Annotated in this window: 52 protein-coding genes, 5 tRNA genes and 3 pseudogenes (2 of these 60 only partly in view); 39 read left to right on the top strand and 21 right to left on the bottom strand. The window is 63.8% G+C overall.

What is annotated here, in order from left to right; genetic code table 11:
• Positions 1-477, top strand: partial view of an adenosylhomocysteinase gene (locus HPY67_01550; protein ID NPV03404.1) — the 3' end only. It extends 780 nt beyond the left edge of the window; 477 of the gene's 1,257 nt are visible here — the last part of the coding sequence; its start codon lies beyond the left edge, outside the window; it ends in the stop codon at positions 475-477.
• A gap of 101 nt (positions 478-578) precedes the next feature.
• On the opposite strand, the gene lptG is transcribed toward HPY67_01550, so the two are convergent.
• Both lptG and lptF read right to left on the bottom strand, forming a co-directional pair.
• Positions 579-1,658, bottom strand: coding sequence for an LPS export ABC transporter permease LptG (lptG, locus tag HPY67_01545; GenBank protein ID NPV03403.1), 1,080 nt, complete (start codon positions 1,656-1,658; stop codon positions 579-581).
• 4 nt (positions 1,659-1,662) lie between these two features.
• Positions 1,663-2,814, bottom strand: coding sequence for an LPS export ABC transporter permease LptF (gene lptF, locus HPY67_01540; GenBank protein NPV03402.1), 1,152 nt, complete (start codon positions 2,812-2,814; stop codon positions 1,663-1,665).
• Between the two features lie 131 nt (positions 2,815-2,945).
• On the opposite strand from lptF, the gene HPY67_01535 reads away from it, so the two are divergent.
• The 5 genes from HPY67_01535 to HPY67_01515 all read left to right on the top strand — a co-directional run bounded on the left by HPY67_01535 (position 2,946) and on the right by HPY67_01515 (position 6,051).
• Entirely contained in the window at positions 2,946-3,632 is a 687-nt protein-coding gene (locus HPY67_01535) for a histidinol phosphate phosphatase domain-containing protein (GenBank protein ID NPV03401.1), read from the top strand.
• On the top strand, positions 3,629-4,369 hold the full coding sequence (locus HPY67_01530; protein ID NPV03400.1) for a UDP-2,3-diacylglucosamine diphosphatase: 741 nt from the start codon (positions 3,629-3,631) through the stop codon (positions 4,367-4,369). Before HPY67_01535 ends, HPY67_01530 begins: the two co-directional genes overlap by 4 nt.
• A 97-nt stretch (positions 4,370-4,466) precedes the next feature.
• Positions 4,467-5,324: an agmatinase gene (gene speB, locus HPY67_01525; protein NPV03399.1), complete on the top strand. Its 858-nt coding sequence runs from the start codon at positions 4,467-4,469 to the stop codon at positions 5,322-5,324.
• An 18-nt stretch (positions 5,325-5,342) separates the two neighbouring features.
• A complete protein-coding gene (locus tag HPY67_01520) occupies positions 5,343-5,888 on the top strand; it encodes an arginine decarboxylase, pyruvoyl-dependent (protein NPV03398.1) in 546 nt (181 codons plus the stop codon).
• Between the two features lie 86 nt (positions 5,889-5,974).
• Positions 5,975-6,051 (top strand) — tRNA-Met (locus HPY67_01515).
• A gap of 56 nt (positions 6,052-6,107) precedes the next feature.
• On the opposite strand, the gene HPY67_01510 is transcribed toward HPY67_01515, so the two are convergent.
• The 6 genes and pseudogenes from HPY67_01510 to HPY67_01485 all read right to left on the bottom strand — a co-directional run bounded on the left by HPY67_01510 (position 6,108) and on the right by HPY67_01485 (position 11,981).
• Complete coding sequence (locus HPY67_01510) at positions 6,108-6,881, bottom strand: M48 family metallopeptidase (protein ID NPV03397.1); 774 nt, start codon at positions 6,879-6,881, stop codon at positions 6,108-6,110.
• A gap of 195 nt (positions 6,882-7,076) precedes the next feature.
• The gene (locus HPY67_01505) at positions 7,077-7,397 is read right to left on the bottom strand and encodes a hypothetical protein (GenBank protein ID NPV03396.1); all 321 of its coding nucleotides are present in this window, start codon (positions 7,395-7,397) and stop codon (positions 7,077-7,079) included.
• Positions 7,398-7,664: 267 nt separating this feature from the next.
• A pseudogene (locus HPY67_01500) lies at positions 7,665-7,874 on the bottom strand (hypothetical protein).
• Positions 7,875-8,310: 436 nt separating this feature from the next.
• Positions 8,311-8,616 carry a hypothetical protein gene (locus HPY67_01495; protein NPV03395.1) on the bottom strand — a complete coding sequence of 102 codons (306 nt, stop codon included), beginning with the start codon at positions 8,614-8,616 and terminating at the stop codon, positions 8,311-8,313.
• Positions 8,617-9,168: 552 nt separating this feature from the next.
• Positions 9,169-10,512, bottom strand: a pseudogene (locus HPY67_01490) (sigma-54-dependent Fis family transcriptional regulator).
• Positions 10,497-11,981, bottom strand: coding sequence for a HAMP domain-containing protein (locus HPY67_01485; protein ID NPV03394.1), 1,485 nt, complete (start codon positions 11,979-11,981; stop codon positions 10,497-10,499). Before HPY67_01485 ends, HPY67_01490 begins: the two are co-directional and overlap by 16 nt.
• 216 nt (positions 11,982-12,197) lie before the next feature.
• On the opposite strand from HPY67_01485, the gene HPY67_01480 reads away from it, so the two are divergent.
• From HPY67_01480 to HPY67_01460, 5 genes and pseudogenes are all read left to right on the top strand, one after another.
• Positions 12,198-13,481, top strand: coding sequence for a YihY family inner membrane protein (locus HPY67_01480; GenBank protein ID NPV03393.1), 1,284 nt, complete (start codon positions 12,198-12,200; stop codon positions 13,479-13,481).
• A 104-nt stretch (positions 13,482-13,585) separates the two neighbouring features.
• Positions 13,586-13,726: a hypothetical protein gene (locus HPY67_01475; protein ID NPV03392.1), complete on the top strand. Its 141-nt coding sequence runs from the start codon at positions 13,586-13,588 to the stop codon at positions 13,724-13,726.
• A gap of 45 nt (positions 13,727-13,771) precedes the next feature.
• Positions 13,772-13,918: a NifB/NifX family molybdenum-iron cluster-binding protein gene (locus HPY67_01470; protein NPV03391.1), complete on the top strand. Its 147-nt coding sequence runs from the start codon at positions 13,772-13,774 to the stop codon at positions 13,916-13,918.
• Between the two features lie 185 nt (positions 13,919-14,103).
• Positions 14,104-14,412: a transposase gene (locus HPY67_01465; GenBank protein ID NPV03390.1), complete on the top strand. Its 309-nt coding sequence runs from the start codon at positions 14,104-14,106 to the stop codon at positions 14,410-14,412.
• Positions 14,304-15,119 (top strand): annotated as a pseudogene (locus HPY67_01460) (IS3 family transposase). Before HPY67_01465 ends, HPY67_01460 begins: the two are co-directional and overlap by 109 nt.
• 292 nt (positions 15,120-15,411) lie before the next feature.
• Here HPY67_01460 and panB read toward each other — a convergent pair.
• Both panB and HPY67_01450 read right to left on the bottom strand, forming a co-directional pair.
• Positions 15,412-16,227, bottom strand: coding sequence for a 3-methyl-2-oxobutanoate hydroxymethyltransferase (panB, locus tag HPY67_01455; GenBank protein NPV03389.1), 816 nt, complete (start codon positions 16,225-16,227; stop codon positions 15,412-15,414).
• Positions 16,224-17,120, bottom strand: coding sequence for a DUF2520 domain-containing protein (locus HPY67_01450; protein NPV03388.1), 897 nt, complete (start codon positions 17,118-17,120; stop codon positions 16,224-16,226). Before HPY67_01450 ends, panB begins: the two co-directional genes overlap by 4 nt.
• 279 nt (positions 17,121-17,399) lie before the next feature.
• Between HPY67_01450 and HPY67_01445 the strand changes: the two genes are divergently transcribed.
• The 19 genes from HPY67_01445 to HPY67_01355 all read left to right on the top strand — a co-directional run bounded on the left by HPY67_01445 (position 17,400) and on the right by HPY67_01355 (position 36,632).
• The gene (locus tag HPY67_01445) at positions 17,400-18,062 is read left to right on the top strand and encodes an HAD-IA family hydrolase (GenBank protein ID NPV03387.1); all 663 of its coding nucleotides are present in this window, start codon (positions 17,400-17,402) and stop codon (positions 18,060-18,062) included.
• A gap of 13 nt (positions 18,063-18,075) precedes the next feature.
• Positions 18,076-19,482, top strand: coding sequence for a tRNA lysidine(34) synthetase TilS (tilS, locus tag HPY67_01440; protein NPV03386.1), 1,407 nt, complete (start codon positions 18,076-18,078; stop codon positions 19,480-19,482).
• 96 nt (positions 19,483-19,578) lie between these two features.
• On the top strand, positions 19,579-21,408 hold the full coding sequence (locus tag HPY67_01435; GenBank protein NPV03385.1) for an ATP-dependent metallopeptidase FtsH/Yme1/Tma family protein: 1,830 nt from the start codon (positions 19,579-19,581) through the stop codon (positions 21,406-21,408).
• A gap of 100 nt (positions 21,409-21,508) precedes the next feature.
• A complete protein-coding gene (folP, locus tag HPY67_01430) occupies positions 21,509-22,726 on the top strand; it encodes a dihydropteroate synthase (protein NPV03384.1) in 1,218 nt (405 codons plus the stop codon).
• A complete protein-coding gene (acpS, locus tag HPY67_01425) occupies positions 22,723-23,094 on the top strand; it encodes a holo-ACP synthase (GenBank protein NPV03383.1) in 372 nt (123 codons plus the stop codon). Before folP ends, acpS begins: the two co-directional genes overlap by 4 nt.
• A gap of 27 nt (positions 23,095-23,121) precedes the next feature.
• The gene (tsaE, locus tag HPY67_01420; protein NPV03382.1) at positions 23,122-23,604 is read left to right on the top strand and encodes a tRNA (adenosine(37)-N6)-threonylcarbamoyltransferase complex ATPase subunit type 1 TsaE; all 483 of its coding nucleotides are present in this window, start codon (positions 23,122-23,124) and stop codon (positions 23,602-23,604) included.
• Complete coding sequence (locus tag HPY67_01415; protein NPV03381.1) at positions 23,595-24,815, top strand: aspartate kinase; 1,221 nt, start codon at positions 23,595-23,597, stop codon at positions 24,813-24,815. Before tsaE ends, HPY67_01415 begins: the two co-directional genes overlap by 10 nt.
• A 78-nt stretch (positions 24,816-24,893) precedes the next feature.
• Complete coding sequence (locus HPY67_01410) at positions 24,894-25,463, top strand: hypothetical protein (GenBank protein NPV03380.1); 570 nt, start codon at positions 24,894-24,896, stop codon at positions 25,461-25,463.
• A 187-nt stretch (positions 25,464-25,650) separates the two neighbouring features.
• Complete coding sequence (carB, locus tag HPY67_01405; GenBank protein ID NPV03379.1) at positions 25,651-28,851, top strand: carbamoyl-phosphate synthase large subunit; 3,201 nt, start codon at positions 25,651-25,653, stop codon at positions 28,849-28,851.
• A 278-nt stretch (positions 28,852-29,129) separates the two neighbouring features.
• Complete coding sequence (locus tag HPY67_01400) at positions 29,130-29,576, top strand: hypothetical protein (protein ID NPV03378.1); 447 nt, start codon at positions 29,130-29,132, stop codon at positions 29,574-29,576.
• A gap of 186 nt (positions 29,577-29,762) precedes the next feature.
• A tRNA-Pro gene (locus HPY67_01395) sits at positions 29,763-29,839 on the top strand.
• 183 nt (positions 29,840-30,022) lie between these two features.
• Positions 30,023-30,108 (top strand) — tRNA-Leu (locus HPY67_01390).
• Positions 30,109-30,134: 26 nt separating this feature from the next.
• Positions 30,135-31,436 (top strand): trigger factor, encoded by a 1,302-nt coding sequence (gene tig, locus HPY67_01385; protein NPV03377.1) that lies wholly within the window; start codon positions 30,135-30,137, stop codon positions 31,434-31,436.
• 24 nt (positions 31,437-31,460) lie between these two features.
• Complete coding sequence (clpP, locus tag HPY67_01380) at positions 31,461-32,060, top strand: ATP-dependent Clp endopeptidase proteolytic subunit ClpP (protein NPV03376.1); 600 nt, start codon at positions 31,461-31,463, stop codon at positions 32,058-32,060.
• A 10-nt stretch (positions 32,061-32,070) separates the two neighbouring features.
• Positions 32,071-33,333 carry an ATP-dependent Clp protease ATP-binding subunit ClpX gene (gene clpX, locus HPY67_01375; protein NPV03375.1) on the top strand — a complete coding sequence of 421 codons (1,263 nt, stop codon included), beginning with the start codon at positions 32,071-32,073 and terminating at the stop codon, positions 33,331-33,333.
• 24 nt (positions 33,334-33,357) lie between these two features.
• Entirely contained in the window at positions 33,358-35,781 is a 2,424-nt protein-coding gene (lon, locus tag HPY67_01370) for an endopeptidase La (protein ID NPV03374.1), read from the top strand.
• Positions 35,782-35,869: 88 nt separating this feature from the next.
• Positions 35,870-35,945 (top strand) — tRNA-Val (locus HPY67_01365).
• Positions 35,946-35,960: 15 nt separating this feature from the next.
• Positions 35,961-36,038 (top strand) — tRNA-Asp (locus HPY67_01360).
• 105 nt (positions 36,039-36,143) lie between these two features.
• On the top strand, positions 36,144-36,632 hold the full coding sequence (locus HPY67_01355; GenBank protein NPV03373.1) for an META domain-containing protein: 489 nt from the start codon (positions 36,144-36,146) through the stop codon (positions 36,630-36,632).
• Positions 36,633-36,711: 79 nt separating this feature from the next.
• Here the strand turns inward: HPY67_01355 and HPY67_01350 are convergent, their stop codons facing one another.
• From HPY67_01350 to HPY67_01335, 4 genes are all read right to left on the bottom strand, one after another.
• A complete protein-coding gene (locus HPY67_01350) occupies positions 36,712-37,218 on the bottom strand; it encodes a GNAT family N-acetyltransferase (protein ID NPV03372.1) in 507 nt (168 codons plus the stop codon).
• A 57-nt stretch (positions 37,219-37,275) separates the two neighbouring features.
• A complete protein-coding gene (locus tag HPY67_01345; GenBank protein NPV03371.1) occupies positions 37,276-38,268 on the bottom strand; it encodes a D-alanine--D-alanine ligase in 993 nt (330 codons plus the stop codon).
• 6 nt (positions 38,269-38,274) lie between these two features.
• Positions 38,275-39,261 carry an ATP-grasp domain-containing protein gene (locus HPY67_01340; protein NPV03370.1) on the bottom strand — a complete coding sequence of 329 codons (987 nt, stop codon included), beginning with the start codon at positions 39,259-39,261 and terminating at the stop codon, positions 38,275-38,277.
• Between the two features lie 91 nt (positions 39,262-39,352).
• Positions 39,353-40,687, bottom strand: coding sequence for a KamA family radical SAM protein (locus tag HPY67_01335; GenBank protein NPV03369.1), 1,335 nt, complete (start codon positions 40,685-40,687; stop codon positions 39,353-39,355).
• A 469-nt stretch (positions 40,688-41,156) separates the two neighbouring features.
• Between HPY67_01335 and HPY67_01330 the strand changes: the two genes are divergently transcribed.
• From HPY67_01330 to HPY67_01305, 6 genes are all read left to right on the top strand, one after another.
• Positions 41,157-41,369, top strand: coding sequence for a hypothetical protein (locus tag HPY67_01330; protein NPV03368.1), 213 nt, complete (start codon positions 41,157-41,159; stop codon positions 41,367-41,369).
• Entirely contained in the window at positions 41,369-42,244 is an 876-nt protein-coding gene (locus HPY67_01325) for a radical SAM protein (GenBank protein NPV03367.1), read from the top strand. The genes HPY67_01330 and HPY67_01325 overlap by 1 nt, the downstream gene beginning before the upstream one ends.
• Positions 42,245-43,102, top strand: a complete 858-nt coding sequence (locus HPY67_01320) for an HlyC/CorC family transporter (GenBank protein NPV03366.1) — start codon at positions 42,245-42,247, stop codon at positions 43,100-43,102.
• Positions 43,103-43,191: 89 nt separating this feature from the next.
• Complete coding sequence (lnt, locus tag HPY67_01315; GenBank protein ID NPV03365.1) at positions 43,192-44,682, top strand: apolipoprotein N-acyltransferase; 1,491 nt, start codon at positions 43,192-43,194, stop codon at positions 44,680-44,682.
• A protein-coding gene (locus HPY67_01310; GenBank protein ID NPV03364.1) for a peptide chain release factor 2 occupies positions 44,658-45,774 on the top strand; the annotation gives its coding sequence in 2 pieces (ribosomal slippage) (positions 44,658-44,726 and positions 44,728-45,774; 1,116 coding nt in all). Before lnt ends, HPY67_01310 begins: the two co-directional genes overlap by 25 nt.
• 127 nt (positions 45,775-45,901) lie before the next feature.
• Entirely contained in the window at positions 45,902-47,659 is a 1,758-nt protein-coding gene (locus HPY67_01305) for a LysM peptidoglycan-binding domain-containing protein (protein NPV03363.1), read from the top strand.
• Positions 47,660-47,668: 9 nt separating this feature from the next.
• Here the strand turns inward: HPY67_01305 and ybeY are convergent, their stop codons facing one another.
• The 7 genes from ybeY to HPY67_01270 all read right to left on the bottom strand — a co-directional run bounded on the left by ybeY (position 47,669) and on the right by HPY67_01270 (position 55,332).
• A complete protein-coding gene (ybeY, locus tag HPY67_01300) occupies positions 47,669-48,160 on the bottom strand; it encodes an rRNA maturation RNase YbeY (GenBank protein NPV03362.1) in 492 nt (163 codons plus the stop codon).
• 38 nt (positions 48,161-48,198) lie between these two features.
• Complete coding sequence (locus HPY67_01295; protein NPV03361.1) at positions 48,199-49,191, bottom strand: PhoH family protein; 993 nt, start codon at positions 49,189-49,191, stop codon at positions 48,199-48,201.
• A gap of 258 nt (positions 49,192-49,449) precedes the next feature.
• Complete coding sequence (locus HPY67_01290) at positions 49,450-50,691, bottom strand: M20 family metallo-hydrolase (GenBank protein NPV03360.1); 1,242 nt, start codon at positions 50,689-50,691, stop codon at positions 49,450-49,452.
• Between the two features lie 9 nt (positions 50,692-50,700).
• Complete coding sequence (locus HPY67_01285; GenBank protein ID NPV03359.1) at positions 50,701-52,122, bottom strand: insulinase family protein; 1,422 nt, start codon at positions 52,120-52,122, stop codon at positions 50,701-50,703.
• Positions 52,119-53,648 carry an insulinase family protein gene (locus HPY67_01280; protein NPV03358.1) on the bottom strand — a complete coding sequence of 510 codons (1,530 nt, stop codon included), beginning with the start codon at positions 53,646-53,648 and terminating at the stop codon, positions 52,119-52,121. The genes HPY67_01285 and HPY67_01280 overlap by 4 nt, the downstream gene beginning before the upstream one ends.
• The gene (locus HPY67_01275) at positions 53,645-53,872 is read right to left on the bottom strand and encodes a hypothetical protein (protein ID NPV03357.1); all 228 of its coding nucleotides are present in this window, start codon (positions 53,870-53,872) and stop codon (positions 53,645-53,647) included. The genes HPY67_01280 and HPY67_01275 overlap by 4 nt, the downstream gene beginning before the upstream one ends.
• Positions 53,873-53,973: 101 nt before the next feature.
• Positions 53,974-55,332, bottom strand: a complete 1,359-nt coding sequence (locus tag HPY67_01270) for a B12-binding domain-containing radical SAM protein (protein ID NPV03356.1) — start codon at positions 55,330-55,332, stop codon at positions 53,974-53,976.
• A gap of 211 nt (positions 55,333-55,543) precedes the next feature.
• On the opposite strand from HPY67_01270, the gene HPY67_01265 reads away from it, so the two are divergent.
• The 3 genes in view from HPY67_01265 to guaB are tightly spaced (at most 57 nt apart) and all read left to right on the top strand, a layout consistent with a single transcriptional unit that may run on beyond the window.
• Positions 55,544-55,987, top strand: a complete 444-nt coding sequence (locus HPY67_01265; GenBank protein NPV03355.1) for a D-tyrosyl-tRNA(Tyr) deacylase — start codon at positions 55,544-55,546, stop codon at positions 55,985-55,987.
• Positions 55,988-56,000: 13 nt separating this feature from the next.
• Positions 56,001-56,486, top strand: coding sequence for a DUF1285 domain-containing protein (locus tag HPY67_01260; GenBank protein NPV03354.1), 486 nt, complete (start codon positions 56,001-56,003; stop codon positions 56,484-56,486).
• A 57-nt stretch (positions 56,487-56,543) separates the two neighbouring features.
• Positions 56,544-57,671, top strand: partial view of an IMP dehydrogenase gene (gene guaB / locus HPY67_01255; protein ID NPV03353.1) — the 5' portion only. It continues 333 nt past the right edge of the window; 1,128 of the gene's 1,461 nt are visible here — the first part of the coding sequence; its start codon is at positions 56,544-56,546; its stop codon lies off the right edge, out of view.

Raw genomic sequence — 57,671 nt, 5'->3', positions numbered from 1 at the left:
GGGATCGGGGACTTCTTCTGCACGCTCACGGGCGACATCAACGTGATCCGCAGGGAACATTTTCTGAAGATGAAGGACGGGGCCATCGTGTCCAACTCGGGCCACTTCAACGTGGAACTCGATCTCGAGGGACTTGGGAAAATCACGAAAAAGACGCGAAGGATCCGCGAGTTCGTCGAGGAGCACACCCTGACAAACGGCCGGAGGGTCTATGTCCTGGGCGAAGGGCGTCTCATCAACCTGGCGGCGGCCGAGGGACACCCCTCGAGCGTCATGGACATGAGCTTCGCCAACCAGGCCCTCTCGGCGGAATACCTGGCGAAGAACGCCAAGTCCCTGAAAAAGCAGGTCTACGCGGTTCCCGGGGACATCGACCGGGAGATCGCCCGGCTCAAGCTGGCGGCCATGGGCGTCAAGATCGACACCCTGACGGCGGAGCAGAAACGGTACCTGAGTTCCTGGGAAATGGGCACGTAGCGCAGGGCGAAAGGCTCAGGGCGGGAAAACAGCGGGATCGAAGGGCAAGCCCCCGATCCCGCTTTTGTTTTTCCGGAGGCCGACATGGTGTTCCCTCGGCCCTAGGTGTCGACCCGTCGGAACATGACGACGGCCACCATGCCGAGAATGACGTTGGTCGCCCAGGCGGCTGCAATCGGGGGCAGCGTACCGGACCGGCCCAGGGACAGCGTGAAGGCGAAGACGATCCAGTAGGAGAAGCCGATGATGACGCCGACCCCGATCCCCTGGGCAATTCCCCCGCTTCTCTCGGATCGCATCGGGAAGGCGACGCCGATGAGGGCCATGATCAGGCTCACGAAGACGAAGGCGATCTTTCCGTGCAGGTCCGTCTCGTAGCGGGTGGCATCGTAGCCCTCCTGGCGCAGTTTCCGGATGTAGTCCCTGAGCTCGCGGAAGCCCATCTGGTCTGCGCTCTTCTGCACAGCCCGAAGGTCTTCGGGTTTTTCGGTGATCGCGACGGGGAGCGCGGGCAGGCGCTCGATGGACGGGAAGCCCTTGCCGGCGAAGGTGGTCCGGAGGACATCGCGGAGCTCCCAGCCCTCACCCGTCCAGCGGGCCTCGCGGGCATCGATACGGGAGACGAGGCCGAAGCCGGCATCGAGGTAGAGGATGGTCACGCCCTGGATGCGGTTTTCCGTGGGGGATACGAGCTTGAAGTTGTAGATGGCGTTCTGGCTCTTGTACCAGATCTGGTTCTCCTTGAATGCCCCCCACTCCCTCTTCTTCTGCACCTCCACGTATTTGATGTATTCTGCCCTCCAGTTGGCCGCCGGGGTGACGAATTCGTTGAGAAGAAAATTCACCGCGCTGGCGGCGATCGCAAAGGCCGTCACGGGCAGCGCGATCCTGTAGAGACTGATCCCGTTGGCCTTCATGGCGATGATCTCGTGATTCCGCGACAGCAGCCCGAACGTGATCAGTGCGGCCAGGAGGACGCAGGCCGGGATCATCATGGCCACGATGGAGGGCACCGTGTAGAGGTGGTAGGACACGATCTGGCCCAGGGTCGCCTGGTTGCTCAGGAACATCCGGATCCGCTCGAAGAAGTCCACCACGATGTAGAGGCACAGGAAGGCAAGCAGGACGAACACGAAGGTCAGGGTGAATTCGCGCGAGATGTATCGATCGAGCACGGTCATCCGCTCATCCTTTCCGTTTCCGCAGGGTCAGCCATTCCGGGACGATCTCCCGTTCCCGCGCCCGGGCAACGTAGACGTGAAGGCCCGCGGCCATGAACAGCACGTTAGGTGCCCAGACCCCGATGACGGCCGGCACCTTCCCGGTCTCGCCGAGGGCTTTCCCGTAGAGCAGCAGCACGTAGTAGACCATGACGAGCGACAGCCCGATGGTGAAGCCGCGCATCTTTCCCGAGCGGCTCGACTGGATCCCCAGGGGGATGCCCAGCAGGGCGAAGATCAGGCAGCTGAAGGGGGTCGCCAGCCGCTGGTTGAACTCGATGAGCATTTCGCGCCTCGTCGGCCCCTGGGGTTCCGGGGCGTCGATCCCCCGGCGAAGGTCCCAGAGGGTCATCTCGTCGAGCCTGCTGAACTTGACGCGGCGCTCGTCGGCGGCCGAGCCTTTGAAGTCGAGGCGGACGTCGTAGGTGCTGAAATCGACTTTCTTGTAGTTCCTGAACTGGGGATCGACGGTGTGGATGCTGCCATCCTCCAGCCGAAGCGTCACCGTCAGGGACTGCGGGTTCGAGACCAGCCTGCCCCGCGCGGCGATGATCGTGCTCGGCTCCTCGGCGGTCCTGTCGTCGTAGAGCAGGACCCCCTCCATGACATCACCGTGGGCGGGGATCCGGTCCGCAAAGATGACGATCCCCCGGAAATCGTCGTTGAAGACCTTCTCCTTGATGCCCACGCTCGCCTTTTGCTTGACGATCGAAAACAGGAGGTTCTTCGCCTCGAGATTGCCCAGAGGGATGAGGAAAAAACTGGTCAGGGCCGAAAGGCCGAACGCGATCAGGGAGATGGCCAGCACGGGCGCCGCGATCTGGTGGAGGCTCAGCCCGCAGGCCTTCAGGACGGTGAACTCGTTGTCCCGGGACAGGCGCCCGATCCCGATGAGGATCGCGATGATGAGAGCCAGGGGGATCGTGAACAGCATGAGCGCGGGCATAAGGTAGAGAATCAGCTTGAGGATGTCCGAGAAGTTGACCCCCTTGTTGATCATGAGATCGACGAGGCTCAGGATGCGCCCCATGATCAGAACGAAGGTGAAGACGAAGAGGGTCATGAGGAAGGGATAGAGGACCTCACGGAAGATGTACCGGTTCAGGATGCTGAACATGCCCTTGTGCCGCCCTGGCGCTTCAAGTATCAGTTTTTTCTTTATTAATCCAATCAAATCCTGTAAATCAACGAATACTTTCCGCCCGTGGGGGAAACGGGCCCCTGTCGCGGGCCCGCAGGAGTCGTGCCATGATCGATCTGCACACGCATTCTCTCTTCAGCGACGGGGAGCTGATCCCGTCGGAATTGGCCCGGAGGGCCGCCGTTGCCGGATACCGCGCCCTGGCCGTCACGGACCACGCGGACCACTCCAACTTCGATTTCATCCTCGAGCGGGTTTCCCAGGTCTGCGGCAAGATTTCCGAGGCCTACGGGATCTTCGTCCTGCCGGGGATCGAGATCACCCACGTGCCGCCCCGCTGGATCCCCCCCCTGGCGAAGGAGGCACGCAAGGCCGGGGCCCGGATCATCGTGGTCCATGGGGAGACCCTTGTGGAGCCCGTCATCGAGGGCACGAACCTCGCCGCCGTCCAGGCCGACATCGATATCCTCGCCCACCCGGGCCTGATCGACGAGGACACGGTGAAGCTGGCGGCCAAGGCGGGCATCCACCTTGAGATCTCGGCCCGGAAGGGCCACTGCCTGGCCAATGGCCACGTGGCGGCGCTGGCCCGCAGGCATGGCGCGCCCCTGCTGGTCAACACGGATGCGCACGCACCCGGCGATCTCATCAGCCGGGACTTCGCCCGCCGTGTCGCTCGCGGCGCAGGGCTCACGGAGGCGGAGACGGCCAGGGTCTTCCGCAACGCCGAGGAGATCGTCCGAAAGAAGACGTCGATGGGCGCCGCAACCGGCAGATCGCGGAAGAGGGGATGAGGGCCGTCTTTTTTTCCGACGTCCATGCCCGCGATTCGGCCGACACGGCGGCCGCGTGCCTCCTGGAGTTCCTCGCGGAGGTTGCGGGCTCGCTGGATCACCTCTTCGTCGCGGGCGACCTGTTCGATTTCTGGTTCTCCCGGGAGGGTGTCGCGTACCCCGGGTTTCAGCCCATCATCGACCGTCTGTCCGCGATGCGGCGCGGAGGCGTCCGGGTCCACCTCTTCGAGGGAAACCACGATTTTTTCCTGGCCGATTATTTCACCCGGCACCACGGGATCGAGGTGTACCCGTGCGATGCCCGTTTCGTGCTGGGGGGCAAGACTCTCTACATCGCCCACGGCGACCTGGTGGATCGTTCCGACAGGGGATACCGGGCCCTGCGGAGGCTCCTGCGCAGCCCGTTTTTCTACCGGCTGCAAAAGCGGATGCCCCTGCCGGTGCTCTGGTCGCTGGCGCGCCGCAGCTCCGACGCCAGCAAGGAGTACCTCGCAAAACCGCAGGAGTGCCTGGCCGCAAAAATGGAGGACTTCGCCCTCGCAAAGTTCGCCGAGGGATTCGATGCGGTCATCCTCGGGCACTGCCATCTGCCCCTGCTGCGCGCGTGCACGATCGGAGGCAGGCAGACGCATTTCGCCCTGCTGGGCGACTGGCTCGCCCACCGGTCCTACCTGGTCCTGGAGAACGGGCGGTTCGAACTCCGCTTCTGGAAAGGAGGGCCCGGCTGCCCCTGCTGAGCCGCTGACGGCCGGCCGTCCCGATCGGATGAAAAATCTGGACAGCCCGTGCGGAATGTGTTAGCAAACGTGTCTTAATTTACCGGATGACGAACGCATGAATTTCGGCGGAATCGAAGAACAATACGAAGTCCTCGAGAACGCGGCGTTTGCGGTGATCCCCGTCCCCTACGACCTCACGACGACCTACCAGGGGGGGACGCGCAAAGGGCCGGCCGCCATCCTCGAAGCCTCCTGCAACATGGAGCTCTACGACGAGGAGATCGAGGCGGAGACCTACCGTGCGGGCATTCACACGATGGAGCCTCTCGAGGCCGTCGCCTCGGGGCCGGAGGGGATGCTCGGGCGGATCGTCGAGGCCGTCGACTGGGTCTTCGGGTCCGGGAAGATCCCCGTCATGCTGGGCGGCGAGCACAGCATCACGCTGGGCGCGGTCCGGGCGGCGCGGAAACGGTTCCCGAAACTCTCGGTGCTGCACTTGGACGCCCACGCGGACATGCGGATGTCCTACCAGGGCACCCCATACAGTCACGCCTGCATCGGCAGGCGGATGAGGGAGCTCTGCCCCGTGGTCCAGGCCGGCATCCGCAGCATGAGCGCCGAAGAGGCCTCCTATCTGAAAAAAGCGGCGGTCCCCGTTTTCCCCGCAGCGGCCATCCGCCGGGACCCGGCATGGGTCGGCAAAGTGCTGCGCCGCCTGTCGAAAGACGTCTATATCACCGTCGATCTCGATGTCTTCGACCCCTCCGTCATGCCCGCGACGGGAACGCCCGAGCCGGGCGGGATGTTCTGGCACGACGTGCTCGACCTGCTCCGGGAGGTGTGCCGCAAAAAGAACGTCGTCGGGTTCGACCTCGTCGAACTTGCGCCCATCCCCGGCATGGTGGCCCCCGACTTCCTGGCGGCGAGGCTGGCATACCGGATAATGGGATACGTGACGCAAAAATCCAGATAAAGGAGAACGGCCGTGAATATCTGGGTACCGAAAAAGATCTTTTTCACCAAGGGCGTGGGTACGCACAAGGAAGAGCTGCACTCGTTCGAGCTGGCCCTGCGGAATGCGGGCATCGAGAAATTCAACCTGGTTTACGTATCGAGCATATTCCCTCCCGGCTGCAAGATGATCTCCAAGGCCAAGGGCCTGAAGGAAAAGACCCCGGGCGAGATCACCTACTGCGTCATGAGCCGCTGCTCCAGCAACGAGCCCTACCGCCTGCTGGCGGCATCCGTCGGCTGCGCGATCCCCGCGGACACGTCGCAGTACGGCTACATCAGTGAACATCACGCCTTCGGCCAGACGGAAAAACAGGCCGGCGACTACGCCGAGGACCTCGCGGCAGCCATGCTGGCCTCCACCCTGGGCATCGACTTCGACGTCGACAAGAGCTGGGACGAGAACAAGGAGATCTTCAAGATCAGCGGCAAGATCGTCCGGACACGAAACGTGACCCAGTCCTACATCGTGCCGAGAAAAGGTGGCTGGACCACGGTCCTCGCCGCGGCGGTGTTCGCATTCTAGACAAGCCGGAAAAGCCCGCGAAACGAAGGATTGCGGAAAAATCACTTGACTTATGCGGATTGCGATACTAGCATAACAAATCTCGACGCGGGGTGGAGCAGTCAGGTAGCTCGTTGGGCTCATAACCCAAAGGTCGGTGGTTCGAATCCATCCCCCGCTACCAGAAACCCCAAGGGGCCGGGAATTCCCGGCCCCTTTTCTGTTGTCTGCAATCGGGCCTCAGCGCTGCCCCTTGTAATACTGCATGGCCTCGGGAATAAGGGACTCGATGTTGCGGATCCGGGACTCCGGTGCCGGGTGCGTGGATAGAAACTCCGGCGGCCGCGAGCCGCCCTTGGCGTTCATCCGCTGCCACAGACCGATCGCCACCCGGGGATCGTACCCTGCCTTGGCCATGAGCACGAGCCCGATACGGTCTGCCTCGGACTCGTGAATCCGGCTGTACGGGAGCAGAAACCCCACCTGGGCCCCCACACCGTAGGCCTGCATGAAAATGTCCGAGGTGAGCCCGGGGCTCCGCGCAAGCGCCAGGGACAGACCGATGGCGCCGAACTGGGCAAGCAGGGCCTGGCTCATGCGCTCGTTGCCGTGCTTGGCGATGGCATGGGCCACCTCGTGACCCATGACGACGGCAAGCCCGTTTTCGTCCTGGGTGATCGGAAGAAGGCCCGTGTACACCGCCACCTTGCCGCCGGGCATGCACCAGGCATTGACCGTCTTGTCGTCCTCGATCAGGTTGAACTCCCACTTGTAACTCCTAATGTCGCTGCCTCGGCCCGTCTCCTCCAGGAGCTCTTCAGCGGCTGCCGCGATCCGCTGGCCTACACGGCGCACCATGGCCACTTTCGCCGTGTCCGTCGAGAGCTTCGATGCTTTCAAGACCTTGTTGTACTCCTGAAAGCTCATCGCCGTCAGTTCGGAATCGGGCACGAGGTGCAGCCCCTTGCGCTCCGTGACGGGGGCGCTGGCGCAGGAAGCGATGAGAAGCGCCATGCAGAAGGACAGGGCAAACGTCCCAGCCCTGACGAACCTTCGCCGTGATGCCGAGTTCATGATCTCGCCTCCTTATCGTTGGATTGTCTGTTGCATTATCATAACGGATACGGATAGGGGATGCAAATGGCGGGGCGGACCCGGATGGGCTGTCCTGCCCTTGCGGAAGGAATCAAAGGGGGATCGCTTCGGGTCTCAGGCGGTGACGCGGAGGGACGACTGGGGCTGAAACTCTTTCTTCTCTGCCGTCTCTGTCGAGATGAAGACCCCTCTTGCCAAGGGCCGTCCCTTTCTCTCGACGTATTTCACGGCAGCCCGGGAACCTACAGGGATCTGCTGGGGCTCCAGGCGGTCGAGATCAACCTTCACGACTGTCAAATCATCGAACTGCAGTTCGATCTCCTCGTCCCGCACCCGGACGGTGATCGTCTTTGCCTTGGGATTCACGGCGAGGACCTCACCAGAGAGATGCTTGACGCGAATGGTCTTCTTCTCGAGGGTATTTTTCTTTTCCAACGCAGCCGGCTTGGAGGGCGATGGGTCTGAAGGTTGACCGCAGGCCACGTAAAGAAGGCCGGCCGAGAGAAGGATTGCGAGAAAAAACAAACGGATATTCACAGCTTATCCTTCACGGCGTTGTTTGCGGAAAAATGGGGAGGGGACAGAGCGTGCATGACTGCAAACGCGTTAAAGCCAACCCGGGGGCACCGATTCCTCGATGCCCCCGGGTAAGCCTGTCCTGATTATACGGATCGGATCACTTACTTCTTCTCGGGGGCCTTCTTCTCTTCGGCCTTCTTGGGCTCTTCCTTCTTGGCCTCCTTCTTCTCCGCCTTCTTGGCGTCCTTCTTCACGGGCTTCTTCTCAGCCTTCTTGGGTTCAGCCTTCTTGGCGTCCTTCTTCGGCTCGGCCTTCTTATCGGCAGCCTTGTCCGCGGGCGCTGCCGCCTTCTCCTGGGCCGGTTTTGCGGCCGGGGCAGCCTGGGCGAAGCACAGACCCGTCGTCGCCACCACGAACATCATGGCAAACAGGATTGCGAGAACCTTCTTCATTGCGTTGTCACCTCCTTTCTATTGGTCTTGAACGACGGTGAATCAAGGAGCGTGCCAGATCGGTCAAGAATAAATAATGAATATAATCAAGCAGTTATTAACTTACGATGCTGATGGCGCGGGCCAGCTTTACACTATTCGAAAGAAACATCCGATTTTTGGAACGTGATCACGTTAATCGGAAAGAATGGCTTTGAGAATGGGAACGACGTTACCTTTTCCCGTTTGGATATCCTGCCGTTTCCCGCTGGATCCCGCCCATGGGCCGAAATGTGTATGCGAATCGGCGTCTCCTGAAAGAAAACATTAAAAAAAAGAGGGGCACCGGCTTACCAGTACCCCTCTTTGTGCCAGACTCAAATGATGTCGTCGGCAGCTTACTTCTTCTCGGGAGCCTTCTTCTCCTCGGCCTTCTTGGGCTCTTCCTTCTTGGCCTCGGCCTTCTTGGGCTCAGCCTTCTTCTCGGCCTTCTTCGCGGGCTTCTTCTCTGCCTTCTTCGGCTCGGCCTTCTTGGCGTCCTTCTTCGGCTCGGCCTTCTTGGCCTTGTCGTCAGCCTTCTTCTCCGGGGCCGGAGCAGCCTCCTTCTTCTCGGGGGCCTTTGCCGGGGCAGCCTGGGCGAAGCACAGACCCGTCGTCGCCACCACGAACATCATGGCAAACAGGATTGCGAGAACCTTCTTCATTGAGTTGTCACCTCCTTTCATCGATTCTTGCGTCGGGAGTCTACAAGGAGCGTGCCAGAAAGGGGGTAACAAGATTGTTCAATATAAACAATAACTTGAAAATATGACGTCAGGCGAAAAAACTGGGTTTTGCACTTTTTTGATAAGGGGCTCACCCATTCGGGAAAGACAGGACAAATTCAAGATATGCCTTACAATATTCAGAGAATAAATTGCATTATTTCGAAGAAACCTTTAATAGGAAAATCGCCTCAAGCGGCGGGAATATTTAAAATATTCCGTGATTTCAGCCTGATGTGAATTTTCCCGGGCTTTCATGCCGAGAGTGCGGAATCAGCCCTGATTCGGACGGCTCAACCCGTACTTTTCCCACCGGTAGGCAAAGGCCCGGTAACTCATGTTCAGCAGCTTGGCAGCACGGGCACCGACGTTGTTGGCCTTCTCCATGGCTTTGAGCAGCAGGTCTTTCTCCAGTTCCTCGTAACTGATCCCCACGTCGGGAATATCCACAGGCATGATGCACTTCAGGGCGTTTCGCTTCTCCGGTGACTCGAGCTCGTGCTTCTTCCAGCTGTACCAGAAGGCGTCATAGTTCATGTCCAGGAGCCGGGCGGCCCTTGCGATGACGTTGTTGGACTTGGCCATGGCCTTGACGAGGAGTTCCTTTTCCAGCTCCTCGAGGTCGATCCCCTCATCGGGGATCTCGATGCCCATGGCCGGCCGGGGTTCCGAGCGCAGCTCCCCGCGGATATCCGCCAGGCCGATCGTGTCGGTCTCGCACATGAGGACCGCCTTTTCCAGGACGGACTGCAGCTCCCGGACATTGCCCGGCCAGGGGTGGTGGACGATGGCCTTCATCGCCGCCTCGTCGATCCTGACGACGTTCTTGCCGAAGTTGTGGCTGAATTTCTGCAGGAAGAAATTCGCCAGGTCGGGGATGTCCTCCTTGCGGTCCCGCAGCGGCGGCATCTGGATCGTGACGACCTTGAGCCGGTAGAACAGGTCCTCGCGGAACCGCCCGTTCTTCATCTCCTCGTGCAGATCCTTGTTGGTGGCCGAGACGATCCGCACGTCGACCCGGATCGGCTCGCGCCCCCCGACGCGCATGATCTCGCGTTCCTGCAGGACCCGGAGGATCTTGGACTGGGTCATCATGGGGAGGTCCCCGACTTCATCGAGGAAGATCGTGCCGCCGCTGGCCGCCTCGAAGAGGCCCTTCTTGCGCTGCGTGGCGCCCGTGAACGCGCCGGGCTCGTAGCCGAACAGCTCGCTCTCGAGAAGGGTCTCGGGGATCGCCGCGCAGTTGATGGCCATGAAGGCCTTCTCCCGGCGACCGCTGTTGTAGTGGATGGCCTTGGCGATCAGCTCCTTCCCCGTACCGCTCTCTCCGAGGATCAGCACCGTGGCGGGGCTGTCGGCCACTTTGCGGACGATGTGAATGATGTCCTTGATGGCCTTCGAGTGCCCGATGATCCCCTGAATGCTGAACATGTCGTTGAGGGCCTTGCGCAGTTCGAGATTGTGCTTGAGCAGCTCCTTGCGCTCAAGGGCGCGGCGGATCGCCAGGATCACGACCTCCTTGTCGAGGGGCTTCGTGAGATAATCGAAGGCGCCTTTCTTCATCGCCTCGACGGCCGAATCGACGGTCCCGAAGGCGGTCATGAGAATCACCGTCGGGGGCTGCTTGAGGCCCTTGAGCTTCTCGAGCAGTTCGATCCCGTCCATCTTCCCCATCTTGAGATCGGTGAGCACGATGTCCGGCTCGTAGGCCCTTGCCAGTTTCAGGGCCTCCTCCCCCGATGCGGCCGAATAGGTCTCGTATCCCTCGTCGGCGAGAATGGTCGTGAGGATCTCGCGCTGGAGGGGTTCGTCATCCGCAATCACGATGACCGCCATGTCTGTTCCTCTCCCGGGACTGCGTCGCTGCGCGGCTCTTCACCGGCTAGGGCCAGGGGCAGGCTGATCGTCACCTCGCTGCCCCGTCCCTCGACGCTCGTGAATTCGATCTTCCCCCCGTGCTCTTCGATGACCCGTTTCGTCATGGCCAGCCCCAGGCCGAGGCCCTGGCTCTTGGTCGTGAAGAAGGGCTCGAAGATGCGGTCGAGGTCCGCCTTCGGCACGCCGGTTCCCGTGTCGGCGATCCGGATCAGGAAGCGGCCGTCACGTTCCTCCGTTGCGAGCGTGAGGGTACCGCCGTCCGGCATGGCCTGAAACGCGTTCGTCACCACGTTGAACAGGCAGCTCTTCATGAGCTCGGTGTCGAGCTTGAGCTGCGGCAGGGCGTAGTATTTCTCGACGATCTGGATCCGGTCCGATTCCGCCTTTGCCTTGACGATTTCGACGACATCGGCCAGCAGCTCCCCCATGGGGCATGTCTGCAGATCGAGCTTGAGCGGCTTGCCGTAGTCGAGGAAGTCCCGGACGAGGCGGTCGAGGCGGTGGATTTCCTCCTTCATGCTGTCCACCAGTTTCTCGAATCCCTCGGCGGCCGCGCCGTCGGCAGGCCGATACTTGGACTTGATGTGATCGATGGATAGGCTGATGAAGTTCAGCGGGTTTCGGATCTCGTGCGCGATCCCCCGGGAGAGCTGTCCGATGGCCGACAGGTGCTCCGCTTCCCGGAGCCTCTCTTCGACCCTCTTGTGCTCGCGGAGTCGTTGGACCATGAAGTTGAAGCTCTGGGTCAGGTCCCCGATCTCGTCCTTGCGGTCCACGGGAAGGCTTTGGTTGAGATCCCCTGCCGCCACCTTGCGGGCCGCCGCGACGACGTTGTGAATGGGTTCGGTGTACCAGACGGAGAGGAACGTGGAGAGCAGGATCCCGACGGCGAACACGGCAAGGGCCGCCAGGATGCGCTTCGTCGTGTTCCGGCGCAGCGTTTCCTGCAGGTTCTCGACGTTGATCTGCAGGTGGATGTACCCGTAATGCGCCTGGCCGGCAATGACGGGGATGATGACGTTGTAGGCCTTGCCCTCCTGGTCGACGGCCGGTTCCCCGAGCTCGGCCTTGATGATCAGCTCCTTCTTCTTCTGGCTCACCGGCGTGCCGACCTTGTTGGGGTTTGTGCTTGCGATGATTTCGTCGGCGTTGCTGATGATGGAGATTTCCTTGATCCCCTTGGTCTTCAGCGACGAGAGGTACTTCTCGAGGCGGGTCTCGCTCGACGCGCCGCCGGTCACCTCCTCGACACCGACCTGGACCGCCTGGGCCAGCTCGGCCGTCTGGCTCTCTATCTGGGCCATGAGGCTCTTCTCGGCCTGCCAGTAGATGGTGATCAGGGTGACCAGCAGAACCGCGGTCATCAAGAGCATCATCAGGATGAGCTTCTTGTTGAGGGAGAGATCGAGAAAAAAGGTTTTGAGCATAGGTCCGTGTCCGTCGTCCCGGCGCCCGGTGCGCCGGCCATGGAGGCAGGGCCGGGGTTCGCCGCCGGTTTCACCCTTAACATCAAAGCCCTGCGCCTGTCAACGGCACCGGCTGCGGCACGCGGACTCCGGGGATTCGGCCGTTGCTTTTTCGCCGGCGGATTCCTATAATCAATCGCCGTTCCGCACGACGTTCCCCCCGGAGACGATGCCGTGATGCCTCGGTTCACATGCCGCATGACGAGATACCGGGACCGGTGGCTCATCCCCGCGGTCGTCCTGCGGTACACCGTGCTGTCCTTCGTGCGGAACCGCGACATCCACACGGCGGCCACGCTGGCCTTTTACGGCGTTTTCGCCCTGATCCCCCTGAGCGTGGCGGTCCTGTTTTTGCTGAGCCAGGTCTTCGTCTCGTCCCGCCAGGTCAGCGCGGCCGTCGAGGCGATCATCATTGAGATCGTTCCCCAGCACTACGAGGTCATTCTCCGCGAGGTCTTCACCCTTGCGGAGAGAAAGGCACTGGGTTTCATCGGCCTCATCCTGCTGCTCTGGCCCGTTGTCCCCCTGGCACGCGCGATCCGGGCCGGCTTCCTCAACGTCTTCAAGGCGGAGCGCAGCGGCGGGTTCATCCGGGACAAGCTCCTCGACTTTGTCGCCGTGCTGTCGCTCTTGATGATGTTCCTGGTGCTCGTGGCCGGACAGATCCTCTACGCCGCGGCTTCGGCGGAAGCCATCGCCCCTGCCGGCACGCTGCGGGCGCTGCCGGAGGGGGTGATGCCCCTGCTGACAGGCACCCTGTTTCTCTCCGTTTTTTTCCTGGTTTTCTGCCCCGTGGCGCTCGAGTGGTGGAACCTGCTTTTGGGCGCGCTGGCCGCGGCGGTGCTCTGGTCGATCGTCCGCCCGCTGTTTGCCCTTTTCCTGCAGGTCAACCCGGATTACGGACTCGCGTTCGGGTCTCTCAAGGCCGTTTTCGTCCTGGTCGTCTGGATCTACTACACCTTTGCCGTGATCCTGTTCGGCGCGGAACTCCTGGCCAACACCCGGCGCCGGGAGGCACTGCTGCTGGCAAGGCTTCTGGAAGAACGGAAGACCGGCGAGGCGGCATTCCCGCCTGTGCCTTCCCGCTTCATCCGGTCCTTTGAACCCGGGGAGGTGGTCTTCGAGGAAGACTCCCGGGGCCGTGACATGTTCTACATCCTGTCCGGGGCGGTGCGGATCCTCAAGAAGGGGCAGCTCCTCAGGGAGATGACCGCCGGCGACTATTTCGGGGAGATGGCCATGCTGATACAGGCACCGAGGACGGCATCCGCCGTGGCAGCGGCACCGGACACCCGGCTTGTCGTCATCTCGGAATCCAATCTCGAGGCGATCCTGAGGGAGAACCCCCGCATCGTGGTCCACTTTCTCAGGGAAATGTCGGGGCGCCTCCGCGCGATCAACGAGAGGATCGACGACCTGCCCGAAAGCGGCCGGGGCGGGGAAGGGAAGGGGCCTCTCTGACCACAGCCCGCGTGGGGATCGCAACGGGCGGCACAGACCCGTACCCCGTAAGACAAACACGGCTGCGTGAATCCGCGCCGGATCATAGAAAGGAGTGCAAACCCATGAAGATCGCCGTTTCCTCGACGGGGCCCGAATTGCGGGACCTCGTGGACCCCCGCTTCGGCCGCTGCCGGTACTACCTGATCTACGACATGGACACGGGCACCCACGAAGCCAGGGAGAACACGGCCGGCATGCATTGAATCACGCGCGGGACGGCTACCGGGAACCTCGTAGCCGGCGAGCGTGTGGACTGCGTCGTGACGGGACACATCGGCCGAAAGGCGACGGCGGCCCTCAAGAGCGCGGGAGTCCGGATCTTCCTGGGCGCCTCGGGGACGGTGCAGTCGGCCATCGAGGCCTTCCGGGCTGGCAGCCTTGAGGAGAAGATCTGATTTTCAGTCGCGAAATAAAGCCCCCTTTCTCTTCCAACACAGCAGAGAGAGGGGGCTTTGGACTGCACCCCTTGAGTTGGACAAAATGTGTTAGAGTACCGGGCAGGACCCCCGATCCCCACGAGGGGGAGAAAGGATCTTGCCATGAAGCCACGCAGAACCTTCAGCAACGAGTTCAAGCGTCGGTGATCGAAGAGTACCTGAGCGGGGTCAGCACGGCGGCGCAGCTGATGCGCCGTCACGAGATCTCGTCGGGGCTGCTGTATCACTGGAAGGATCAGTACACCAAGGGGCGCTTTGATAACCCTCCCAGTCACGAAGCGGCCCTGGAGGAGCGCGTCCGTCAGCTCGAGCAGCTGGTGGGCCGGCTCACCCTGGAGAACGAGTTTTTAAAAAAAGCCGTGCAGCGAAGCCTCGCACCGCCGAAGAGAAGCGGCGGTTCATCGCTGAGCATCGTGCCCTCGTCGAAAGCATCGAAAGGGGGTGCGAGCTGATGAACCTGCCCCGCAGCACGTACTACCATCAGTCAAAGAGCCAACCCGACGGGGAGAAAGCGCTCATCGCCCGCATCGAGACCGTGATCGAGGAGTTCCCCGGCTACGGGTATCGCCGGGTGACCAAGGAGCTGCATCGTCGAGGGTTCCGGGACAACCACAAGAAGGTGCTTCGCGTCATGCGCGAACAGGAATTGACGCGCAAGCCCAGGCGCCGCTGGGTCCGCACCACCAACAGCGAGCATCCCCATCGGGTCTATCCCAACCTCGCGCAGAACCTGCTGGTCACGGGCCCCAACCAGCTCTGGGTGGCCGACATCACCTACATTGCCATCCTGAGCGGCTTTGTCTATCTGGCGGTCATCCTGGATCTCTTTGCCCGCAGGGTCGTGGGCTATGCGCTCTCGCGCAATATCGACACAACCCTGTGCCTGGAGGCCCTCCGGATGGCCCTGGCGCGTCGCAGACCCCCGGCAGGAATCATCCATCACTCGGATCGCGGGGTCCAGTATGCCTCCCGAGACTACGTGGAGGAGTTGCTTGCCAACGGCTTCCGAATCAGCATGGCCCGCAAGGGCAACCCCTACGACAATGCGGCCGCCGAGAGCTTCATCAAGACCCTGAAGGCCGAGGAGGTCTACCTCTGGGAGTACCGGACGATGGCCGATGTCCAGAATCGTCTTCCCTCCTTCATCGAGGACGTTTAAATCGCAAGCGGCTGCACTCCTCACTGGGATATCGGCCGCCTGTGGAGTTTGAAGAAATGTTCAACAACGCCAAGTCCTGTCCGGTTACCCTAACCGCAGTTGTCTAACCGCAGGGGGGCACTCCACTTTGTTTCCATACATGCGCAATGCAGAGGGGACATCCTGCAGGCTGGTCAAAAGAGGCCAGATTCTAGGCGCCCGCAGATCCGAGGAGCGAGGCGTACATCAACGGTACGTTGAGCGACGAGGAACAAGGGCAACAACGCATATGGCCGGTTTTCACCAGCCTCACTTAGAAGGAGTGCTCCGGGCCGGGGAACGTCCCCTTCTTCACCTCGTCGATGTACTGCGCGGCCGCCTCCTTGATCTGCGCACTCAGGTTTGCGTACTTCTTGACAAACTTCGGGGTGAAACGCTCGAAGAGCCCCAGCATGTCGTGCACCACCAGGACCTGGCCGTCGCAGTGCACGCCCCCGCCGATGCCGATCGTGGAGATGGAAAGCGATGCCGTGATCTTCTCCGCCAGCGCGGCGGGCACGCACTCCAGGACGATGGAAAAGGCCCCCGCCTCCTCGAGGATCTTGGCATCCTCGAGCAGCCTCGTGGCCGAGGGGTGATCCTTGCCCTGCACCTTGTATCCGCCGAGCTGGTGCACGGACTGCGGCGTGAGGCCGATGTGCGCCATGACGGGGATGCCCGCCTGGGCGATCCGGCGCGTCACCTCGGCCACTTCGCGGCCCCCTTCGAGTTTGACCCCGTGGGCCCCAGCCTCCTGCATGAAGCGTCCGGCATTGCGTACGGCCTCTTCGACCGACACCTGGTAGGACATGAACGGCATATCCCCGATCACCATGGCCCGCTTGGCCGCCCGGGTAACGGCCTTGGTGTGGTGCAGCATGTCCTCCATCGTCACGGGGAGGGTGCTGTCGTAGCCGAGAACGACCATCCCCAGCGAATCCCCCACGAGGATGATGTCGATCCCGGCCTCGTCCACGGCCGCCGCCGTCGGGTAATCGTAGGCGGTCAGCATGGTGAGCCTCTCGCCTTTTTTCTTCATGTCCCGGATCGTCGACGTGGTAACCCGCGTGATCTTGACCTGTGTGCTCATCCCTTTCGGCCTCCCTTCAGCATGGCTCGTATGTCCGCCAGTTTGTCCTCCCCCACCGCGCCCCTCCGTGCGGTGATCTCCGCCGCAAAGAGACCCATCTCGCGATAGAGCCTCGTGAGCTCCGGGAAGCGTTTACGGAATCCCCGGAGGTGTTTCCGGACGGTTCCACCGTCACCCCGTGCGATCGGTCCGGTCAACGACGGGATGGTCCCCTTGCTCTCGATGTTGGCGACGGTGCCCCGGACAAGCGGCCAGAAGGCCCGATGCGCCTCCTCGCGGGAAAGCCCCATGCGCCCGTAGATTTCCTCGACCAGATACATCAGCGTGACGAGGTAGTTCGAGGCCATGCAGGCCGCCGCGTGGTAAAGGGGCTTGTCCTCGGGCGATACGTGGAAGGGCCGCCCCCCGAGGTCCTCGACGAGCCGGTCGGCCCAGGTCAGGATCTCCTCGTCGGCCGTGACGCCGAACGTGCTGCCGGGGATCTTGGAAATGGCGCTCTGCACGTCGGCGAACGTCTGCAGCGGGTGGATGCAGGCCGTGCGGGCTCCCCGCCTGCGGGCCGAGCGGAGAAGGTCGAGACCGCCCACACCGCTGGTGTGCACCACCTTCGAGCCCATACGGAAGCCCCCTGCCGCGGAGACGGCCCTGCACACACCCTCGATGGCGTCGTCGCTGGTCGTGACGAGGATGCAGTCGGCCCCCTGTGCGGCTGCGGTGAAATCCGTCGTCGCCGTCCCTCCCGTGTACGCGACGGCACGCCTCGCCGCCTCCAGGCTGCGACCCGCAACGGCCACGACGTCATGGCCCGCCTTTCCCAGCAGATGCCCCAGGGCCGTGCCGACCTTGCCGGCCCCGAGAATGGCGATGCGCTCTCGATTCGGCCGTTCGCTCATCATCATCTCCACAATCCGCGATAGCCGGTCCCTGACGTCCTGCTGCCGGCGGTGACCCTCGGCGGCATCGCGCCGCGAAAAAAAAGCCCTCCCGGTTGCGTAGGGAAGGCTCTGCACACGTCACCCGTGTCTCAACGCTGTCCATTCCCCGTCCCGGTCCTGCAATCGGATCCAAGCGGTGGAACCCTGTTAGCATGTCCACGGCACCCTGTCAAGCATCGGTTCCGCGCCGGCTCTTATTCTCTTGTCATCGGAGCCCCGATTTCTTATAGTGTGCCCATGAGCAAGCCTGACGGCAGGATGTTCGTGCAGCTGATGGTCTTCGATCTCGACGGCACGCTGGCAGACACGGGAGCCGACCTGGCCGGCTCCGTCAACCGCACCCTGCGGTCCATGGGAATCCCCGGTCGCCCGGAGCCGGAGATCCTCCGGTTTGTAGGCGACGGCGTGCGCAAACTCCTCGAGAGGTCCCTCGGAGAGGCTCACCGGGGGCGTCTCGACGAGGCCCTCACACGCTTCAAATCCGACTACGCCGAGCATCTGCTCGACCGGACCGTCCTCTATCCCGGCGTGCTGGATCTCCTGCGCCGGTTCTCCGACAAGGCGAAGGTGATCATCACGAACAAGAACACGGACTTCTCGCTCGCCCTGTGCAGGGGCCTGGGCATCGAATCGTGTTTCCGTGAGATCATCGGCGGGGACTCGGCGGCGTTCATGAAACCGGACCCGCGGGTCCTGCTGCCACTGCTGGACCGCTACGGGTCGAAGCCCGAGGAGACCCTCGTCGTCGGCGACGGGGTGAACGACATCCTGCTGGCCCGCAACGCAGGGGTTCGCAGCTGTGCAATCCTGAACGGGATCGGCAGCCGGGAGGAGCTGATCGGGCTGAAGCCGGATTTCGCCATCGAAAGGATCACCGACCTTGAGCGGATCGCCTGCTGACCGGAGCGCCGACGTGCTGACGAAGGTTCGAAGGACCGTGGAGACGCACCGGATGCTCCGGCCGGGAGACCACGTGCTGGCCGCGGTGTCCGGGGGCGCGGACTCCGTCGCTCTGCTCGCCGTACTCCAGCGTCTCGGCCCGGTCTTCGGGGTCTCCCTCACGGCAGCACACTTCAACCACGGAATGCGGGCGGCGGAGTCGGATCGTGATGAGGCCTTCGTCCGCAGCCTCTGCCGTGCGCGAGGTATCCCCCTGCTGACCGGTTCGATCGGGATGACCCGGCGAAGCGCGGGCCTCTCGCCGGAGGACTTCCTGCGGCGCAGGCGATACGCCTTCCTCGAGTCGGCGGCCCGGCAGGCGGGCGCGGACCGCATCGCGCTGGGACACCACAGGGGAGACCAGGCTGAGACGGTGCTCATGCACCTCATCCGGGGCTCCGGCCTGAGCGGGCTCGCGGGCATTGCGCCCGTGCGGGACGGCGGACGCTTCATCCGCCCGCTCATCGACTGCTCGCCCGCGGAGATCGCCCGATATTGCCAAAAGGAGGGCCTGTCCTTCGTCACGGACAGCTCCAACGCCGACGAGCGTTATCTGAGGAACCGCATCCGAAGAGTCCTGCTTCCCGAGCTGGCGAGGCGCTTCAACCCGGCGATTCTCGACGCCCTGTGCAGGCTGGCCGACGTGGTCAGGCAGGAGGACGATTACATGAAGGACCGGGCCCTGCGGGCCCTCGGGTCCTGGCCGGGGGATCCGGCCGGGACGAAGATCCCCCTGCGGGGACTTGCAAGGCTCCATCCCGCGCTCAGGCGCAGGGTCGTCCTGGAGATCCTGCGCCGCCTGGCAGGGCCGGATCGTGCCGTGGGCCTCGACCACGTGCAGTCCGTGCTGGAGCTGGCCGAAGGCCCGAACCGCGGCGGCACGCTGCACATGCCGGGCAACGTCCTGGTCCGCAGGATCGGCGGCACTCTCGAATGCAGCCGTGCCGGGCCTTCCGGGCTCCGCGGGCGGGGCCCGGGAACGCCGCAGAGTGCCGGTGATCTGTTCTGCGCCGAGGTTCCCGTCCCGGGCATCGTCCGGATCGAGAGCCAGGGGCTGCGCATGCGCTTCCGGGTGCTGCGGCGGCCGCCCTGCGTGCCGACGGCGACGGCGCGGAAGGCATACCTAGATCTCGACCGGATCAGCGGGCCGCTGGTCGTGCGCAGCCCCAGGCCCGGCGACCGGATCCAGCCGCTGGGCATGCGGGGAAGCCGGAAACTCAGCAGGCTGTTCATCGACCTGAAGGTGCCGAGGGCCGATCGGAACAAGACCCCCGTGCTGGCCGACGACTGCTCCGTCCTGTGGGTGCCGGGCATCCGGCTCTCCGAGAGGGCCCGCGTCGCCGAAGGGACGAGACATGTCCTGAAGGCAGAAATCATTTGAAATTTTCAACCTCTTGGGTTAATCATACAAAATTCAAGTCAGGGGCTCCGCCACCGAAGGCCGCGAGGCGGCCCCGATCACGGAGGACAGCGAGGATTGAATCCTTTACAGAAGAATATCGCACTGTGGCTGATCATCAGCCTCATCTTCGTGCTGCTCTACAACCTCTTCAACCAGCCGAAGAACGCTCAGGACAGCATCATTTTCAGCGACTTCATCGCCGCCGTCGAAAAGGGGCAGGTCGTCGAGGTCAGCATCCAGGGGGAGAGCATCTCGGGGAAGTTCGTCAACGGCAAGAGCTTCAAGACCTACGCCCCCAAGGAAGCGGGGCTTGTGCCCCTGCTCAAGGAGAAGGGCGTGCGGATCGCCGCCAAGCCCGTCGAGGACTCACCCTGGTACATGACGGTGCTGATTTCCTGGTTCCCGACGATCCTGCTGATCGCCATCTGGGTCTTCTTCATGCGCCAGATGCAGTCCGGGGGCGGGAAGGCCATGTCCTTCGGCAAAAGCCGTGCCCGGCTCATGACGGACCGGTCCAAGAAGGTGACCTTCAACGACGTCGCAGGGATCGACGAGGCCAAGGGTGAGCTGCAGGAGATCATCGACTTCCTGCGGGACCCGAAGAAGTTCACCCGGCTCGGCGGACGGATCCCCAAGGGCGTCCTGCTCGTCGGCCCCCCGGGCACGGGGAAGACCCTTCTGGCGAGGGCGATCGCGGGCGAGGCCGACGTGCCGTTCTTCACGATCAGCGGCTCGGACTTCGTCGAGATGTTCGTCGGGGTGGGGGCCTCCCGCGTCCGTGACCTCTTCATGCAGGGAAAGAAGAACGCCCCCTGCATCATCTTCATCGATGAGATCGATGCCGTCGGTCGTCACCGGGGCGCGGGTCTCGGCGGAGGGCACGACGAACGCGAGCAGACCCTGAACGCCCTGCTCGTCGAGATGGACGGGTTCGAGTCCAACGAGGGGGTCATCCTCGTGTCCGCCACGAACCGTCCCGACGTCCTCGACCCGGCCCTGCTGAGGCCTGGACGATTCGACCGCCAGGTCGTCGTGCCGCTGCCCGACGTGAAGGGCAGGGAGAAGATCCTCGAGGTGCACATGCGCAAGACGATCGTTGCCGAGGATGTCCAGACCGCCGTCATCGCGAGGGGGACCCCGGGCTTTTCCGGCGCCGACATCGAAAACCTCGTCAACGAGGCGGCCCTCCACGCGGCGCGCAACGGCAAGGAGAAGGTCTCCATGGCGGACTTCGAGTACGCGAAGGACAAGGTCCTGATGGGGGCCGAGCGCAAGAGCATGGTTATCAGCGAAAAGGAGAAGAGGATCACGGCCTATCACGAGGCGGGGCACGCCCTGGTGGCCAAGATGCTGCCCGGGACCGACCCGATCCACAAGATCACGATCATCCCGCGAGGCCGGGCGCTGGGCCTCACGCAGCAGCTTCCCATGGACGAGAAGCATACCTACCCGAGGCGCTACCTGCTCAACAGCATCGCCATCCTGCTGGGAGGCCGTGCGGCCGAGGAGCTCGTCCTGGACGACTTCACCACCGGTGCCGGCAATGACATCGAGAGGGCCACCGACCTGGCGAGGCACATGGTCTGCGACTGGGGCATGAGCCCCATGGGCCCCATGAGCTTCGGAAAGAAGGAGGAGCAGATCTTCCTGGGCCGCGAACTGGCCATGCACAAGGACTACAGCGAGGAGACGGCGAGGAAGATCGACGCGGAGATCGCGCGGATCGTGACCGAGGGATACGAGACCGCAAAAAAAGCCCTGTCCGAGAACCTGCAGATCCTGCACACCCTGGCCGACGAACTGATCAAGAGGGAGGTGCTCAACGCCGAAGACCTCGATGCCATCATCAGCGGCCGCAGCCTCCCGGAGCAGGAGCCTGCAGCCGTCCCGCAGCCCGCCCGCTGAGCGGGCGGAGCCGGGCCGCATGACCCGCCCGCGCGTGTTTCATCGAGAGGTCGCCAACACCGGGTGCGTTTCTTCGGAGACGCACTTTTTTCATAAGGGGATGCCCGTGAAGAACCGGATCCGCCTCCTGCACCCTCCGACCGCATCGGAGTCCGAGGACCTCCTGAGGGACATCGGCGTCGAGCCCTACGGAATCTCGTCCATGGCCCCCAAGATGCGCCACTGCAACGTGCTCATCGAAGGCCTTACGCCGAAGGTGGCCAACATCATCAAGCAGGAGATGCTCTCTCTGGGAGGAGACGCGGCCGTTTCCCGGGGCTCCGTCGACTGCAGCGTGCGGAGGACGGACGTGCTCATCATGGGCACCGTCAAGCAGCTGCTCCGGTTCGCCGACAAGCTTGCCCTCCAGCCCTTCGGGCTGAAGGACGTCTCGTCGGATATCCGGGAGCTGCTCGCCAACGCCGGGCGGCGGGAGTATGTGCTCAAGACGCCCCGGCGCGAGATCAGGCTGACCGGCCGGACCCTCATCATGGGGGTGATCAACATGACGCCGGACTCCTTTTCCGACGGCGGTGCGATCGCCGACGCGCAGCAGGGTTTGCGGCAGGCCGTCCGGCTGATCGAAGAGGGGGCGGACATCCTCGACATCGGGGGCGAGTCCTCGAGGCCGGGCGCCAGGCCGGTGCCCCTCAAGGAGGAACTCCGCCGGGTCATCCCCCTCATCGGGCTGATCACCCGGGAAACGGGCGTGCCCGTCTCCATCGACACGGCCAAGGCCGAGGTCGCCCGTCAGGCCGTCGAGGCCGGGGCCGAGATCGTCAACGACATCACGGCGCTCCGGGGGGACCGGCAGATGGCCCGTGTGGTCGCCGCGGCGGGAGTCCCGGTCGTTCTCATGCACATGCGGGGGACGCCCCGGACGATGCAGAAAGGGGACCTTCGATACCGCTCCCTGCTCGGCGAGATCATCCGTTTCCTCGACGAACGGATCGGAAAAGCCGTGTCGGCGGGCGTCTCCCGGGACCGGATCGTCGTCGACCCCGGGATCGGGTTCGGCAAGAGCGTTGAGGACAACCTCCGCCTGATCCGCCACCTCGGCGAGTTCAAGGCCCTGGGATGCCCTGTCTGTGTCGGCGTCTCCCGCAAGCACTTCACGGGCAAGATCACCGGGGTGGAGAAACCGAGCGAGCGCATCGAGGGAACCGCCGCCGCCGTGACGGCCTCCATTCTGAACGGGGCGGACATCGTCCGGGTCCACGACGTGGGCATCATGAAGAGGGTGGCGGCCATGGCGGACGCCGTCAGGGGGGAACGATGATCGATGCCGTCGGGGTGGACATCGCCGATGCGGAGCGCATCCGGAAGGCCCTCGCACGCTGGGGGGAGAAGTTTGTCGAGCGGACCTTCTCCGCGCGGGAGGCCCGGTACTGCAGGCGCCACCGGGACCCAGCGCCTCGATTCGCGGCGCGTTTCGCGGCCAAGGAGGCCTTCATCAAGTGCATGGGGTCGTCCCGCGGCCTGCCGTGGAACGAGATCGAGCTGCTCAACGACCGCTCCGGGAAGCCGCGTCTGGAGTTTTCGGAGAGGATCCGCCGGCAGCTTGACGCCAGAGGGGTGCAGAGGGTTCATGTCAGCGTCTCACACACCGGACCTTATGCCGTGGCGTTCGTCGTGTTCGAAACCTGATGCCTCCGGCGAGCCTCCAGAGAGGAATTGATTTTGAGACTGATTTCTGATAGTCGGGAGCGGACCGTCGAGATCGGCCGCCGGATCGGGAGCTTTCTGGGCCGGGGTGACATCGTGGCGCTCATCGGGGAGCTCGGCTCCGGAAAGACCACCCTCACCCAGGGAATCGCGCGGGGGCTCGACGTGGCGGAAAACGTGCCCGTCGTGAGCCCCACGTTCACCCTGGTCAACGAGTACCCGGGGAGGCTGCCGCTCGTCCATCTCGATGCCTACAGGCTCTCGGGTCCCGCGGACCTGGAGGACATGGGCTACGAGGAGTACTTCTTCGGCGGGGGGGTCGTCGTCATCGAGTGGGCGGAGAAAATTCTCGACCTGCTGCCGGACGCGGCGATCGTCTTGCGCATGGCCTACATCGACGAGAACACCCGGGAGCTCATCATCGAAGGCCCACCGGGGACATTGCAAGAGCTGGAGGACCATCTGAAATCCGGAGGAATCGCATGGCGCTGATCGTACAGAAATACGGCGGGACGTCCGTGGCCAACCTGGAAAAGATCCGGAACGTGGCCGAGCGGGTCATCCGCGCCAAGGAGGGGGGAAACAACCTCGTCGTCGTCCTTTCCGCCATGGCGGGCGAAACAGACCGCCTCATCGGCCTGGCGAACCAGGCCTCGGACAATAGGCCCGACGACCGGGAATACGACGCCCTGATCGCGACGGGCGAACAGGTCACGGTGACGCTGCTCGCGCTCACCCTCAACCGCATGGGGCACAAGGCCCGGTCCTTCCTGGCGCACCAGGTCAAGATCCACACCGACAGGGCCCACACGAAGGCCCGCATCATCAAGGTCGACACCCGCGAGATCGAGAAGGAGCTGAAGAAGGGCCACGTGGTGGTCGTGGCCGGGTTCCAGGGGGTCGACTCGGAGAACCACATCACGACCCTGGGGCGCGGGGGCTCCGACACGAGCGCCGTGGCGCTGGCGGCCGCCCTGAAGGCGGACGTCTGCGAGATCTACACGGACGTCGACGGGGTCTACACGACGGACCCCAACCTGTGCCGGGCGGCCCGAAAACTCGACAAGGTGTCCTATGACGAAATGCTCGAGATGGCGAGCGCCGGGGCCAAGGTGCTGCACCCCCGGTCGGTCGAACTGGCAAAGAAATACGATGTGCCCGTGTACGTGAAGTCGTCTTTCACGGACGATGCGGGGACTCTGGTCACCAAGGAGGATGAGGAAATGGAATCAGTCGTTGTGTCGGGAGTCACCTATGACAGGGATCAGGCCAAGGTCACCGTCGTCCACGTCCCGGACCGTCCCGGGATTGCAGCCCGACTCTTCACGACGTTGTCGGATCGCAACATCCCCGTCGACATGATTATCCAGAACGCCAGCATCGACGGCTTCACCGACCTCTCCTTCACCGTGTCAAAGAAGGACATGAAGGAAGTCGAGAGGCTCATCGGTCCCGTGGCCCAGGAGATCGGGGCCCAGGGTGTCCAGTACGACCAGAACATCTCCAAGGTGTCCATCGTCGGGGTCGGCATGCGAAGCCACGCCGGGGTGGCCTCCCGGATGTTCGCGGCCCTTGCCAAGGAGGGGATCAACATTCTCATGATCAGCACGTCGGAAATCAAGATCTCCTGCGTGATCGAGTCGAAGTACACGGAACTGGCCGTGATGGTCCTCCACGAGACCTTCGGGCTCGACCGCAAGTAGACTGCCCCTTTACGCCCGCCCCCGGGCGCGGCGCGGCCCCCGGTTGCGGTTCCGGGGCTTTTTCAAGGGTTGCCGGGCATGCAGATCGGCAGGGACCACGCTCTCGGCAGCATCGTGCTGTTGGCCCTCGCGGCGCTCACGGCGGCGTGCCTCAGGGCCGGGATCACCCCGTTCGGGTCACCCCCCACGGCAATCCCGCACGCCGCTTGCGGACCCGGAACCGTCGCGGTGGAAGTCGCGGGTGACGCAGGCCGAAACGGGGTCTATTTCGTCCCGAGGGGAACCAGCCTGCAGGGCCTGCTCGATCTTGCCGAAATCGGGCGAATGGGCAAGAAGGTGTCCGCGGGCCCTCACGGGCCTCTGAAGGGCGCTGTCACCGTGGTCGTCCTCGGGGAGGCGCCGTCCATCGAGGTCAGGCCCATGGCGGCCGCGAAACGCCTCGCCCTGGGCATCCCCATCGACATCAACCGCTCGAGCCGAGAGGAACTCATTCTCGTTCCCGGGATCGGGGAAGCGACGGCCGAGCGGATCCTCGATCAGCGACGGCTTGCCGGGATGTTCCGGAGGCTCGACGATCTGCTGCAGGTCAGGGGGATCAAGGAAAGACGCCTCGAGAGACTCAAGCCCTATCTCTGCGTCGGGTGCTAAACCCTAATCACCGATTCGTAACCGTCCCATTTCCGTTCCTTTCCCTGTTTTTTTGGTCCGCGGTGAGTTTTGCCTTGACGAATCCGGGCGGCTCGCCTATAGTGCCTGCGCCTGAATACTCAGTTTTCAAGCGAACTTACGGCAGCAGCGGCTGCCGTTTCATTGAAACCTGCAAGGGGATGCCACCATGCCGAAACGAAGCGACATCAAGAAGGTCATGATCATCGGTTCTGGGCCTATCGTCATCGGACAGGCCTGCGAATTCGACTACTCCGGCACGCAGGCCTGCAAGGCCTTGCGAAAGCTCGGTTACGAAATCGTGCTCGTGAACTCGAACCCGGCCACGATCATGACGGACCCCGGCATGGCCGACATCACCTACATCGAGCCGCTCAATTTCCAGAGCATGGTCGAGATCATCGAGAATGAGCGCCCCGACGCGATCCTGCCGAATCTCGGCGGGCAGACGGGCCTCAACCTGACCTCGGAGCTCCACAAAAAGGGGATCCTCGAGAAATACGGCGTGAAGGTCATCGGCGTTCAGGTCGACGCCATCGAGCGCGGCGAGGACCGCATGGCCTTCAAGGAGACGATGAACAGGCTCGGCATCGAGATGCCGAAAAGCGAAATCGCCTACAGTGTCGAGGAGGCGGAGGCCATCGCCAACAAGCTGGGCTACCCCGTGGTGATCCGGCCGGCCTACACCATGGGCGGCACGGGCGGCGGACACGTCTACAACCCCGAGGAACTCCGCGTCATCGCGGCCCGGGGGCTGGCCGCGAGCCTGGTGGGCCAGATCCTCGTCGAGGAGTCCGTCCTGGGCTGGGAGGAACTGGAGCTGGAGGTGGTCCGCGACGCGAAGAACCAGATGATCACCGTCTGCTTCATCGAAAACGTCGACGCCATGGGGGTCCACACGGGCGACTCGTACTGCACGGCGCCCATGCTCACGATCAGCGAGGAGCTGCAGAAAAGACTCCAGAAGTACTCCTACGACATCGTCGAGGCCATCCAGGTCATCGGAGGCACGAACGTCCAGTTCGCGCACGACCCGAAGACGGACCGCGTTGTCGTCATCGAGATCAACCCGCGGACGTCGCGATCGTCGGCCCTGGCCTCAAAGGCGACGGGCTTCCCCATCGCCCTGATCTCCGCCATGCTGGCAGGGGGGCTCACCCTGGACGAGATCCCGTACTGGAGGGAAGGGACCCTCGAGAAATACACCCCCTGGGGGGACTACGTGGTCGTGAAGTTCGCCCGCTGGGATTTCGAGAAGTTCCCGGGGGCCGAGGACAAGCTCGGCACGCAGATGCGCGCCGTGGGCGAGGTGATGAGCATCGGGAAGACCTACAAGGAGGCCTTCCAGAAGGCGATCCGATCCCTCGAGAAAGGCCGCTACGGCCTCGGCTTTGCGAAGGACTACAACAAGAAGACCCTCGAGGAGCTGATGGACCTTCTCGTCGAGCCCTCCAGCGACCGGCAGTTCATCATGTACGAGGCCCTCCGGAAAGGGGCCTCCGTTCACGATCTCTTTCGCAAGACACACATCAAGCACTGGTTCATCGAGCAGATGAAGGAACTGGTGGAACTCGAGGAAAAAATTCTTAAAACGAAGGGTAAGGACCTGCCGGACAGCCTGCTCGTCCAGGCCAAGAAGGACGGGTTTTCCGACCGCTACCTGTCCCAGATCCTGGGCATCCCGGAGGAGACGATCCGCAACAGGCGGACCGCCCTAGGGGTGGTCGAGTGCTGGGACGCCGTGCCCGTCTCGGGCGTCGAGAACGCGGCCTACTACTACTCCACGTACAACGCGCCGGACAAGGTCGGCACGTCGTCCAACCGCAAGGTGATGGTCCTCGGCGGCGGCCCTAACCGCATCGGGCAGGGGATTGAGTTCGACTACTGCTGCGTCCATGCCGCCTTCGCCCTGCGGGACGAGGGCGTCGAGTCCATCATGGTCAACTGCAACCCCGAGACGGTCTCCACGGACTACGACACCTCCAACAAGCTTTACTTCGAGCCGCTGACGGTCGAGGACGTCCTGGCGATCTACGAGAAGGAAAAGCCCGAAGGGGTCATCGTCCAGTTCGGAGGCCAGACGCCCCTCAACATCGCGGGAGAGCTGGCAAAGGCAGGGGTCAAGGTCCTGGGGACGTCGGTCGACACGATCGACCTGGCCGAGGACAGGGACCGCTTCCGGCAGATGATGGAACGGCTCGAGATTCCCATGCCGGCCTCCGGCATGGCCACCGATATCGACGAGGCCCTCGCCATCGCGAAGAAGCTGGGATACCCGCTCATGGTGCGCCCCTCCTATGTCCTGGGGGGCCGCGGCATGGAGGTGGTGCACGACGAGGAGATGCTCAGGCGCTACGTCAAGAACGCCGTGGGCGTGACGCCGGACCGGCCGATCCTGATCGACAAGTTCCTCGACAACGCCATCGAGTGCGAGGCCGACGCCATCTCCGACGGCGAGGACACCTTCGTGCCCGCCGTCATGGAGCACATCGAGCTGGCCGGGGTGCACTCGGGCGATTCGGCCTGCGTCATCCCGCCGATCAGCATCCCGGCCCGCCACATCGACACGATCGTGGAGTACACGAGCAAGATCGCCCGGGAGCTGAAGGTCGTGGGCCTCATGAACATGCAGTACGCCATCGCCAACGACGTCGTCTACGTGCTGGAGGCCAACCCCCGCGCCTCGCGCACGGTACCGCTCGTCTCGAAGGTCTGCAACATTTCCATGGCCCGGATCGCGACACAGCTCATGATGGGCCGGAAGATCAAAGACCTCAACCTCAGGCGTCGGGCGATCCCGCACTTCGGGGTCAAGGAGGCCGTCTTCCCCTTCAAGATGTACCCCGAGGTGGACCCGCTTCTCGGGCCCGAGATGCGCTCCACGGGTGAAGTCCTGGGGCTTGCGGACTCCTTCGGGCTGGCCTTCTACAAGGCCGAGGAGGCGGCGGACCAGGTCCTCCCGGCGGAGGGGACGGTGCTGATCACCGTCGCGGAGCGCGACAAGCACGCCGCCCTGGAGATTGCCCGCGAGTTCCGGAAGCTCGGGTTTCGGATCCGGGCCACGAAGGGAACCCACCGGTTCCTGACCGACAACGGCATCGAGGCCGAGCCGATCCTCAAGATGCACGAGGGCAGGCCCCACATCGTCGACGCCATCAAGAACAAGGAGATCGACCTCATCATCAACACGCCAAGCGGAAAGCTCAGCAAGCACGACGACTCGTACATCCGCAAGTCGGCGATACGGTACAGGGTCCCCTACATCACGACCATCGCCGCCTCGGCGGCGGCCGCGAAGGGGATCGCGGCGTTCCGCAAGGGCCACGGCCGCGCCCGATCCCTGCAGAGTTACCACGGCGATTTGAAGTGATCGGGTGACAGGGCCCGTTCAAAGACCCGTTCTGGAAAGAAATTTGCATTCCCATGAAAGAAGGGACAAAAGAGCGCCCCGGGCCTGAGGCGGAACGGGAAAAAGCCGGTGCCTGGACCCTGGAAGAGGCCTGGGAATCCTGCACGGGGCAGTGCGGAGCGGACCCCTGGTGCCGGGTGTGCATGCAGGAAAAAGAGCGTCTGCACGAGGAAGCGCTCAACCGCCGGCGTCAAGTTGACGATAAGGAAAGCTAGAGACATCTCGAGTCGAGCAGACCGATGAAGATCCACCGTACAGACAACCCCCAGCCCCTTCAGCCGGGCGGCAGGCCGGGCGCCCCGGAGCCCGCCGGGACCCGTTTCCGGGAGGTCCTGCGCGAGGCCGTCGCGCAAGCCCCGGGCCTGTCGAGGCCGGGGACCGTCCCGGGCATCCCGCCGGCAGGAACGGGCATGGGGTATGCCCCCGCCCTGGGCAGGAAGGAACTGCTGAACCATGCCGATGCGCTTCTCGGTCTTCTCGAGTCCCTGCAGAGGGGTCTCTCCGGTCCCGGCCTGCGGCCGGAGGATGCCTATGCCTCCGTCAGGGCCATCGAGGACCGGGTCGACGAGATCGCCCCCGCCGTGGAAAGCCTCCCCGAGGGGGACGCACTGCGCGACTGCATGAACCGTATCGTCGTCACGGCCTCGGTCGAGGCCATCAAGTTCCGCCGCGGCGACTACCTGTAGAAAGCGATAGGCCCCGCCGAAGCGTGATGTCACCGTTCCCCCGGTTGCCGTCAGCGCTTGCCCGTTGCCCGTCCTGCGCCCGTTCCGCGCTGCCACTCGGAGCGGTGACCCAAAGCCCCCCGCGAAACGGATATCGCTTGACAGGCCATGACGATGGTGGTAGAAAATCGACGCTGGATCAAGTGTCGGGGCGTGGCGCAGTCTGGTAGCGTATCTGAATGGGGTTCAGAGGGTCGGAGGTTCAAATCCTCTCGCCCCGACCATGAAAAAGAAGCTCCCGCGGCCCGCGGGGACGGAGGGAGTTGAGAAAACGGATGCCGCGGCATCCCGTTTTCAGTTACGCATGCGGGCGGTCAGTCAGCTGCAACGATTGACCGCCCTATTTGTTACGAGGAGTTGACAATCGCCAAGTGGGCGAATATATATGGAAATCGTTTTTCAGGGATGCGAGAGTGGCGGAACTGGAAGACGCACTGGACTTAGGATCCAGCCCGCACTGCGGATAGGGGTTCGACTCCCCTCTCTCGCACCACTCTACACTGCAAAAGGAGTTCGATCGTGACAAGCGGAACCGGCGCAGCCATCAAAATCGAGGATATCAGCCCCGTCAAGAAGAGGATCTCCTTCGAGATCCCCTGGGAGGAGGTGAAGAAGGCGCTCGACGCCGCCTACCGGACGGTGGGGAGGAAAGCAAGGGTCAAAGGGTTCAGGCCGGGCAAGACGCCCCGCCGCATCCTGGAAACCTATTTCAAGGAAGACGCCGAGGGGGAGGCGATCCAGAACATGGTGAGCCGTTCCTTCGAGGAGGCCGTGCAGTCCGCAGGCATCGTGCCCGTGGCAAGGCCCGAGATTTCGCAGACCGGGATCCAGTCCGAGAGGAGCTTCACCTATAGCGCAACCGTCGAGGTGGAGCCTGCCGTCGAACCCCGGGGATACGACGGCCTCGAGCTGACGCGGGAAGATGCCTCCGTGTCGGAGCAGGACATCAACAACCGGCTCGAGGAGCTTCGGAACCTGTACAGCACCCTGGAGGACGTCGAAGCGGAGCGGCCCGCCCAGATGGGCGATTTTCTCGTCATCGACTTCCAGGGCAGTCTCGGCGGCAGCGCCCGGGAAGAGCTCACCGAAACAGGCTTCCGGATCGAGATCGGTTCGAAGCGCCTGGTGCCCGGTTTCGAAGAAGCCCTGCTGGGCATGAAGAAAGGGGAGTCGAAGACATTCAGCGTCACGTTCCCCGCCGATTATCACATCGGGGAATTCGCCTCGCAGGAAATCACGTTCCACGTGACCGTCCGGGACATCAAGGTAAAGACGCTGCCGGCCCTGGACGATCAATTCGTCAAGAATTTCGAGCAGTACGAGAACATGGAGGCTCTCCGGGCGGATATCCGGAAGTCCCTCGAACAGGAAAAGGGCGCGCGGGCGAAGGCGAATCTGAGAAAGGCGATCATCGACCGGCTGCTCGAACTCAACCCCTTCGAAGTCCCCGAGGCCTACGTCGAGCGGCAGATCTTCAGCATGATGATCGAAACCCAGCGGCGAATGGTCATGAACGGCATGGATCCCGACAATGCCGCCAAGCTGGCAGCGAATTTGCACGACCAGTTCCGGGACGAAGCCGTCCGCCTGGTCCGTTCGGGAATCCTCCTGCAGAAAATCGCCGAAAAGGAATCGATCACGGTCGATGAGACGGAAATCGATCAGCGCATCCGCGAAACGGCAGGCCGCTACGGGCGCGATTCGGAATCGATGAAGGCCGCCTACGAAAAAGAGGGATTGACAGAACGCTTGAGAGATCAAATACTTGAAGAAAAAACCCTTGATTTTATAGAGTCCAGAGCTAATATTAGGGTAAATTAACAGCGAACGAAGAAGGACCAGGACATGCCGTTGATCCCGATCGTCATTGAGCAGGATGGAAGAGGCGAGAGGGCCTTTGATATCTACTCGAGGCTCCTGAAAGACCGGATCGTGTTTCTGGGGGTCGGCATCGATGATGACGTGGCGAACCTCGTGATCGCCCAGCTTCTCTACCTCGAATCGGAGGACCCCGACAAGGAGATTCACTTCTACATCAACTCACCCGGGGGGCTCGTCAGCGCGGGGCTTGCCATCTACGACACCATGCAGTACATCAAGGCACCCGTCTCGACGTACTGCATGGGGCAGGCAGCCAGCATGGCGGCCATCCTGCTGGCCGCCGGGGAAAAGGGGAAGCGCTATGCGCTGCCGCACGCCCGGATCCTGATCCACCAGCCCATGGGGGGCTTCTCCGGGCAGGCGACGGACGTGGAGATCCAGGCCCGGGAGATTCTCCGGCTCAAGCAGGAGCTCAACGAGATCCTCGCCCGGCATACGCAGCAGCCGATCGAGCGGATCGAGCGTGACACCGACCGCGATTACTACATGTCCGGTGAGCAGGCGCAGGAATACGGGCTCATCGACTCGGTGATCCAGAAGCGGCCGACAGCAACCAAGAAATAAAGAGGACGACATGCCGAGAAAACAGCGGGAAAACGAAGGGGGCGAGGGCATCCTGTTCTGCTCCTTCTGCGGAAAGACGCAGAACGAGGTCAAGAAGCTCGTGGCCGGACCTTCCGCCTACATCTGCGACGAGTGCATCGAGCTGTGCCGGGCCATCATCCAGGAGGAGGCGGAGGTCCAGAGCATCGACGAGAACCGCCGCAAGATCCCCGAGCCCAAGGACATCAAGAAATTCCTGGACTCCTACGTCATCGGTCAGGAGCGCCCGAAAAAGATCCTCTCCGTGGCCGTCTACAACCACTACAAGAGACTCTTCACCGAGGCGGACCTGGGCGGCGTGGAGCTCCAGAAGAGCAACATCCTGCTGGTCGGCCCCACGGGCTCCGGCAAGACGCTGCTGGCCCGCACGCTGGCCAAGATGCTCAACGTACCCTTCGCGATCGCCGACGCCACGTCGCTCACCGAGGCGGGATACGTGGGCGAGGACGTGGAGAACATCATCCTGAGCCTCCTCCAGAACGCCGACTACGACGTGGAGAGGGCCTCCAAGGGGATCGTCTACATCGACGAGATCGACAAGATCTCCCGAAAGTCCGGCAGCCCCTCCATCACCCGCGACGTGTCGGGCGAGGGCGTGCAGCAGGCCCTGCTCAAGATCATCGAGGGGACCCTGGCGAACATCCCGCCCAAGGGGGGCCGCAAACACCCACAGCAGGAGTTCATCCAGGTCGACACGACGAACATCCTCTTCATCTGCGGCGGGGCCTTCGTGGGCCTCGAGGACATCATCCAGAGACGCATCGGCGCCAGCTCTGTCGGCTTCGGGGCGGACATCAAGGGCAAGAAGGAACGCAAGCTCGGCGAGCTGCTCGCCGAGGTGCAGCCCGAGGACCTGCTGAAGTACGGCCTGATCCCCGAGTTCATCGGCCGGCTGCCGGTGATCGCCACCCTCGAGGAACTCGACGAGAACGACCTTATGCGGGTCCTCGTGGAGCCGAAGGATTCCATCAGCAAGCAGTACCAGAAGATCCTCGAGCTGGAGAACGTGAAGCTCAAGTTCACCGACGGTGCCTTGCGGGCCGTCGCGAGGCTCGCCGTGAACCGAAAGGCCGGCGCCCGCGGGCTGAGGGCCATCCTCGAGAACACCATGCTCGACATCATGTACGACATCCCGTCGCGAAGCGACGTGAAGGAAGTCATCATCAACGAAGACGTCGTCAAGAAGGGCGAAAAACCGATCCTGCTCTTCGAGTCCAGGACGGAGACGGCGTAATGAGACGGTAGAAACTGAATAGCCATGTTTGATTTCACGAAAAAAGAAGACAAGAAGATCATCGTTCCGCTTCTGCCCCTGCGGGATGTGGTCGTCTTCCCCTACATGATCGTGCCGCTCTTCGTCGGGCGGGAGAAATCCATCAACGCGCTCGAGTCGGCCATGAAGCAGGACAACGAGATCTTCCTCGTGGCCCAGAAGAGCGCGCAGAAAGACGAGCCCACGGAAGAGGACATCTACACCGTGGGCACGCTGGGGGTCATCATCCAGCTGCTGCGTCTGCCCGACGGGACGGTGAAGGCCCTCGTGGAGGGCAAGAAGCGGGCCGTCGTGCGGGACTATATCCGGAACCCGGACCACTTCGTCGTCGCCATCGAGGAAGTGCCCGAAACGGTCGTCGAGAGCTCCGGGACCGTGCAGGCGATCTCCCGCGTCCTCGTGGAGGCATTCCGCAACTACGCGAAGCTCTCGCGCAAGATCCAGCCGGAGCTGGTGGACACCATCGCGGCCATCGACAACCCGGCGAAGCTCGCCGACGTGATCGCCTCGCACCTGGGCGTCAAGCTCGAGAAGAAGCAGGCCCTGCTGGAGATCACCGACGCGGGCGAGAGGCTCGAGAAGCTCTACTCCCTGATCGTCGGCGAGATCGAGATCCTCGAGCTGGAGGAGAAGATCAAGCGCCGGGTCAAGAAGCAGATGGAGAAGACCCAGAAGGACTACTACCTCAACGAGCAGATGCGCGCCATCCAGAAGGAAATGGGCGAGAAGGACGACTTCTCGAGCGAGATCGAAGAGCTCGAGAAGCGCCTGAAGGCGAAGAAGCTCTCCGAGGAGGCCCAGAAGAAGGTCAAGCACGAGATCAAGAAGCTCAAGATGATGTCGCCCATGTCGGCGGAGGCCACGGTCGTGCGCAACTACATCGACTGGCTGCTCGACATGCCCTGGCAGGAGAAGACGGAGAACAAATACACCCTGAAGGAGTCCGAGGCCATCCTCGAAGAGGACCACTACGGGCTCAAGAAGGTGAAGGAACGCATCCTCGAGTACCTTGCCGTGCAGTCCCTTGTGAAGAAGAACAAGGGATCGATCCTGTGCCTCGTGGGCCCCCCCGGCGTCGGCAAGACCTCCATTGCCAAGTCCATCGCCCGGGCGACGAACCGCAAGTTCGTCCGGCTCTCGCTGGGCGGGCTGCGGGACGAGGCAGAGATCCGGGGGCACCGGCGCACGTACATCGGGGCGCTACCCGGCAAGATCATCCAGCTCATCAAGAAGGCGGGTTCCAACAACCCCGTGCTGTGCCTCGACGAGATCGACAAGCTGAGCTCGGACTTCCGGGGTGACCCCAGCTCGGCGCTGCTCGAGGTGCTGGACCCGGAACAGAACAGCGCATTCAACGACAACTACCTGGAGGTGGACTATGACCTCTCCGACGTGATGTTCATCACGACGGCCAACGTTCTGCAGACCATTCCCGGGCCCCTGCAGGACCGCATGGAGGTCATCCGGATCGCCGGGTACACGGAGCCCGAGAAGCTCAACATCGCGAAACGGTTCCTCGTGAAGAAGGAGATCGAGGCCAACGGGCTCACGGACAAGGACATCCTGTTCACCGACGGGGCGATCCTGGAGATCATCCGGCGCTACACCCGCGAGGCGGGCGTCCGGAACCTGGAGCGCGAGATCGCCTCCATCTGCCGCAAGGTGGCGCGCGAGATCGTGACCAACGGCCACAAGAAGCAGATCCGGATCAACGCGAAGTCCATCGAGAAGTACCTCGGGATCCCGAAGTACCGGTTCGGCGAGTCCGAGGGCAAGGAGGCCGTCGGCCTCACCCAGGGCCTGGCCTGGACGGAGGTGGGTGGCGAGCTTCTGAACATCGAGGCCACGATCCTTCCCGGAACGGGGAAGACCATCCTCACGGGCAAGCTCGGCGACGTGATGCAGGAGTCTGCGCAGGCGGCCCTGACGATTGTCCGCTCCAAGGCCGACTCCCTGGGGCTGGACAAGAACTTCTACAAGGAAACGGATATCCACATTCACATCCCCGAGGGGGCCATCCCGAAAGACGGGCCATCGGCGGGCATCGCCATGGTGACGTCCATCGCCTCGGCCTTCACGAAGCGGCCGGTCCGCGGTGATCTGGCCATGACGGGCGAGATCACGCTGCGGGGCAGGGTGCTGCCCATCGGCGGGCTGAAGGAGAAACTCCTCGCGGCCCACCGGGGGGGGATCAAGACGGTCATCATCCCCAAGGAGAACGAGAAGGACCTCGTGGATATCCCGGCGAACGTGCTCAAGGAACTGGAAATCAAACTGGTCGAGCGCATCGACGAGGTGCTTGAGACCGCCTTTGTCCCGATGCCGGGACAGGAAGTCCCCCTCGACCTGAACGAAGAGATTCACCCGATCGAGAAGGCCGCAGAGCAGGAACGGCGCATCCACGCCTGAAGGGATGAACGGCGCGAAAGGGCGGGAAAACAGCGAATTTCGCCTTGACAACGAAAAGCCGTTATCGTATCTTATCGGCCCGACTTAAAGGCGGATAGCTCAGTCGGGAGAGCGCCACGCTTACACCGTGGATGTCACAGGTTCAAGTCCTGTTCCGCCTACCATATGAAATATCATGCGGGGTCGTAGTTAAGCTTGGTTATAACGCCGGCCTGTCACGTCGGAGGGCGTGGGTTCAAATCCCATCGGCCCCGCCAGTAAACGAAGGGGGTCAACCGCAACGGTTGGCCCCTTTTTTTCCCGCCTCCCCGCGGCGCCGATGCATCCGCACGGGGCCAAAACCCGTTTCCATGGAGGTACACATGAAGACCGCAAAGGCATGCAGAGGAGAGGCGGCCGGCGTCATGGCGCTTCTCGTGATCGTCCTCGCCCTGTCAGGCTGCGCGAAGACGCAGCCGGTGCTCACGCGCGAGCCCTCCGCCTTATCGCAGCCATCGCTCGAGGGACTCTGGAACCTCAAGAGTTACGGCCCCGAGGGCGGCGAAACCCCGGTGCTGCCCGATGTCCCGGTCTCTCTGGCGCTGTCGCCGGACGGCAAGGTCAGCGGCTCCGGCGGCTGCAACCGGTATTTCGGCGGGTGGGGCTTCCTGGAGGGGGATCCGGGCGTCATCCGGATCTGGCGGACGGGATCCACGAAAATGGTCTGCGACATCCCGGTCATGACGCAGGAACACCGCTTCCTGGAGGAGCTCGTCCGCGTTTCGGCCTATGCCGTCGACGGGAAGGAGCTCCGTCTGTACTACGACGGGGGAAAAGGGGTCCTGCGCTTTTCCCGGGGGACCAACCCCTGAAGAGAGGGTGAGAAGGTGCGAGGGTGAGAACGTTGGCGAATCCGGATGACGTTGTGTGCCCTGTGCTTCTCCAACCTTCTTACCTTCTGACCTTCTTACCTTTTGCATCCTCCTGCGCAAGGGCCTTGACGTAGATCATCTTGCTGTCGCCGGGGGCGTAGAATTCCCTCAGCGTGGCCTCGGCCCGGTACCCGTTGCGCTCGTAGAACCGGCGGGTGCCCCGGTAGATCGCCTTCGACGAGGTCTCGATGTACACCCTCCGGCCCCCGAGCCCGGCGATGGCCGCCTCGGAGCGCGACAGGAGCAGGCTACCGATCCCCGACCCCTGGCACTCCTTCCGGACGGCGATCCAGTACAGATCGTAGCTGTGCAGGGTGAGGGGAACGGGACCGTAGCAGCTGTACCCGAGAATGCGTCCGTCCCGTTCGGCGAAGAGAAAGTGATAGCCGCTCGCCGGCCCGACGCGGAGCCGTTCCTCGACGAGCTCAACGGCGATCGCGATCTCGTCGGGCCTGAAGAGCCCCGTCGAGGAGACGATGTCCCGGACGGCTTCGGCGTCACCTCCGCGCACGTCGGCCCGCAGCATCGGGAGTGAAGCCTCCCCTCTGTCCACAGCCCTGTCTCTGTTCCTCGTCACGTCCATTCATGCCGTCCCGAGCGTGTCGCGGATGATCCGGCTGACCACCTCCTCGAAGGGCAGACCTGCCCGAAGGGTTGCGGCCGTGAACCCGCTGTCCGGCGACAGGCAGGGATTCGAATTGATCTCCAGGATCCAGGCGGTCCCGTCGGGGTCCACCCGGTAGTCGACCCGCGCATATCCCCGGAGTCCGAAGAGATCCCAGCAGCGAAGCGCGGTTCTCTTCAGGGAGCGCAGGAGCGCCCGGTCCTGCGGTCCGAATTCGAACCGCCGGGGCGTGTGATGGTACTCGAAGGCCTTGTCGTCCCACTTGGCCCGGTAGCCGACGATCCGCAGCCGCTCGTCGCCGTAACCCACGAAATCAATTTCCGCCGGGGGGAGCACCTCGGGACCGCGGTCACCGGCCAGGACGGACAGGTTGAACTCGCGGCCCTCGACGTAGCGCTCCGCGAAGGCCGCCCCGCCGAGACTGCCGAGTCGGCCCCGGATCTCGCCACGCAGCGCCGCCAGGCTGCGGGGCGCAACCACCGAATGCTCCTCGAGCCCGACCGAGGCGTGCTCCCAGACCGACTTGACGATGAACCGGGCTCCCGCCGGGAACGGGTCTCGCACGGTGGATTCCGTCAGGCTCACCCAGTCCGGCGTTCGGAGGCGCCGTGCGCGCAGGAACCTCTTGGCGGCGAGCTTGTTGGAACTCAGGAACGTGGCCTCCGTCCCGGCCCCCGTGTACGGGATGCCCAGAAAATCGAGAAGGGACGGTGCGAGGTGGATCAGGCGGCCCTGGCCGCCGGCGGTCTCGACGAGGTTGAAGACGATGTCGCAGGCGGACCGCGTCATGCGGTCCGCCAAGCCGGCGAGATCGAGGGAAAAGGGCATCGGCTGCGCCTCGTGGCCCAAGGCTCGGAGGGCACGCGTCACGGTCTCGACCTGCACGAGGACGTCCTGCTCGTCGGCCGCGGCGCAGGGATCGATTTCGCTGTGGAGGATCAGGACTTTCATCTCCGCTCAGCGCCCCGGGAACACCCGCTGCTCGGCGGATGCCATGATCAGGCCGATCAGGTCACGGTAGGAGAGGCCCGCCAGGGTCGCCAGGATGGGGAGATCGGAATGCGTGGGATGGAGACCCGCCAGGGGGTTGACCTCCAGGAAGTGCGGCGCCCCCGAGGCGTCGGCGCGGATGTCGAGGCGGCCGCCGTCCCTGCACTCCAGGCCCCTCCAGGCCGCCAGGGCGACCGACGAGACCCGGTCGGCCTCCTCTCCCGTGACGAGCGTGTAGTCGACGTGCTCCTCACAGTGTTCCTTGTTCATGAGGGAGTAGACGCCCTTCTCCGCCGTCTCCCGCAGATGGACCTCCATGACACCGATGACGCGCGCCCGGCGGCCCGTGCCGATGATCCCCACGGTGAATTCGCGTCCCGGGAGGTAGGTCTCCACGAGAACGGGCTGCGAAAAGGTCTCGAGCAGGAACCGGCAGCGCCGGTCGAGCTCTTCGGCGTTCCGAACGATCGACTTCGCGTCGATGCCCTTTCCCGTCCCCTCCGAGACGGGCTTGACGAAGAGGGGGTAGGGCAGGGACACCCCGGCGATGTCCGACGCATCGTCCACCACGGCGAAGTCCGGCGTGGGAATCCCCAGGTCGCGCACGACCCGCTTGGCCATGGCCTTGTGCAGGGTCAGCGAGAGGACCAGCGGGTCGGAGAAGACGTAGGGGATGCCGTAGGCGTCGAGCAGGCAGGGAACCTGGGCTTCGCGCCCATAGCCCTTGAGCCCCTCGGCGATGTTGAAGACCAGGTCCCACCGGTCACCTGCGACGAGACGCTGTGCAAGAGACCGCACGTGACCGATCCGGTCGGTCCGGTACCCGAGGGCCAGCAGGGTCTCCTCGATGGCGTCGATGGTCGCGGGCTGGTCGAACTCGGCCGTTTCCTCTTCCGTGTATCCCTCCCGGAGATAATCGGTCCGGAGGTCGTAAGTCATCCCGACGAGCGTCATGGGCGGCACCCTTCGCGGTTTCATTTAAAGAACCCCGCCGTTTGGGCGGCGGGGTTTCTCTTGTGTCCTCTTTGGCGGCCTGCGGACGGAATCAGACCCTTGCATCCGAGTCTGCGACCACGGCCAGGTCCGGGTACCGGAACGTTCGGCCCTGGTAGTTTCGGAGCTTGATGTACTTGTCGTCACGGCCGATGACATACCCGGGCAGCAGGGGGATCTTCCCTCCTCCCCCCGGCGCATCGATGACGAAAGTCGGTACGGCGTAGCCCGTTGTGTGCCCCCGGAGGCCCTCGATGATCTCGATGCCCTTGGCGACGGGCGTGCGGAAGTGGGCGGAGCCGCTGATGGGGTCGCACTGGTAGAGATAATAGGGGCGTACCCTGTTCATGACGAGATCGTGGACGAGGCGCTTCATGGTGTCGACGCTGTCGTTGACACCGGCAAGCAGAACCGTCTGGCTCCCCAAGGGGATCCCCGCGTCGGCCAGCCGGTTGCACGCCTGGCTCACCTCGAAGGTCAGTTCGTCGGGATGGGCGAAGTGGATGCTCATCCAGAGCGGGTGGTGGCGCTTCAGGGTATGACAGAGGCTTGCTGTGATCCGCTGGGGCAGGACGACCGGGACCTTCGTGCCGATCCGGATCAGTTCGACGTGGGGAATCGCGCGCAGCCTCGAGAGCAGCCACTCGAGCGCCTCGTCGGGAAGCGTCAGCGGGTCGCCGCCGGAGAGCAGGACGTCGCGGACCGCCGGCGTGTTCTCGATGTACGCGATCGCGCGTTCCCAGCGCTCGCGGTCGCCGCGCTGCTCCTCGTGCCTCCCGACCATGCGCGAGCGGGTGCAGTAGCGGCAGTGGGTGGAGCAGAACCCGGTCACGAGGAAGAGAACCCGGTCCGGGTAGCGGTGCACCAGGCCCGGGACGGGGCTGTCGTGGTCTTCGCAGAGCGGGTCGTCCGATTCGTCCGAGGATCGTTCGAGTTCCGCCGTTACCGGAACGACCATCCGCCGCAGGGGCTGATCGGGGTCCATGGGGTCGAGCAGGCTTGCATAGTAGGGGGTGATGTTGAGAGGAATGGCCCCTCCGTTTTCGCTGATCGCCGTCTCCTCCTCGCGGGAGAGCCACAGGATCCGCGAGAGCATCTCGACGTCGGTGATCCGGTTTCGAACCTGCCAGCGCCAGTCGTTCCAATCCGTCGCGCTGGCTTCAGGGAAGAACTGTTTTCGGAACGCTTGGGACCGGGGGCTCGGCTTGCAGGAGGTCGCCCCCCGGGAGGGCATGATGAAAACGCGACTCGTGATCGCTTTCGTGACGGGTGTCACGGGGGAAGCGGGAACGGTGTTTTGAATTAGCTCATCCAGAGCTAAACCGGTCATACCGGCATGCGGACCCGGAGGTTCCGCCTCTTGGCTCAGACAGACATTTTCTTCCATCCGTTGTCCTCCTGACGCGTTTTCCTGACGATGAAGCGTCCTGTGTTGCGCTTTCAAGGGGCCTTCCTATCGCGGCTGACTGTGCAGCGTTCTTTCATCGCCGGTCTGTCTGAAAAGGACTCCGAAAAAGAGACCATACTTGGTTCCTTAATACGGAAGAAAATTTTATTGTCAAGCGTTTTCTGCAAAAAAAGGGCTTTTTTGTCGATTTTTTTTCATTGAAAATCCGCGCACATCAACAACTACTGCAAGATGCTTGCCACAGCACGCTTTCCCGGCACCCCGATCGCGACGGTCAGTCCTCGTCCGGCATCCAGCGCCAGGGCATCTCGAAATGCGCGCCACAGAGCCGTTTCACGCCGCCTGCCTGCCGACCCGCCTGAACGGGCCCCCGGCGCTGCAGGCTTGCCTTTTTGCCACTCATCGGCTAAAGTAGCCCAGAATTTTGACCAACGAGGAAAAATTTTTCATGATCGTCACCGACGGCAAGGAATTCTGCCAGGTGTGCCGCAAGAAAAAATCCGTGGTCCTCTGCGACGGCTGCTCCATTCACCTCTGCACGGACTGCCGGCGATGGGACCTCTGGGGATACGGGTGCGGTCATGTCGACACGAAGTCCTTCTGCGCCGCCTGCCACGCCGATCCCGCCATCAACCCCTACGGCGGCGACCACGGGGAATGATGAAGTACGAAGGCGACATCATACGCCCGCCCAGCGAGGCGTACAGCCTGCTGCTCCAGGTCACCGTCGGCTGCTCGCACAACCGGTGCACGTTCTGCCCCAGTTTCAAACGAAAGCGGTTCCGCATCAAGGGACTCGACGAGATCGTTGAGGATCTGGACTACGCGGCCCGCCGCTTCAGGCGGGTGGAGAGGCTCTTCCTGTGCGACGGCGACGCCCTCATCATCCCGCAGAAGCGCCTGATCGAGATCCTGGACGCGATCCGTGCCCGTTTGCCCGGCGTGGTGCGCATCGGGACCTACGCCAATGCGAAGAGCATCCGGAAAAAAACCGTCGAGGAGCTGCGCGAGCTGAAGGCGCGCGGTCTCGGGATCGTCTACCTCGGCATCGAGTCCGGAAACGAGGAGATCCTGGCGAGAATCCGCAAGGGAACGACATACGACCGCATCGTCGAGGCGGCCAGGCGGGTCAAGGAAGCGGGGATCACGCTGTCCGTGACGGTTCTCCTCGGCATCGGCGGCGTCGCGATGAGCCGGGAGCACGCCCGCGACACGGCGCGCATTCTCACCGACGTGGACCCGGACTTCGCCGGTGTCCTGACCGTCATGATCGTGCCGGGCACGCCGCTCCACGAGGAAGCCCGCGCCGGGGCCTTCGTCCTGCCCGGCACCTTCGAGCTGCTCGAGGAGCTGCGCATCATCGTGTCCGAATCCCGCTTCAGCAGCTGCTTCTTCACGGCCAATCACGCGTCGAACTATCTCCCCATCCGGGCCCGGATGCCCCAGGACCGGGAAAAGGTCCTGCGCCTCATCGACGACGTCCTGCGGCGGAAGGACGTCACCGTGCTGCGTCCCGAATCGATGCGGGGTCTGTGAATGAGCCGGACATCCCGAATCAGCGGCCTGCTCGAGCGTCTGAAGGCCCTTTTCGGCAGGGGAAGGGAGCGGGAGCAGTCCCGCCTCGAGCAGGAAATCCAGTCCATCATCGACGAAGGGGAGGAGAAGGGCCTCATCGACGAAACGTCGGGCGAGATGATACAGAGCATCCTGGAGTTCCGCGACACGGTGGCCCGGGAGGTGATGATCCCGCGCACGGAAATCGTGGCCGTGCCGAGCGATGCCCCCATCTCGGACATCATCGAACAGGTCGCCCGACACGGGTACACGCGAATGCCCGTCTACGAGGGAAGCGTGGACAACATCATCGGCATTCTCAACGTGAAGGACCTGATCCGCCTGTGGTCGAAACCCGTCGGCGAGGCGGACCTCAGGCCGCTGCTGCGAAAGCCGTACTACATCCCCGAGACGAAGAACATCCGCCTGCTCCTGCACGAACTCAAGGACCAGCGTCAGCACATGGCCATCGTGATCGACGAGTACGGCGGGACGGCGGGACTCGTCACCCTCGAGGACCTTCTCGAGGAGATCGTCGGCGAGATCCGCGACGAGCATGACGCCGAAGACGCGGACTTCACCGACTTGCCCGACGGGTCCACCCTCGTGGACGGGCGTGTCGACATCGATAAACTCGAGGCCCGCCTCGGCATCACGATCCCGAAGGGCAAGTACGAGACCCTTGCGGGCTTCATCCTGCATCTGATCCGGAAGATCCCGCTCGCGGGGGAGACCGTCCGCCACGGGGACCTCGAGATGGTCATCGCCTCGGCCGACGAGCGAAGCATCCGGAAGGTCAAGATCCGCAAGACGGGGGAGACGACGTCATCGGCGCGCTGAAGAAATCCACGGGGAGACTCCGTGCGGCGGGTCCGTGGGGACTTCCGGCCGCGGCGGCCGCCGCGTCCGCCCTGTCCGGGATCCTCCTGGTGCTCTCCTTTCCGAAGTTCGGGCACGGGGCCGTGGCCTGGGTGGCCCTGGTCCCGCTTCTGTCCAGCCTGCGCGGACTGCCCGTCCTGCCCGCCCTTCTCGCTGGGCTGCTTGCCGGTTTCGTGCAGTACGTAGGTCTTCTGTATTGGGTCACCCACGTCGTCGTGCACTACGGGCGGCTCCCCCTGGCCCTGGGGATCCCCGTGATGATGCTGCTGGCCCTCTACTTGAGCCTCTACACGGGGCTTTTCGCTGCGGGTGTCGCCTTTTTCAGGAATCGCGGGATCCCGGCCGTCGCAGCCGCCCCGCTTCTCTGGACGGTTCTCGAGTATGCCAAGTCGACGCTGCTCACGGGGTTCCCCTGGGAAAACCTCGGGCATTCCCAGTATCTGAACCTGCCCCTGATCCAGATCGCGGATGTTGCGGGCAGCTACGGGGTGAGCTTTCTCGTCGTGCTTGTCAATGCCGCCCTGGCCGCCTTCGTCGGCGCGGGACCGGACGGACGAAGAAGGGCCTTCGTCGGGCTTGCCGCCGCGGGCCTGCTCCTCGCCCTTGCGGCGGGCTACGGGACCTGGCGCCTCGCCGATGTTGCCGCCCGGTTCGATCCGGTGCCCGAACGGACCGTGGCGCTCATCCAGGGCAACATCGACCAGAGCATCAAGTGGGACCCGGCGTTTCAGAAGGAAACCCTCCGGATCTATAGGGATCTGTCCCTCGAGGCCGCGGAAAGGGGGGCCCGGCTCATCATCTGGCCCGAGACGGCCACGCCCTTCATGTTCCAGAACCGCGACGAGCTGCACGACGCCGTCGTCGCCGTGGCCCGGACCACCGGCGCATGGCTGCTCTTCGGCACGCCGAGCTACACGCGCCACGAGGGGGCGCTCCGCTTCCGGAACAGCGCCGTCGTGCTCACGCCCGAAGGGACGATTGCGGGCACGTACGACAAGGTTCACCTCGTGCCGTACGGGGAGTATGTGCCCCTCAGGCCGCTCTTCCCCTTCATCGAGAAGCTCGCCGTCGGCGTGGGCGACTTCCTGGCCGGCGAGGGATTCGAGCCCGTCGAAGCCGGCGAGGCGCGGGTCGGCTTCCTGATCTGCTATGAGGGGATTTTCCCCTACATCGGGCGGGCCTACGGCCGCAGCGGGGCATCGCTGCTCGTCAACATCACGAACGACGCCTGGTTTGGCATGACCTCTGCACCGTTCCAGCACCTGTCGATGTCGGTGTTCAGGGCCGTGGAAAACCGGCTCTACCTGGCGAGGGCGGCCAACACGGGGGTGAGCGCCGTGATCGACGCGACGGGCCGGATCACGGCCCAAACCGGGATCTTCGAGAGGACGACCCTGGTCGCCCCCGTGAAGATCCATCGGATCGGGACATTGTACACGGCGCACGGGGACTGGTTCGTCCTTCTGTGCCTGATCGCCCTGCTTGTGCTATTCTACAGACCGGGAGGAAACAGGAGATGGTGGAAGAAATCCAGGAAATGATGTCGGATTTGAAAAAACGGGCGGAAACCCTCCGAGGTTGTCTTTGACATCGAGGGGCTGACCCGGCGCCTCGGGGAACTCGAGAAGGAGACCGCCAAGGCGGACCTGTGGGACGACCCGGAGAAGGCAAAGGACGTCCTGCGCGAAAAAACCCGGATCGAATCCGCCGTCGCGTCCTGGTCGAAGATCGACCGGGAGCTGCAGGATCTAAACGTGCTGTTCGAGCTGGCGGCCGAGGCCCGGGATGACAAGACCTTCGAAGAGGTCAAGAGCGGCCTGCAGCGCCTCGCCGAGGACGTGCGGGCGGCGGAAATCCGCCGCATGCTCGGGAGGGATGAGGACCGGCTCAACGCCATCCTGACGATCCATGCCGGCGCCGGCGGCACGGAGGCGCAGGACTGGGCGGAGATGCTTCTGCGCATGTACCTCCGGTGGGCGGAGAAGCGCGGTTTCAAGACCCAGATCCTCGACTTCCAGCCCGGCGAGGAGGCGGGGCTCAAGAGCGCCACGGTGGAGGTGGAGGGCGAATATGCCTTCGGCTTCGCCAAGGCCGAATCAGGGATTCACCGGCTCGTCCGGATCTCGCCCTTCGACGCCGCCGCGAGGCGCCACACGTCTTTCGCATCGGTCTTCGTCTACCCCGAGGTGGGCGACGAGATCGTCGTCGACATCGACGAAAAGGACCTGAAGATCGACACCTACCGCTCGTCTGGCAAGGGGGGGCAGCACGTCAACAAGACCGACTCCGCCGTCCGGATCACCCACCTGCCCACGGGGATCGTCGTGCAGTGCCAGAACGAGCGGTCGCAGCACAAGAACAAGGCCATGGCCATGAAGGTGCTCCGTTCCCGCCTCTACGAGATCAAGCTCCAGGAACAGAGCGCGAAGCTGGAGGAGTTGCACAAGGCGAAAAAGGACATCGCCTGGGGAAGCCAGATCCGGTCCTATGTCCTGCACCCCTACAAGCTGATCAAGGACCACCGCACGAATCTCGAGGTGGGCAACGTCCAGAGGGTGCTCGACGGGGATCTCGACGATTTCATCGAGGCCTACCTGCTCAGCGCCGAACAGACCCGGTCCCCCGACAGGTGAACCGGAAATTGCATGGGAACCTCCTGCCGGGTCTCCGGGGGAATTCCCCGTTGACAGCCGCAGCCGCGTCTGTTAGAAGCCGGAAGGGCTACGACCTGGCTTCAACATCCGTGAAAGGACCAAGCACATGCCGGTTTTGAAGTGGGGCTGCGGCCTCCTCATTCTCCTCTTCCTGTGCGCCTGCTCGACGACGGCGCAGATCCAGACCGACCCCCAGGGCAAGATCGCCGCGGCAGGAAAAGCCGCAAAAGGCCTTGGGGCCAACGGTTCCTCCACGGCAGCCCAGCGCAGTGCGGAGACGAAGCCCCAGGGGCTCGGCCCGGGGTTTTCCGGCGTCGATCCCGCCAGCAAGCCCGCCGGGGCTCTTGAGCCCGGGGCACGCCCCGCAACGCCCGCGAACGGACAGGCCGTCCGGCTCAACGGCGGCAACGGGCTCGACGGCGCAAACTCGCAGATCGATGAAGAGGTCGATGAGATCGTCGAACTCCTGCGTCTTGCGCAGGCCTACCGCGACAAGGGGGATGTCGACAACGCCCTCAAGGCCCTCGACAGGGCCTATGGGATCCTGCTTTCCGACGAAGAGGACAGCACCGTCGTCAACCGCCAGAAAGACGACATGCGGCTCCTGATCGCACGGAGGATCCTCGACATCTACACGGGCAAGCGCGTCACGACGGTCGGCAGGCAGAGCGCGATCCCGCTCATCATGAACGCCGACGTCGAACGCGAGATCCGGAGTTTCCAGACGGTCGAGCGGAATTTCTTCGAGCGCTCCTACGAGAGGGCGGGCTACTACCTGCCCTTCATGAAGCAGCAGTTCAGGCAGGCGGGGATGCCGGAGGAGCTGGCCTGGCTCCCCCTCGTCGAGAGCGGATTCCAGGTCCATGCACTCTCGCGGGCCCGGGCGCTGGGGCCCTGGCAGTTCATCCCCTCGACGGGCTACAAATACGGGCTCAACCGGGACCTCTACATCGACGAGCGCATGAACGTCGAGAAGTCCACCCAGGCCGCCATCGCGTATCTCTCGGACCTGCACGGACTCTTCGGCGACTGGCTCACGGCCCTGGCAGCCTATAATTGCGGGGAAGGCCGCGTTCTCAAGGTCATCTCGCAGCAGCAGATCAACTACCTCGATCATTTCTGGGACCTCTACCGGCAGCTGCCCAACGAGACGGCCCGGTACGTGCCGAGATTCCTCGCGACGCTGCACATCGTCCAGAACCCGAAAAAATTCGGCATGGAGCTCCCCGAGCCCTACGCCAAGCCCATCGCCTTCGAAACAGTGAGGACGAGCCGGACGATGAAGCTCTCCGACATCGCCTCCCATTTGGGCATCCCGGCAGAGACGCTCGTCCTTCTCAACCCCGAGCTCCGACACCAGATCACCCCGGACCGGCCCTACGATCTGAAGATCCCCCAGGGCATGGGACAGCAGTATGCGCTCGTGGCGGACCAGATCCGGGAGTCGAAGCCGCCCGCGCCGCCGGAGCGGGACCGCAGGACGAAGATCGTCAAGTACAAGGTGAGACCCGGCGACACGGCGGCCTCCATCTCGAAGAAGTTCGGCGTATCATCCAAGTCGCTCCTGGCCGCCAACGGGATGAAGAGCGAGAGCCAGATCACGGCGGGGAAGGTCCTGAAGGTCCCTGTCAGGACGAAAGAGAGGGGCACGGCGGTCGCATCGGCAAAGAAGGGCAAGCCCGGAAAGCCCGCCGCCGAGCAGGCCCTGGTACGGCACACCGTCAAGAAGGGGGAGACGCTGACCCAGATCGCCAGGCGCTACGGCACGACGCCGGCGGAGATCCAGAAGATGAACAACCTGCAGACCACGCAGCTCAAGAGCGGCCAGGTGATCAAGGTCCGCAGCACGAACGCCGGGGGCTGAGAACGTCCCCTAGAGTTTGCACTCCAGCCGGTAGCCGCGGAGCTCGAAAAACACCGTCTCCTGCACGGCGCCCATGACACGGGCCCGGGCTTCGTTCCCGGGCCCTTCGTGTTCATAGCCGGCCAGGTGCAGCACCCCGTGCACCACGAGACGGAGCAGGGCGTCCTCGAAGGGAATCCCCGCAGCCCGCGCCTCGCGCCGGGCGGCCTCCACCGAGACCGCCACGTCGCCCAGCAGCCCCGGGTTGAGACCTCCAAAATCGCCCTCGGTCTGGGAAAAGGCGATGACGTTGGTCGGCCGGTCCCGACCGAGCCAGTCCCTGTTGAGAGCCCGGATCCCCCCGTCGTCGAGAAGCAGGAGGCTCAACTCCCGGCCTGCAAGCCCCAGCAGCGCCAGGACCTTCCGGCAATCCCGGCGCAGGCCCGCACGGTCGATCTTCTCGAGCCGCTGCCGGCTCGAGATCCGAACCGTTGACGCCTTCGTTTTCGATCGGGCTTGCATGGATTCTCACGCCTCCACAGACGACCCCGTCACCCGCCTCATTCCTGCCTCGCGCCGCTTCTGCTCCGCGTGAGGTGGTTGTAGGCCTTGATGATCTCCGAGACCAGCGGATGCCGCACGACGTCGATCTCCGAAAAGTAGACGAATCGGATCCCCTCCGTGCCGCTCAGGATCTGCTCCACCTCCACGAGACCGGACATCCTGCCGGCGGGGAGGTCGATCTGCGTCACGTCCCCCGTGATGACGGCGCGGGATCCCCAACCGAGCCGGGTGACGAACATCTTCATCTGCTCCGACGTCGTGTTCTGCGCCTCGTCGAGAATGATGAAGGAATCGTTGAGCGTCCTGCCGCGCATGAAGGCCAGCGGCGCCACCTCGATGACGCCCTTTTCGATCAGGGCCTGCGCCTTGTCGAATTCCATCATGTCGTAGAGGGCATCGTAGACGGGCCGCAGGTAGGGGTTCACCTTCTCCACCAGGTCACCGGGCAGGAACCCCAGCTTCTCCCCGGCCTCCACGGCCGGGCGGGTGAGGACGATCCGGTTGACGCGGCGTTCCGTGAGGTACGAGACGGCCATGGCCATGGCCAGGTAGGTCTTTCCCGTTCCCGCCGGCCCGATGCCGAAGACCATGTCGTGGCTGCGGATGGCGTCGATGTAGTGCTTCTGGGCGATGCTCTTGGGCGTGATGACCCTCTTCTTCGAGGAGATATAGACCTTGTCGAGGAAGATCTCCTCGAGGCGGACGGAGCGGTTCTCGGAAAGGATCCGGTGCGCGAAGCCCACGTCGGTGGAGTAGACGGGAAACCCCTTCCGGATCAGCTGATAGAGCTGCCCGAGGAGGTTCTCCACGAGTTCGACGGCGTGGGCCTCGCCGACGAGGGTGATCCGGTCCCCCCGGGCCGAGATGCGGACCGGCTCCAGTTTCTCAACGAGCCGCAGGTTCCGGTCCTCGCCCCCGAGCAGGGTCTTCAGGGCGTTGGTGTCGGGAAACGTGAGCTGCTTGGTGGTTTCGTTCTTCAAGCGTGTAATCCCGAATCGATGTGCCCCGACTCAGCCACTCGGAATTCTTTCCGAGAATGGGCGGTTTTGGACCGCTCTGACGCTCGCTGCACTGCAGGCGCAAAAACTCGCCCCGCGGGCTCATACAGTCTGCGCTGCCGACGTTCCGCTTCACGAAGAGCGGTTACCGAAAACGCGTCCAACTTCGCTCTCCAGAATCCCAATCGGGCGACCGGGAACCACACCTGCATCCTGATACGATCCCGTGATCAGAATTTATACTCTCGCTCACTTCTGCAGGAACAGGTGCGCATAGACCTTCGCGTTGCCCACCATGTTCTCGATCAGGCAGTACTCGTTGGGCTGGTGGGCCATGTGGCAGTATCGCGACCAGACGGCTGCCGGGTATCCGTGTTTTCGAAAGACGGCGGCCACCGTCCCGCCCCCGACCCCCCTGGGCGTCGCCGTCACGCCGTAGACATCCCGGACGGCCTCCTCCAGGGCCCGGACCACCGGCGCGTCGTGCGCCGTGGGCGGCGGTGCGTCGGACTTCTGCACCGGCTCGAGTGCGATCGTCACGCCGAATTGCCTCTCCGCCTCATCCGCCATGCCGCGGATCGTCGCCAGCACGTCGTCGACGGGATACACGGGGAGGATCCGGCAGTCCAGGTAGAAGACGTCCTCGCCGGGGATCGTGTTCACGTTGGGGACGTTGGCCTCCTTTTTCGTCGGTTCGAAGGTGCTTTCCGGCGGGTCGTAAAGGGGGTCCCGGTTCCCGTAGATCCCGGCAAGGCCGTCGAGCCGGACCACGAGATGCGATGCGGCCCTGAAGGCGTTTATCCCCAGCGCGGGCCGGCTGGCATGGCACTGCCTGCCCGAAACCCGGACCCGCAGCCACAGGACGCTCTTCTCCGCCACCTCGATCATGGACCCCTCCTCGTTGCCCGCATCGGGCACGACGATGAGATCGGTCTTGCGGAACCAGTCTCGCCGGGTCTCGAGGACGTAACCGAGGCCGTAGCCGCTGCCGGTCTCCTCGTCGGCGGCCAGAAGGAGCCCGATCGTCGATTCGGGGAGGATCCCCTCGTCGAGAAAGGCCTTGGCCGCAAAGAGGGACGCCACGAGATCCTGCTGGTTGTCCTCGGTGCCGCGCCCGTAGACTCTCCCGTCGCGCACCCAGCACTCGTAGGGGTCCCGCTCCCAGAGCTTCAGTTCCCCGGGGGGCACGATGTCCGTGTGCGTCATGACCCACACCGTGCGGCCCGCGTGCCGGCCCGGGATGCGCGCCACGAGGTTGGGCCGCACGCCGGCCGACACCCGGCCGTCGGGCGCGTGGCAGCCCTCCACGTCCGCAAACCCCATCGCCCGGAGTTCTCCCATGAGGAAGGCCGCCTTTTTCATCTCCCCGTCCCCCCCGTTTTCGGGGGCCAGGGCCGGGATCGCCGTGAGGGCGGCCTGCAGCCGGATCATCTCGGGCACGTAGCCGTCGATGCGCTTGCGGATCCGTTCGAACGTGCTCCTGTCGATCATGGCGTCCCTTCACTGCACACGCTTCACGGTCCCGAAGGCCCGAAGCGGCTTGTCGAATTTCGTCTCGTCGCCGAGAACGAAGACCGTGCGGCGGTCCGGGTCCAGGTACTTCTCCGCCACCCGTAACACATCCTCCCGGGTGACCGCGTCGATCTTCGCCGGGTACTCGGCCAGGAATTTCACGGGAAGCCCCTGGAACTCGAGGGCCATGTGCTGAAAGGCGATCATGTGAGACGACGTGAAGGAGAAGATGTAGCTGTTGACGATGGCCCGTTTGGCCTGGTGGACATCCTGGGCCGGCAGCCGCGACTCCCGCACGTCATTCAGGATGTCCTGCAGGACGGACAGGACCTGGCCCGTGGACTCCGTCTTCGTCATGGCGTAGGCCCCGAACGTCCCGTAGCCCTGCCGCCCCTCGTAGAAGCTGCCCGCGCTGTAGGCCAGGCCCCGGTTGCTCCGCACCTCCTGAAAGATCCGGGAGCGGAACCCGCCGCTGCCCAGGATGTGGTCCAGGACCGTGAAGGCGTGAAAATCGGGGCTTTCCTTGCCCGGCCCGATCGTGCCGATGATCACCGTGGACTGAAGCCCCTTCCTTGGGAAGTGATGCAGGGGCCCCCGCTCCTGCGGTTTCGGAAGGGGCGGGGTGCTGAAATCCCCTTCCGCGTCCCAGTCGCCGAAATGCCGCTCGACCAATGCAAGGGCCTCTTCCTTCGAGAGATCCCCCGTGATTGCGATCCGCAGGTTGCGGGGGAAGAAATGGGCCCCGTGGAACGCGACGAGGTCGTCCCGCGTGACGGCTTCGACCGTCTTGATCTCCGCCAGCCGGCCACGGGGGTTCCCGGCGTAGAGCGCACGCCGGAACTCCCGGAACGCCAACCGCTGCGGCGCGTCGAACACGCGGCGAAGCTCCTCGATCTTGAGATTCTTGACGTGCTCGACTTTCTCCTCCTCGAAAGCGGGCCTGCGGAGAATATCGGCGAAGATCCGGAAGGCCTTGTCCAGGTCCCTCTTCAGAACCGAGAGACTGCCCGTCCCGTATTCCATGCCGATGTTGACGGATACCGGCGCCGCCAGGTATTCCAGCTGCTCATCCACCTCGTCGCCGCTCAGTTCTCCCGCGCCGCCCGTCCGCATGGCGTCGCCCGTCAGTTCCGCCAGGCCGGCCTTGCCGTCCGGCTCGAGGACCGACCCTGCGCCGACGATGAACGAGACCTGGACGAGCGGCAGCTCGCGGTCTTCCAGGGTGTAGACGGTGAGGCCGTTCTCGAGGACGACCCGTTCGGGCTTCGGCGGCGAGAACCGGATTTCCCCGTACGTCAGACGGTCCGGGTCGGGCCATGCGGGCGCCGGCTGCTCTTCCTTCGCCCCGACGGGGCAAGGCCCGGCGGCCATGAGGAGCAGAACGAGGCCGAGGGCGAGTGCGTTCCTCACGGTTTTACCTCCCTTTGGAGAACGGCCACGGTCCGGTTTTCCTCGGTCAGGTATTTCTTCGCCGCCTCCATGATGTCCTTGGGGGTGACCTTCTCGATCATCTCGATGTAGCGGGTCATGTACCGGTAGTCGCCCGTGATGATCTCATAGTAGGAAAGCCGGCTCGCGAGGCCCGAGTTCGAGCTGAGCTCGCGGATGAACTCCGCCCGTAGCTGATTGACGATCTTGTCCAGTTCCTGCTTTTTCACCGGCTCGTTCTTGAGCCTCTCCAGCTCCGCGTAAATGGCCTTCTCCAGATCATCGGGCCCGTGGGGGTGGCGCGGGGTCCCGGAGATCATGAAGAGGTTGGGGTATCGTGCACCGGGCATGCCGTTGGCTGCGCTCACGTCCTCGGCAAGCTGTTTTCCCTGCACGATGGAGCGGTGAAACCGGGAGGTGCGCCCCTTCGACAGCAGGGCCTCGATGACGTCGAAGACGTAGTCCTCGAAGGCCGGCAGGGTGGGCTTGTGCCAGCCGATGATGAGGTGCGGGTTCGCGTCCGCAACGAGAGTGACCCGTTTTTGGCCCCTCTGGGGGGGCTCTTCCGTCACGCGGCGCACCATCGGGGGATGGGCCGGGATGGCCCCGAAATATTTCTTCACCATGTCCACGGTCTTGGCCGCGTCGATGTCCCCCACGATGGCGATCACCGTGTTGCCCGGCGCGTGGTGCTGCCTGAAGAAGGACTCGAGATAGTCGGGGGACAGGAAGGAGATGTCCGAGGGCCAGCCGATGATGGGGCGGCGGTAGGGGTTCGCCGTGAAGGCCGTGGCGAAGAAGAGCTCCGAGAGCTTCCGCGCGGGGACGGACTCGTAGGTCTGCCGGCGCTCTTCCATGACGACGTCGCGCTCCGTGTAGAACTCCCGCAGGACGGGGTTTGTCATCCGGTCGGCCTCGATGCGGGCCCACAGCTCGATGCGGTTCGAAGGCAGGCTGACCTTGTAGGTCGTCACGTCCTGGCCCGTCGACGCGTTGAGGCCGACGGCGCCGCTTTCGGTGTAGAGCCGGTCGATCTCGTTTTCCACGATCCACTCCTTGGCCTCGCTCTGCAGCGCCTTGAGCTGCTGCTCGAGGCGCTTGATCTCCGCCCCGTCGGCACGGGTCCCCTTCATCCGCTCGAGATCGAGCGCCGTGCCCGTCTCGCGGATCCGCTTCAGCACCCGCTCCTCCTCCTTGAAGTTCTTCGAGCCGATCGTGCGGGTCCCCTTGAACAGCATGTGCTCGAGGAGATGGGCCGCCCCGGTCTGCCCGTCCGCCTCGTCGGCGGCCCCCACGAGGTGTCGGATGTACAGGGAGACGGTGGGGCTCGTGTGCCGCTCCACGAGGAGGATCCTCAGGCCGTTTTCGAGCGTCACCCGCTGGACGCGGTCTTCCAGGTTGTAGGCCGCAGATGCGGCGGGCACGAGGACGACGAGGGCCGCCACCGCGAGCAGGGCCCGAAACGGGCCGCCGGCGACGGGCGCCGGACGTTTTCCGAATGGAATCATGACGGGCGGAGGTTCTCCTTCCATAGTTTCCGAAAGCGGAAGAGCGCGTAGAGAACGCCGGTGCCGCTGATCAGGACGATGAAATTGGCGGCGAAGAAGACCACGACGAATTCCGCGGGGTTCTGCAGGGCATAGGCGGAAAGCAAAAGGGAGATGCCCCAGACGAGAAAAAAGGCAGAAAGCACACCGATGAGGATTTCCCTGAGCCAGAGGATCAACGTCATGAACCTTCGCGCCGGGTGACCGGGTTCTCCGCGCGGCCCCGCCGGATCCGGGTCCGCAGTGCCGGCATTATGACGGATCGTGACGGAAAATTCAATCTCTTTCAGGGGGATTCGGCATCCGAGACGGCCTGCCTCGCGCGGTTTTTCAGCGCCTGGAAGTCCCCGGGTCCGAATGCCGGGCTGAGGCAGGGCAGCAGGGAATTGTTCTGAAAGAGGGGCTCGCCGGCGATATCGTAGCGGGCATGCCGCAGGGCTTCGCCCCAGAGGGCCGTGCCGGGGATCGGCGAATACTCGGCCAGGATGGGGCGGGCCCCGGCGGCCCTGACCAGATCGATGCCGCAGGCCACTTCCCGGGCATCCTGCCCCGGAAGGCCGCAGAGCAGGTAGACGCCGATGTCGCCGCAACGGTAGCCCGCCTCTCGCAGGTACGCGACGGCCTGCCGCAGGTGCTCGGACGTCACCTTTCCCCCGGTCGCTTCCTGTCGCTCGGCCGAGGCCGTCTCGAAGCCCAGGCGGATCGTGCGGAAGCCGGCACGGAACATGAGCGCGGCCAGCCGCGGCGAGATCTCCCGCGCGTGCAGACCGTTGGGACAGTGGAACCGGCACGCGAGCCCCCGCCTCAGGAGCTCCTCGAGCATGGGGATGGCTCTCCGGGGCGCATCGACGAGCAGGGCGTCGTCATAGAAGGCAAAATCGACGACGCCGCGGCGACGGTGCCAGTGCTCAATCTCGTCGACGATCCGGACGGGGTCCCTCGCGCGGAAGGGGCCCCCGAGCAGCGTCGAGGCGCAGTAGGTGCATCGAAACGGGCATCCCCGGGACGTCAGGAGGGGCACCGAATCGAGTCGTTCCGAGAGATCGAAGGCGGGGTAGGGGTAGCTGTCAAGATCCCCGGCGTCGACGTCGAAGGCGACGGGGAAAGCCGTGAGCTCGCCCAGGGCGCCGGGCAGGGTCGACTCCCCGGGGCCGGACAGGACGAAATCGGCCCCCGAATGGGCGCGGGCGTGCGCCCCGCACAGGGTCGCGTAGGTCCCGCCGAGGATCACCGGCACCCCCGGCCAGGCGGCGCGGACCTCCCGGATCGCCTCGATCACACCGGGGTACCAGTAGGTCATCATAGAGCCGACGAGGACGGCATCGGGCCTGCCGCCGGACGCGAGAAGCCTGCGGAACCGCTCCGGCCTCATCCCGTAGCGCCGGAAGGGCCTCCCCATGCACTCCAGGGCCTCAGGCACGGGGATCCTCTCGCTGCAGAATTTCCCTTCACCCCAGGCGCCGCGCCGCGGGGCCTTCCGCAGACCGTCGGAGTCAGGGTCGAGACAGTCGATCAGCCGGACGGTGCATCCCGCCCCGCGCAGCAGCGCAGCCAGGATGTAGAGACCCAGCGGCCTCACCCAGAAATCGTAGGCGGCAAAATCGTGAATCCACGGGTTCACGAGCAGAACGTACGGTTTCCCCATCCCGTCGTGTCACTCCCGGTGCGGTCGGTCGCCCGTGTCCCCCGATCGCGACCGGCGGCGCCGCGGCCGGAGTATAGCAGCGCCGGGGCGGGCGGGCAAGCCCGGAAGGTTTTTCCAGAAAAGGCTTGAAGGGGTGAGGGATAATTGCTAACATGCGGCAACGACCGACAGGGGGGTACCGGACGGCCGAAGCCTTCCGCCGTGCGGCCTTATGAAAGCCGTCATCCAGAGAGTCGACAGCGCCTCGGTGAGCGTCGGCGGGGCGGAGATCGCCCGCATCGGCGCGGGGCTCCTCGTCCTGCTCGGCGTCGAAAAGGACGACGACGAAAAGGATGCCGATTTTCTCCTCGACAAGATCATCCACCTGCGCATCTTCGAGGACGGCGAGGGGAAGATGAATCGTTCCCTGGCAGACACGGCGGGCGAGCTCCTCGTCGTGTCGCAGTTCACCCTGCTGGCGGACTGCCGCAAGGGGCGGAGGCCCTCTTTCACGGATGCCGCGGACCCCGTGAAGGCCGACGGGCTGTACCGGTACATGCTGTCCAGGGCCCGGGAGAAGATCCGCCACGTCGCCGCGGGGCAGTTCCAGGCCATGATGAAGGTCGGGCTCGTCAACGACGGGCCCGTGACGATTCTGCTGGACAGCCGGCGATGAGGGACGGGAATCGATGAAAATCAGGGCAGAAGATCTTCCCCCGAGCCACATCCGGATCGACAAGGAGGGCGGCTGGCACTACAAGGGCAGCGAGATGTTCCGCAAGGACATCGTGAAGCTCTTCTACGAGAATCTCAAGCGGGACGACGAAGGACGCTACTACATCGAGCTCGAAAACGACATCGCATCCCTCGAGGTGGAGGACACGGCCTACGTCGTGAAGGCCGTCTACCGGCTCGGGAAGCCAGAGGAGGGCAACGAGCGCATTGTCGTCCTGCTCAGCGACGAGACGCTGGAAGAGATCGACTGCTCGACGCTCTCCATCAGCCGGGACAACGTCCTGTACTGCTCGGTCAAGCCCGAAGGCCACCCGGCCCGATTCCTGCGGTCGAGCTACTACCAGATCGCCGATGCGTTCGAGTACGACGAGTCCCGGGACGCCTACTATCTTCCCCTGAACGGCAAGCGGTACTACATTCAGCAGCGCGACGGCGCCTGAGAGGCGCGGGGCGCACCCGGTGTCCCGCGCGGAGCGACGAACCGATTGGAGGATTTCATGCTGGAAACAGACATCAACGTGGCCCTGACCTTCGACGACCTGCTGCTCATCCCGGCGGAGTCCACGATCCTGCCCAAGGACGTGGACACGAGGACGAACCTCACGAACACGATCGTGATGAACATCCCCATCGTCAGCGCCGCCATGGACACCGTGACGGAGTCCCAGACCGCCATCTGCATGGCCCGCGAGGGCGGCATCGGCATCATCCACCGCAACATGAGCATCGAGCGGCAGGCGCTCGAGGTCGACAAGGTCAAGAAGTCCGAGAGCGGCATGATCGTGGACCCCATCACGATCGGGCCCGAGCAGAAGGTGAAGGACGCCCTCGAACTCATGAGCCGCTACAAGATCTCCGGGGTCCCCGTCGTCGAGGGACGCCGCCTCGTGGGGATTTTGACCAACCGCGACCTGCGCTTCGAGACCAACCTCGATCAGCCCGTCTCCAGCGTCATGACGAAGGACAATCTCGTCACCGTGTCCCAGAACATCAGTCTCGAGGACTCGAAAAAGCTTCTCCACAAGCACCGCATCGAGAAGCTGCTCGTCGTCGACGACGAGTTCTGCCTCAAGGGCCTCATCACGATCAAGGACATCGAGAAGATCCAGAAATACCCCAATGCCTGCAAGGACCAGCTCGGGCGCCTTCGGGTCGGCGGCGCCGTGGGGATCACCGACCGCGAGGCCCGGGTACAGGCCCTCCTGGCGGCGGGCTGCGACGTGATCTGCATCGACACCTCGCACGGGCACTCCAAGGGTGTCCTCGACGCCGTCCGCGACACGAAGAAAAACTTCCCCGGCTGCGAGGTCATCGCCGGCAACGTGGCGACCTTCGAAGGCGCCGAAGCGCTCATCAAAGCCGGGGCAGACGCCGTGAAGGTCGGCGTGGGTCCGGGCTCCATCTGCACGACCCGCATCGTCGCCGGGATCGGCGTCCCCCAGATGACGGCCGTCATGGAATGCGCCAGGGCCTCGAAGAAACACGGCATCCCCATCATCGCCGACGGCGGGATCAAGTACTCCGGCGACATCACCAAGGCCCTCGGGGCCGGGGCGCACTCCGTGATGATCGGGGGGCTCTTCGCCGGCACCGAGGAGAGCCCCGGCGAGACGGTCCTGTTCCAG

This window comes from Syntrophaceae bacterium, from assembly GCA_013177795.1.
Lineage (GTDB): Bacteria > Desulfobacterota > Syntrophia > Syntrophales > UBA2192 > UBA2192.
Note: the sequence above shows the minus strand (reverse complement) of the source record. Positions and strands in the feature narration are given on the sequence as shown.

Coding starts and splice junctions, on each gene's coding strand:
- lptG (NPV03403.1), bottom strand. CDS start 1,658: ATGACCGTGCTCGATCGATACATCTCGCGCGAATTCACCCTGACCTTC.
- lptF (NPV03402.1), bottom strand. CDS start 2,814: ATGTTCAGCATCCTGAACCGGTACATCTTCCGTGAGGTCCTCTATCCC.
- HPY67_01535 (NPV03401.1), top strand. CDS start 2,946: ATGATCGATCTGCACACGCATTCTCTCTTCAGCGACGGGGAGCTGATC.
- HPY67_01530 (NPV03400.1), top strand. CDS start 3,629: ATGAGGGCCGTCTTTTTTTCCGACGTCCATGCCCGCGATTCGGCCGAC.
- speB (NPV03399.1), top strand. CDS start 4,467: ATGAATTTCGGCGGAATCGAAGAACAATACGAAGTCCTCGAGAACGCG.
- HPY67_01510 (NPV03397.1), bottom strand. CDS start 6,881: ATGGCGCTTCTCATCGCTTCCTGCGCCAGCGCCCCCGTCACGGAGCGC.
- HPY67_01495 (NPV03395.1), bottom strand. CDS start 8,616: ATGAAGAAGGTTCTCGCAATCCTGTTTGCCATGATGTTCGTGGTGGCG.
- HPY67_01485 (NPV03394.1), bottom strand. CDS start 11,981: ATGCTCAAAACCTTTTTTCTCGATCTCTCCCTCAACAAGAAGCTCATC.
- HPY67_01480 (NPV03393.1), top strand. CDS start 12,198: ATGCCTCGGTTCACATGCCGCATGACGAGATACCGGGACCGGTGGCTC.
- HPY67_01475 (NPV03392.1), top strand. CDS start 13,586: ATGAAGATCGCCGTTTCCTCGACGGGGCCCGAATTGCGGGACCTCGTG.
- panB (NPV03389.1), bottom strand. CDS start 16,227: ATGAGCACACAGGTCAAGATCACGCGGGTTACCACGTCGACGATCCGG.
- HPY67_01450 (NPV03388.1), bottom strand. CDS start 17,120: ATGAGCGAACGGCCGAATCGAGAGCGCATCGCCATTCTCGGGGCCGGC.
- HPY67_01445 (NPV03387.1), top strand. CDS start 17,400: ATGAGCAAGCCTGACGGCAGGATGTTCGTGCAGCTGATGGTCTTCGAT.
- folP (NPV03384.1), top strand. CDS start 21,509: ATGCCCGTGAAGAACCGGATCCGCCTCCTGCACCCTCCGACCGCATCG.
- acpS (NPV03383.1), top strand. CDS start 22,723: ATGATCGATGCCGTCGGGGTGGACATCGCCGATGCGGAGCGCATCCGG.
- HPY67_01415 (NPV03381.1), top strand. CDS start 23,595: ATGGCGCTGATCGTACAGAAATACGGCGGGACGTCCGTGGCCAACCTG.
- HPY67_01410 (NPV03380.1), top strand. CDS start 24,894: ATGCAGATCGGCAGGGACCACGCTCTCGGCAGCATCGTGCTGTTGGCC.
- carB (NPV03379.1), top strand. CDS start 25,651: ATGCCGAAACGAAGCGACATCAAGAAGGTCATGATCATCGGTTCTGGG.
- HPY67_01400 (NPV03378.1), top strand. CDS start 29,130: ATGAAGATCCACCGTACAGACAACCCCCAGCCCCTTCAGCCGGGCGGC.
- clpP (NPV03376.1), top strand. CDS start 31,461: ATGCCGTTGATCCCGATCGTCATTGAGCAGGATGGAAGAGGCGAGAGG.
- clpX (NPV03375.1), top strand. CDS start 32,071: ATGCCGAGAAAACAGCGGGAAAACGAAGGGGGCGAGGGCATCCTGTTC.
- lon (NPV03374.1), top strand. CDS start 33,358: ATGTTTGATTTCACGAAAAAAGAAGACAAGAAGATCATCGTTCCGCTT.
- HPY67_01355 (NPV03373.1), top strand. CDS start 36,144: ATGAAGACCGCAAAGGCATGCAGAGGAGAGGCGGCCGGCGTCATGGCG.
- HPY67_01350 (NPV03372.1), bottom strand. CDS start 37,218: ATGCTGCGGGCCGACGTGCGCGGAGGTGACGCCGAAGCCGTCCGGGAC.
- HPY67_01345 (NPV03371.1), bottom strand. CDS start 38,268: ATGAAAGTCCTGATCCTCCACAGCGAAATCGATCCCTGCGCCGCGGCC.
- HPY67_01340 (NPV03370.1), bottom strand. CDS start 39,261: ATGACGCTCGTCGGGATGACTTACGACCTCCGGACCGATTATCTCCGG.
- HPY67_01335 (NPV03369.1), bottom strand. CDS start 40,687: ATGGAAGAAAATGTCTGTCTGAGCCAAGAGGCGGAACCTCCGGGTCCG.
- HPY67_01330 (NPV03368.1), top strand. CDS start 41,157: ATGATCGTCACCGACGGCAAGGAATTCTGCCAGGTGTGCCGCAAGAAA.
- HPY67_01325 (NPV03367.1), top strand. CDS start 41,369: ATGAAGTACGAAGGCGACATCATACGCCCGCCCAGCGAGGCGTACAGC.
- HPY67_01320 (NPV03366.1), top strand. CDS start 42,245: ATGAGCCGGACATCCCGAATCAGCGGCCTGCTCGAGCGTCTGAAGGCC.
- HPY67_01305 (NPV03363.1), top strand. CDS start 45,902: ATGCCGGTTTTGAAGTGGGGCTGCGGCCTCCTCATTCTCCTCTTCCTG.
- ybeY (NPV03362.1), bottom strand. CDS start 48,160: ATGCAAGCCCGATCGAAAACGAAGGCGTCAACGGTTCGGATCTCGAGC.
- HPY67_01290 (NPV03360.1), bottom strand. CDS start 50,691: ATGATCGACAGGAGCACGTTCGAACGGATCCGCAAGCGCATCGACGGC.
- HPY67_01280 (NPV03358.1), bottom strand. CDS start 53,648: ATGATTCCATTCGGAAAACGTCCGGCGCCCGTCGCCGGCGGCCCGTTT.
- HPY67_01275 (NPV03357.1), bottom strand. CDS start 53,872: ATGACGTTGATCCTCTGGCTCAGGGAAATCCTCATCGGTGTGCTTTCT.
- HPY67_01270 (NPV03356.1), bottom strand. CDS start 55,332: ATGGGGAAACCGTACGTTCTGCTCGTGAACCCGTGGATTCACGATTTT.
- HPY67_01265 (NPV03355.1), top strand. CDS start 55,544: ATGAAAGCCGTCATCCAGAGAGTCGACAGCGCCTCGGTGAGCGTCGGC.
- HPY67_01260 (NPV03354.1), top strand. CDS start 56,001: ATGAAAATCAGGGCAGAAGATCTTCCCCCGAGCCACATCCGGATCGAC.